Annotated in this window: 41 protein-coding genes and 8 pseudogenes; 16 read left to right on the forward strand and 33 right to left on the reverse strand. The window is 74.2% G+C overall.

Translation table 11 applies throughout. From position 1 onward, the window contains the following. The 3 genes and pseudogenes from KPL57_RS23755 to KPL57_RS23765 all read left to right on the forward strand — a co-directional run. Positions 1 to 202, forward strand: a pseudogene (locus KPL57_RS23755) (Asp/Glu racemase); the annotation flags it as partial. A gap of 81 nt (positions 203 to 283) precedes the next feature. After that, positions 284 to 1,135 carry an ACT domain-containing protein gene (locus KPL57_RS23760; protein ID WP_226353259.1) on the forward strand — a complete coding sequence of 284 codons (852 nt, stop codon included), beginning with the start codon at positions 284 to 286 and terminating at the stop codon, positions 1,133 to 1,135. A gap of 9 nt (positions 1,136 to 1,144) precedes the next feature. Beyond that, entirely contained in the window at positions 1,145 to 1,747 is a 603-nt protein-coding gene (locus tag KPL57_RS23765; protein WP_226353231.1) for a bifunctional 2-polyprenyl-6-hydroxyphenol methylase/3-demethylubiquinol 3-O-methyltransferase UbiG, read from the forward strand. A gap of 40 nt (positions 1,748 to 1,787) precedes the next feature. On the opposite strand, the gene KPL57_RS23770 is transcribed toward KPL57_RS23765, so the two are convergent. From KPL57_RS23770 to KPL57_RS23790, 5 genes and pseudogenes are all read right to left on the reverse strand, one after another. Beyond that, positions 1,788 to 2,597, reverse strand: a complete 810-nt coding sequence (locus KPL57_RS23770; protein WP_226353232.1) for a methyltransferase domain-containing protein — start codon at positions 2,595 to 2,597, stop codon at positions 1,788 to 1,790. A gap of 5 nt (positions 2,598 to 2,602) precedes the next feature. Further along, complete coding sequence (locus tag KPL57_RS23775; RefSeq protein ID WP_226353233.1) at positions 2,603 to 3,028, reverse strand: DUF3253 domain-containing protein; 426 nt, start codon at positions 3,026 to 3,028, stop codon at positions 2,603 to 2,605. 100 nt (positions 3,029 to 3,128) lie between these two features. Continuing rightward, complete coding sequence (locus KPL57_RS23780; protein ID WP_226353234.1) at positions 3,129 to 3,236, reverse strand: hypothetical protein; 108 nt, start codon at positions 3,234 to 3,236, stop codon at positions 3,129 to 3,131. Continuing rightward, the gene (locus KPL57_RS23785; RefSeq protein WP_226353235.1) at positions 3,197 to 3,973 is read right to left on the reverse strand and encodes a hypothetical protein; all 777 of its coding nucleotides are present in this window, start codon (positions 3,971 to 3,973) and stop codon (positions 3,197 to 3,199) included. Before KPL57_RS23785 ends, KPL57_RS23780 begins: the two co-directional genes overlap by 40 nt. A gap of 22 nt (positions 3,974 to 3,995) precedes the next feature. Further along, positions 3,996 to 4,633 (reverse strand): annotated as a pseudogene (locus tag KPL57_RS23790) (nicotinamide riboside transporter PnuC). Between the two features lie 161 nt (positions 4,634 to 4,794). Here KPL57_RS23790 and KPL57_RS23795 point away from each other — a divergent pair. The 3 genes and pseudogenes from KPL57_RS23795 to KPL57_RS23805 all read left to right on the forward strand — a co-directional run bounded on the left by KPL57_RS23795 (position 4,795) and on the right by KPL57_RS23805 (position 7,890). Beyond that, positions 4,795 to 5,560 (forward strand): annotated as a pseudogene (locus KPL57_RS23795) (SDR family NAD(P)-dependent oxidoreductase). A gap of 120 nt (positions 5,561 to 5,680) precedes the next feature. After that, the gene (locus KPL57_RS23800) at positions 5,681 to 6,805 is read left to right on the forward strand and encodes an NDMA-dependent alcohol dehydrogenase (protein ID WP_020626236.1); all 1,125 of its coding nucleotides are present in this window, start codon (positions 5,681 to 5,683) and stop codon (positions 6,803 to 6,805) included. 6 nt (positions 6,806 to 6,811) lie between these two features. Beyond that, a pseudogene (locus KPL57_RS23805) lies at positions 6,812 to 7,890 on the forward strand (dipeptidase). Between the two features lie 28 nt (positions 7,891 to 7,918). On the opposite strand, the gene KPL57_RS23810 reads toward KPL57_RS23805, so the two are convergent. The 4 genes and pseudogenes from KPL57_RS23810 to KPL57_RS23825 all read right to left on the reverse strand — a co-directional run bounded on the left by KPL57_RS23810 (position 7,919) and on the right by KPL57_RS23825 (position 10,059). Continuing rightward, complete coding sequence (locus KPL57_RS23810) at positions 7,919 to 8,212, reverse strand: hypothetical protein (RefSeq protein WP_226353237.1); 294 nt, start codon at positions 8,210 to 8,212, stop codon at positions 7,919 to 7,921. Further along, positions 8,125 to 8,853, reverse strand: a complete 729-nt coding sequence (locus tag KPL57_RS23815; RefSeq protein ID WP_226353238.1) for a hypothetical protein — start codon at positions 8,851 to 8,853, stop codon at positions 8,125 to 8,127. Before KPL57_RS23815 ends, KPL57_RS23810 begins: the two co-directional genes overlap by 88 nt. Before the next feature lie 222 nt (positions 8,854 to 9,075). Next, positions 9,076 to 9,432: a hypothetical protein gene (locus KPL57_RS23820; protein WP_226353239.1), complete on the reverse strand. Its 357-nt coding sequence runs from the start codon at positions 9,430 to 9,432 to the stop codon at positions 9,076 to 9,078. Positions 9,433 to 9,553: 121 nt separating this feature from the next. After that, positions 9,554 to 10,059, reverse strand: a pseudogene (locus KPL57_RS23825) (DUF309 domain-containing protein). A gap of 37 nt (positions 10,060 to 10,096) precedes the next feature. On the opposite strand from KPL57_RS23825, the gene KPL57_RS23830 reads away from it, so the two are divergent. Next, a complete protein-coding gene (locus KPL57_RS23830; protein WP_264198462.1) occupies positions 10,097 to 10,858 on the forward strand; it encodes an SDR family oxidoreductase in 762 nt (253 codons plus the stop codon). Positions 10,859 to 10,880: 22 nt separating this feature from the next. Here the strand turns inward: KPL57_RS23830 and KPL57_RS23835 are convergent, their stop codons facing one another. The 3 genes from KPL57_RS23835 to KPL57_RS23845 are packed head-to-tail and all read right to left on the reverse strand — an operon-like array spanning position 10,881 to position 13,316. After that, positions 10,881 to 11,750, reverse strand: coding sequence for a MerR family transcriptional regulator (locus KPL57_RS23835; protein WP_226353240.1), 870 nt, complete (start codon positions 11,748 to 11,750; stop codon positions 10,881 to 10,883). A 40-nt stretch (positions 11,751 to 11,790) separates the two neighbouring features. Then, positions 11,791 to 12,717: a TIGR03854 family LLM class F420-dependent oxidoreductase gene (locus KPL57_RS23840; RefSeq protein ID WP_226353241.1), complete on the reverse strand. Its 927-nt coding sequence runs from the start codon at positions 12,715 to 12,717 to the stop codon at positions 11,791 to 11,793. A 20-nt stretch (positions 12,718 to 12,737) separates the two neighbouring features. Continuing rightward, complete coding sequence (locus KPL57_RS23845) at positions 12,738 to 13,316, reverse strand: TIGR03086 family metal-binding protein (RefSeq protein ID WP_308187971.1); 579 nt, start codon at positions 13,314 to 13,316, stop codon at positions 12,738 to 12,740. A gap of 175 nt (positions 13,317 to 13,491) precedes the next feature. On the opposite strand from KPL57_RS23845, the gene KPL57_RS23850 reads away from it, so the two are divergent. Further along, entirely contained in the window at positions 13,492 to 13,824 is a 333-nt protein-coding gene (locus KPL57_RS23850; RefSeq protein WP_060712041.1) for a DUF3817 domain-containing protein, read from the forward strand. A 783-nt stretch (positions 13,825 to 14,607) separates the two neighbouring features. On the opposite strand, the gene KPL57_RS23855 is transcribed toward KPL57_RS23850, so the two are convergent. The 7 genes and pseudogenes from KPL57_RS23855 to KPL57_RS23885 all read right to left on the reverse strand — a co-directional run bounded on the left by KPL57_RS23855 (position 14,608) and on the right by KPL57_RS23885 (position 20,399). Beyond that, positions 14,608 to 14,859, reverse strand: coding sequence for a hypothetical protein (locus KPL57_RS23855; RefSeq protein ID WP_226353243.1), 252 nt, complete (start codon positions 14,857 to 14,859; stop codon positions 14,608 to 14,610). A gap of 105 nt (positions 14,860 to 14,964) precedes the next feature. Then, a complete protein-coding gene (locus tag KPL57_RS23860; protein ID WP_226353244.1) occupies positions 14,965 to 15,741 on the reverse strand; it encodes an SWIM zinc finger family protein in 777 nt (258 codons plus the stop codon). Then, positions 15,734 to 16,390, reverse strand: coding sequence for a C-terminal helicase domain-containing protein (locus tag KPL57_RS23865; RefSeq protein ID WP_264198471.1), 657 nt, complete (start codon positions 16,388 to 16,390; stop codon positions 15,734 to 15,736). The genes KPL57_RS23860 and KPL57_RS23865 overlap by 8 nt, the downstream gene beginning before the upstream one ends. Before the next feature lie 24 nt (positions 16,391 to 16,414). Continuing rightward, positions 16,415 to 17,985 (reverse strand): annotated as a pseudogene (locus KPL57_RS23870) (DEAD/DEAH box helicase); the annotation flags it as partial. Further along, positions 17,927 to 18,523, reverse strand: coding sequence for a hypothetical protein (locus KPL57_RS70110; protein WP_226353245.1), 597 nt, complete (start codon positions 18,521 to 18,523; stop codon positions 17,927 to 17,929). The pseudogene KPL57_RS23870 and the gene KPL57_RS70110, both read right to left, overlap by 59 nt. Positions 18,524 to 18,824: 301 nt before the next feature. Continuing rightward, positions 18,825 to 19,280 (reverse strand): alpha/beta hydrolase, encoded by a 456-nt coding sequence (locus KPL57_RS23880; protein WP_226353262.1) that lies wholly within the window; start codon positions 19,278 to 19,280, stop codon positions 18,825 to 18,827. A gap of 165 nt (positions 19,281 to 19,445) precedes the next feature. Next, positions 19,446 to 20,399, reverse strand: a complete 954-nt coding sequence (locus KPL57_RS23885; RefSeq protein WP_226353246.1) for a VOC family protein — start codon at positions 20,397 to 20,399, stop codon at positions 19,446 to 19,448. A gap of 146 nt (positions 20,400 to 20,545) precedes the next feature. On the opposite strand from KPL57_RS23885, the gene KPL57_RS23890 reads away from it, so the two are divergent. Further along, a complete protein-coding gene (locus KPL57_RS23890; RefSeq protein ID WP_226353247.1) occupies positions 20,546 to 21,361 on the forward strand; it encodes a helix-turn-helix domain-containing protein in 816 nt (271 codons plus the stop codon). On the opposite strand, the gene KPL57_RS23895 is transcribed toward KPL57_RS23890, so the two are convergent. The 5 genes and pseudogenes from KPL57_RS23895 to KPL57_RS23915 form a co-directional block, all read right to left on the reverse strand. Next, positions 21,325 to 21,810: an SRPBCC family protein gene (locus tag KPL57_RS23895; RefSeq protein WP_226353248.1), complete on the reverse strand. Its 486-nt coding sequence runs from the start codon at positions 21,808 to 21,810 to the stop codon at positions 21,325 to 21,327. The two genes, KPL57_RS23890 and KPL57_RS23895, sit on opposite strands and share 37 nt — an antisense overlap. Then, on the reverse strand, positions 21,807 to 22,151 hold the full coding sequence (locus KPL57_RS23900) for a helix-turn-helix transcriptional regulator (protein ID WP_075306748.1): 345 nt from the start codon (positions 22,149 to 22,151) through the stop codon (positions 21,807 to 21,809). Before KPL57_RS23900 ends, KPL57_RS23895 begins: the two co-directional genes overlap by 4 nt. A gap of 187 nt (positions 22,152 to 22,338) precedes the next feature. Then, positions 22,339 to 22,923 carry a recombinase family protein gene (locus KPL57_RS23905; protein WP_226351775.1) on the reverse strand — a complete coding sequence of 195 codons (585 nt, stop codon included), beginning with the start codon at positions 22,921 to 22,923 and terminating at the stop codon, positions 22,339 to 22,341. 246 nt (positions 22,924 to 23,169) lie between these two features. Next, positions 23,170 to 26,069 (reverse strand): annotated as a pseudogene (locus tag KPL57_RS23910) (Tn3 family transposase). A gap of 170 nt (positions 26,070 to 26,239) precedes the next feature. After that, entirely contained in the window at positions 26,240 to 27,154 is a 915-nt protein-coding gene (locus KPL57_RS23915; RefSeq protein ID WP_226353249.1) for a pirin family protein, read from the reverse strand. 111 nt (positions 27,155 to 27,265) lie between these two features. On the opposite strand from KPL57_RS23915, the pseudogene KPL57_RS23920 reads away from it, so the two are divergent. Further along, positions 27,266 to 27,979 (forward strand): annotated as a pseudogene (locus KPL57_RS23920) (SMP-30/gluconolactonase/LRE family protein); the annotation flags it as partial. Between the two features lie 145 nt (positions 27,980 to 28,124). Next, positions 28,125 to 28,559 (forward strand): TIGR03668 family PPOX class F420-dependent oxidoreductase, encoded by a 435-nt coding sequence (locus tag KPL57_RS23925; protein ID WP_226353250.1) that lies wholly within the window; start codon positions 28,125 to 28,127, stop codon positions 28,557 to 28,559. Here KPL57_RS23925 and KPL57_RS23930 read toward each other — a convergent pair whose 3' ends face one another. Further along, complete coding sequence (locus KPL57_RS23930; RefSeq protein ID WP_226353251.1) at positions 28,560 to 29,417, reverse strand: alpha/beta fold hydrolase; 858 nt, start codon at positions 29,415 to 29,417, stop codon at positions 28,560 to 28,562. Between the two features lie 202 nt (positions 29,418 to 29,619). Here KPL57_RS23930 and KPL57_RS23935 point away from each other — a divergent pair, with 202 nt between their 5' ends. From KPL57_RS23935 to KPL57_RS23945, 3 genes are read left to right on the forward strand one after another with little or no spacing between them, the layout of a single operon-like run. Then, positions 29,620 to 30,576, forward strand: a complete 957-nt coding sequence (locus KPL57_RS23935) for a glycine betaine ABC transporter substrate-binding protein (RefSeq protein ID WP_226353252.1) — start codon at positions 29,620 to 29,622, stop codon at positions 30,574 to 30,576. Then, entirely contained in the window at positions 30,573 to 31,781 is a 1,209-nt protein-coding gene (locus KPL57_RS23940) for a glycine betaine/L-proline ABC transporter ATP-binding protein (RefSeq protein ID WP_226353253.1), read from the forward strand. Before KPL57_RS23935 ends, KPL57_RS23940 begins: the two co-directional genes overlap by 4 nt. Continuing rightward, positions 31,781 to 32,716, forward strand: coding sequence for a proline/glycine betaine ABC transporter permease (locus KPL57_RS23945; protein ID WP_075306742.1), 936 nt, complete (start codon positions 31,781 to 31,783; stop codon positions 32,714 to 32,716). The genes KPL57_RS23940 and KPL57_RS23945 overlap by 1 nt, the downstream gene beginning before the upstream one ends. Before the next feature lie 98 nt (positions 32,717 to 32,814). Here KPL57_RS23945 and KPL57_RS23950 read toward each other — a convergent pair whose 3' ends face one another. Then, complete coding sequence (locus KPL57_RS23950) at positions 32,815 to 33,420, reverse strand: TetR/AcrR family transcriptional regulator (RefSeq protein WP_226353254.1); 606 nt, start codon at positions 33,418 to 33,420, stop codon at positions 32,815 to 32,817. A gap of 98 nt (positions 33,421 to 33,518) precedes the next feature. On the opposite strand from KPL57_RS23950, the gene KPL57_RS23955 reads away from it, so the two are divergent. After that, complete coding sequence (locus KPL57_RS23955; protein ID WP_226353255.1) at positions 33,519 to 34,691, forward strand: serine hydrolase domain-containing protein; 1,173 nt, start codon at positions 33,519 to 33,521, stop codon at positions 34,689 to 34,691. 1 nt (position 34,692) lies between these two features. Here KPL57_RS23955 and KPL57_RS23960 read toward each other — a convergent pair whose 3' ends face one another. The 4 genes from KPL57_RS23960 to KPL57_RS23975 are packed head-to-tail and all read right to left on the reverse strand — an operon-like array spanning position 34,693 to position 36,951. After that, on the reverse strand, positions 34,693 to 35,079 hold the full coding sequence (locus tag KPL57_RS23960) for an MmcQ/YjbR family DNA-binding protein (protein WP_226353256.1): 387 nt from the start codon (positions 35,077 to 35,079) through the stop codon (positions 34,693 to 34,695). Further along, on the reverse strand, positions 35,076 to 35,468 hold the full coding sequence (locus tag KPL57_RS23965) for a glyoxalase/bleomycin resistance/extradiol dioxygenase family protein (RefSeq protein WP_226353257.1): 393 nt from the start codon (positions 35,466 to 35,468) through the stop codon (positions 35,076 to 35,078). The genes KPL57_RS23960 and KPL57_RS23965 overlap by 4 nt, the downstream gene beginning before the upstream one ends. Beyond that, entirely contained in the window at positions 35,465 to 36,295 is an 831-nt protein-coding gene (locus KPL57_RS70115) for an AraC family transcriptional regulator (RefSeq protein ID WP_226353258.1), read from the reverse strand. Before KPL57_RS70115 ends, KPL57_RS23965 begins: the two co-directional genes overlap by 4 nt. A gap of 59 nt (positions 36,296 to 36,354) precedes the next feature. Then, a complete protein-coding gene (locus tag KPL57_RS23975; protein WP_060712024.1) occupies positions 36,355 to 36,951 on the reverse strand; it encodes a LysE/ArgO family amino acid transporter in 597 nt (198 codons plus the stop codon). A gap of 75 nt (positions 36,952 to 37,026) precedes the next feature. Here KPL57_RS23975 and KPL57_RS23980 point away from each other — a divergent pair, with 75 nt between their 5' ends. Next, on the forward strand, positions 37,027 to 37,920 hold the full coding sequence (locus tag KPL57_RS23980) for a LysR family transcriptional regulator ArgP (RefSeq protein WP_075306736.1): 894 nt from the start codon (positions 37,027 to 37,029) through the stop codon (positions 37,918 to 37,920). A gap of 55 nt (positions 37,921 to 37,975) precedes the next feature. Here the strand turns inward: KPL57_RS23980 and KPL57_RS23985 are convergent, their stop codons facing one another. Genes KPL57_RS23985 through KPL57_RS23995 form a run of 3 tightly spaced genes read right to left on the reverse strand, consistent with a single transcriptional unit; the run spans position 37,976 to position 40,272 of the window. After that, complete coding sequence (locus tag KPL57_RS23985) at positions 37,976 to 38,188, reverse strand: hypothetical protein (protein ID WP_020626576.1); 213 nt, start codon at positions 38,186 to 38,188, stop codon at positions 37,976 to 37,978. A 39-nt stretch (positions 38,189 to 38,227) separates the two neighbouring features. Continuing rightward, entirely contained in the window at positions 38,228 to 39,979 is a 1,752-nt protein-coding gene (locus tag KPL57_RS23990; RefSeq protein ID WP_264198465.1) for a transglycosylase domain-containing protein, read from the reverse strand. Continuing rightward, positions 39,964 to 40,272 (reverse strand): hypothetical protein, encoded by a 309-nt coding sequence (locus tag KPL57_RS23995; RefSeq protein ID WP_226353264.1) that lies wholly within the window; start codon positions 40,270 to 40,272, stop codon positions 39,964 to 39,966. Before KPL57_RS23995 ends, KPL57_RS23990 begins: the two co-directional genes overlap by 16 nt. Between the last annotated feature and the right edge of the window lie 186 nt (positions 40,273 to 40,458).

Below are 40,458 nucleotides of genomic sequence, written 5' to 3' on the forward strand. Positions count from 1 at the left end.
CGCCGCCGCCGTGCGTGCCGCCGACCACCCCGATGCGCAGGCGGTGTTCGTCTCGTGCACCAACCTCGCCACCTACGACGCCGTCGCCGGCCTCGAACGCGAGCTCGGCAAGCCCGTCCTCACCGCGAACCAGGTGACGGTGTGGGCCGCGCTGCGCGCGGTCGGTCGTGACGCCGTCGGGCCGGGGCAGACGCTCGTCGAGGGTCGCCCCGCCGTCGCGGCGCCGCCGGAGACCCCGGTGCCGTCGGAGGTCCCGGCGCTGCCGGAGCCGACGGTGCTGCGGGTGGTCGGGGCACCGGAGCTGCACAAGGTCCGGGTCCGGCTGCCCGACGAGTCCGGGGCGCTGGCCCGGCTCACCGCGGCCGTCGCCGAGGTCGGCGTCAACATCCTGTCCCTGTCGGTGCACGCCCAGGACGCGGGGTCGGTGGTCGACGAGATGCTGGTCGGCGGCCCGGTCACCGCCGAGCGGCTCTCCCGGGTGATCCGGCGACGGCTGCGCGGCTCCGCCCCCGACACCGTGCGGGTCACCCCGGCCGACTCGCACGAGCTCGTCGACACCCCCACCCGGGCGCTCGACCTCGTCGCGGCGTCGCGCACCCCGGACGGGCTGCGCGAGGCCCTCGCCGCCTTGCTGCACGCCGACGACGTCGTCGCCGGCCCGGCGACCGGAACCCACGTGCTGGAGCTGACCGGTCCGGACGGCACCCCGCTCGTCGCGCGCCGGGGCTGGGCGCCGTTCACCGTCACCGAGCGGGCCCGGGCCGAGGCGTTCCTGCGCGCGGGCGCGGCGGGCCCGGTCGGTGAGCTGCTCCTCGACGACGGTGACGCGCTCACCGCGACCCCGGCGACCGGCGCCGAGACCGCCGAGCTCGCGACGCTGTTGCGCACCTGCGTCGCGGGGTCACCGGAGGCCACGACCACCTGGACCGACGCCGACCTGCGCTCGGTGCTGCTCCCACCCGGCGGGCGCTGCCTGCTGCTGCGCTCGCGGGCGGGAGACCTCGTCGCCGTCGCCGCGCGGCTCACCGCGCCGGACACCGGTGCCGAGACCGTCGTGGTGGTGCACCCGCTGCACCGCCGCCGCGGACTGGGCCGGTGGCTGCGGCGGCGGCTCGCCGCCGGCGTCCCCGTCTAGCCTGTCGGGGTGTCCGACGACCGCACGCTCGACCCCGGGAACCTGCCCGACGACTGGGACTCCTGGAAGGACCGCGTCGACCTCACCGACTACGACCGGAAGTGGGCGGCGATGGCCGCGGCGGGGGAGAACCCGCACGGCGAGGCCGACCTGGTCACCGCGCTGTGCGGCGACGGCCCCGTGCCCGACGGCGGCTGTGGCACCGGCCGCGTCGCGATCGAGCTGGACCGGCGTGGGATCGCCGTCACCGGCGTCGACCCCGACCCGGACATGATCGCCGCGGCCCGGGCCAAGGCGCCCGCGCTGCGCTGGGTCGCCACCGGTCTGGAGCACCTCGACCTGCCGGACCGGTTCGCGCTGGTGGTGCTCGCGGGCAACGTGATCCCGTACGCGAGCGACCGTGCCGGAGTGGTCGCCGGGTGCGCGGCACACCTGCGCGCCGGCGGGCTGCTGCTCGCCGGGTTCGCGACGCAGCCGGGCTGGCCGACCCCCGACGACCACGACGCGTGGTGCGCCGCCGCCGGACTCGTGCCGGTCGTGCGCTGGGCCACCTGGGACCGCGAGCCGTGGTCGAGGGGCGACTACGTCGTCGCGCTGCACCGGCGCGACTGAACGCGACTGAACCCCGTCGGCCGGCCGCCCGGCCGCCCGCTCAGCCGAGCACCCGGGCGAGGATCTCGCCGTGCGGGATCACCAGCCAGCCGTCCGGGTGCGCGGCCCACTCCCGCCACGCCGCCGAGATGTCCGCCAGCTCGGGCTCCTCGCCAGCCCGCGGTCGACCGGCCATCCGGCCGACCCCGGTGTGGATGCGGTCGGCCACATCCCGCCCCAGGCGGCGCGGGCGTGCGGGGTCGCGTGGCACCAGACCGACGCCGACGGTGTCACCTCGCTGAACCCGGCCGCGTGCGCCCAGCCGAGCAGCCGCCGTCCGGCGTCGGGCTCGGCGTCGTTGCCGCGGGCGACGGCCCGGTACAGCTCCAGCCAGCGGTCCAGGCGCGGGTCGTGCGGCCACCAGTGGAACCCGGCGTAGTCGGCGTCGCGGGCGGCGACCAGTCCGCCGGGGCGGGCGACCCGGCCCATCTCCGCAGCACACCGCGACCGCGACCGGGTCGGACACGTGCTGGAGCACCTGGTGGGCGTGCACGACGTCCCAGGTGTCGTCCGGGTCGGACAGGGCATAGCCGTCGTCGACGGCGAACTCCACGTCCAGGCCGCGGGCGGCGGCACCGGCGCGGGCCTGCTCCAGGGGCCGGGCACCACCTCGACGCCGCGCACACCGGCCGGGCGCGACCCGCTCGGCGAGGTCGGCGGTGATGCTGCCGGGGCCGCAGCCGACGTCGAGCAGGCTGGTGCCGGGCGCGAGCCGGTCCAGCAGGTAGGCGCACGAGTCCTGCGCGGTGCGGGCCGCGTGCGACCGGACGACGACGCCCGGATGACCGTGGGTGTAGGTGTCGCGGGGCACGGGGGTCAGCCTGGCACGCCGTCAGCCGGCCCGGCGCTCGACCGGCCTTCTGCTCGGCCGGGTGTGCCGCTCGGTCCGGCACGCCGCTCGACCGGACCGGCCGCTCGGTCCGGCACTCGGCGGATCCGGATCGGCCCCCTCGCCGTCGACGGGTCCACGACCCGGCCGGACTGCACGATCTCCACCCGCCCGGCGTCGACGAGACGGCGCGCGGCCGTCCGCGCCGGTTCCATGAGGTCGCGCCAGCCGTCGGGGTCGACGGCGCGGGCCGCCTCGGACGGGCAGATCGTCGCCCCGCTCCTGCGCCGGTCGAGGAGCCCGGTGATCGCCGACTCCAGCTCGGTGCCGACCGGACGGCCCTTCCCCCGGTGCCGGTCCCGGGAGCGGTCGCGGTCCTGGTCCCCGTCGTCGGCCTCCGTCGTCTCCTCCACGACCCCCATGGTCGTCGCGCCCGCGGCGCTCCGCTCGCCGAGCGTCGTCGGGCGCCCGGTCCCGGAGCGGGGCGCGGGTGGGGCCCGTCGGACCGGGGCCTCAGCTGCGGGCGAGCACGGCCGCGTCGAGGGCCTCGCGCATGGCGGCCTCCGGGCCGGGGCGCCCGGTCATGAGCTCGACCTGCGCGACCGCCTGCTGCAGCAGCATCTCCAGACCGGAGACGATCCGCGCGCCCGGCCGCCGCCGCGCCGCCCGCGACGACCGTCGGCCACGGCGCGTAGACCGCGTCGAGCAGCACGGTCCCCGGCCGCCAGCGGGCGCCGGCCAGGGCGTCGGCCGCCCCCGCCGGGAGCGTGGAGACGACCGCGTCGGCCCCCTCGAGCAGCCGCGCCGCGGCGGGCGGGTCGGTCAGCACACGCGTGCACCGTCACCTCGGTGCCGAGCCGCTCGGCGGTCCCGCGCAGCGCGGAGGCCCGCCCGGCGTCGCGGACCAGCACGTCGACGGCGTCGACCTCCATGTCGTGCAGCGCGGCGACGGCGGCCTGCGCGGTCCCGCCCGCCCCGAGCACGACGGCGCGCCCGCCGCCGGCACCCGCGGCGCGCAGCGAGCGCGCGATCCCGGTGACGTCGGTGTTGTGCGCCGTCGCGCCGGTGCCCTCGAAGACCAGGGTGTTGCCGGCCCCGATCGCGGCCGCCCCCGGCGCGACGTGGTCGGCGACGTCGAGCAGCACCCGCTTGAGCGGCATCGTCAGCGACAGTCCGGCCCACTCCGGGCCGAGCCCGGCGACGAACCCGGCCAGGCCCGCCTCGTCGACCTCGTACCGGTCGTAGTGCCAGCCGGTCAGCCCGAGTGCGGTGTAGGCGGCGTTGTGCAGCGCCGGGGACAGCGAATGGGCGATCGGGGAACCCAGGACGGCGGCGCGGCGGACGGGGGACGTGCTCATCCGGGCAGTATCCCGCGGCGGCTCAGACCGCCCGCGACGGCTCCCGCTGCGCGGCCGCCACGGTGCGCCGGGTCCGCGCCCAGCTCCACCAGCCGTGCACGACCAGCCCGGCGAACACGACGTAGACCGCGGCGGAGAACCACAGCCCCGAGGCCAGCTGCAACGGCACGCCGACGGCGTCGACCAGCAGCCAGATCACCCAGAACTCGACGAACCGCAGAGCCTGGGCGAGGAACGCGACCGCGGTGCCGACGAAGATCGCGGCGTCCGGCCAGGGCGCCCAGCTGGCATCGAGCGCGTCGAGCACCAGCGCCATGACGACGGTGCCGCCGACGAGCAGCCCGGCCAGCCCGAGCCGCTGGGCGGTGCTCGCCTGGCGCACCGCGAGCCCGTAGACCGGGTCGCGCCTGCGCAGCCACGCGACGAGCCCGAACACCGAGATGGCCAGCACGATGACCTGCCGGAACGCGAGCCCGCCCAGGTGCGCCGAGGCGTAGACGGTGAACAGCAGCACGCAGGCCGCCATCTGCACCGGCCAGGTCGCGAGGCTGCGCGGCGCGCCAGGAAGACCACGGCGATGGCGCCGATCTGTCCGACGAGCTCGGCCCACGACACGAACTGCCCGAACGCGGTCAGCCCGTGGTGCAGCAGGAGGTCCACGACGGTCCCCTTCCCGGAGCGCGGCGGGCACGCCCCGTGACAGCACACAACGACGGCGCCGTCCCGCCCATCCCCACCCGGCCGGTGTGAGCGGACCCACACCACCCTCGGTCGAGTGGGTCTCCCCGTCCGACCCCACGGCGACGACGCTCCGCCACCGGGTGGAGGCTGCACCGTGTGGGTGGTTCGGAACGCACGGTCCTGGTCCTGGTGGTCGCAGCGAGATCGGGCTGGAGGTCGCCGAACGGCTCGCCGCCGGGACACCGACACGGTCGTGCTGGCCGCGCGCCGCCCGACGAGCTGACCACCGAGACGGCCCGGGTGCGGGCCGCGGGCGCCGCGGTGGACACCGTCGCCTTCGACGCCGACGACCTCGCCCGCCACCGCCCGCTGCTCGACGAGGTGACCGCCCGGCACGGGCGGATCGACGTCGCCGTCGTCGCGTTCGGGATTCTCGGCGACCAGGCCCGCGCCGAGACCGACGCCGCGCACGCCGCCGCGATCGTGCACACCGACTACCTCGCCCAGGTCCACCTGCTCACCGAGCTGGCCCAGGTGCTGCGCGCGCAGGGGAGCGGGACGCTGGTCGTCTACTCCTCGGTGGCCGGGGTCCGGGTGCGGCGCGCCAACTACGTCTACGGCAGCGCCAAGGCCGGGCTCGACGGGTTCGCCTCCGGCCTGGCCGACGCGTTGCACGGCACGGGGTGCGGCTGGTGTGATCCGCCCGGGGTTCGTCGTCGGCGGATGACCGAGGGCATGAGCCCGGCGCCGCTGTCGTCGACGCCCGCGCAGGTCGCCGACGCCACGGTGCGCGCGGTCCGCCGCGGTCGGGGCAACGCCGACGTCTGGGTGCCCGGCACGCTGCGGCTGCTGTTCCTCGGGCTGCGGCTGCTGCCCCGCGCCGTCTGGCGGCGGATGCCCCGTTAGCGACACGATCTACAGGTGAATGGTGTCCCGCGATCTGCGTGTGGCACTTCCCCTGGAGTGGCCTGGCTCATATCGTCGCGTGCGCATCCCGTTGGACGACGACGTCTGAGGAGAACCACCGTGGGACACACCCGTGGAGCAATCGTCCGGAGCGCTCCGGGCAAGTACGAGGTCGTCGACCTCGAACTCGACGAGCCGCGCGCCGGCGAGATCGAGGTGAAGATGGTCGCGTCGGGCCTGTGCCACTCCGACGACCACATCGCCACCGGCGACATCCCGGTCGGCACCTACCCGTTCGCCGGCGGCCACGAGGGCTCCGGCATCGTCACCCGCGCCGGGGCGAACAAGAAGGGCCTCAAGGAGGGCGACCACGTCGTCTTCTCGTTCCTGCCGTCCTGCGGGCACTGTCGCTGGTGCGCCAGCGGCATGCAGAACCTGTGCGACCTCGGCGCGGGGCTGCTCGCCGGCACCCGCTGGGAGGAGAACACCACCCGCCTGCGGCTCGCCGACGACGGCACCCCGGTCGGCCAGATGTGCGGCATCTCGACCTTCTGCGAGACCACGCTGGTCTCGGAGGACTCCTGCGTGAAGGTCCCCGACGACATCCCGCTGGAGGTCGCCTGCCTGGTCGGCTGCGGCGTCGGCACCGGCTGGGGCTCCGCGGTCAACGCCGGCGGCGTGCAGCCGGGGCACACCACGATCGTCATGGGCATCGGCGGCATCGGCATCAACGCGGTCCAGGGCGCCTCGCACGCCGGCGCGGCGAACATCATCGCCGTCGACCCGGTCGCGCTGAAGCGGGAGAAGGCCCAGGAGCTCGGCGCCACGCACGCGGTGGAGACGATGGAGGAGGCCACCGAGATCGCGAAGCAGTTCACCAACGGTCAGGGCGCCGACCAGACCGTCGTGACCGTCGGCGTCGTGAAGCCCGACCACATCGGGCAGGCGATGGCCTCGATCCGCAAGGCGGGCACCGTCGTCGTCACCGCGCTGGGGGACATCAACTCGACCGAGCCGCTGCCGGTGTCGCTGGCCGACGTCACCCTGTTCCAGAAGCGCATCCAGGGTGCGATGTTCGGCATGTCCAACCCGAACTGGGACATCCTGCGGCAGCTGGAGCTCTACCGGGCCGGCGCGCTGAAGCTCGACGAGCTGGTCACCACCACCTACACCCTGGACCAGGTCGCCACCGCCTACGAGGACATGCACGCCGGTAAGAACATCCGCGGCGTCATCCGCTACTGATGGGGCATGACGTTCGTCCTCGACGGCCACAACGACCTCCCCTGGGCCCTGCGCGAGTTGTCCGGGGGTGACCCGGCCGCCGAGCCGGACGTCGCCGCCGGCGACCGACGGCTGCACACCGACCTGCCCCGGCTGCGTGCCGGGCGGGTCGGTGCGCAGTTCTGGTCGGTGTACGTGCCGGGCGAGCTGGGCCACGACGAGGCGGTGACCGCCGTCCTCGACCAGGTCGACCGGGTGCGACGGCTGCTCGCCGCCCACCCGGACGCCCTGGCGTTCGCCGACACCGCCGACGACGTCGACGCCGTCGTCGGATCCGGGCGGGTCGCCTCCCTGATGGGGGCCGAGGGCGGGCACTGCATCGCCGACTCGCTCGCCGTGCTGCGGGTCCTGCGCGGGCTCGGGGTCCGTTACCTCACCCTGACCCACAACCTGAACAACAACTGGGCCGACTCGGCCACCGACACGCCCCGCCACGACGGGCTCTCGCCGTTCGGCCGCGAGGTCGTCGCCGAGATGAACCGCATCGGCATGATCGTCGACCTGTCACACGTCGCGCCGTCGACGATGCACCAGGCCCTCGCCGTCAGCACCCGGCCGGTGCTGTTCACCCACTCCGGTGCCCGCGCGGTCACCGACCACCCGCGCAACGTGCCCGCGGACGTGCTGGAGGCGCTGCCCGGCAACGGCGGCGTGGTCATGGCGACGTTCGTGCCCCGCTTCGTCTCCGCCGCGGTCACCGGCTGGGACACCCGGCTACGCGAGGCCATGGCCGCGGCCGGGGTCGACCACCGCGACCTCGGCGCCCGCGACCGGTTCGTCGCGACCTGGGACGGGCCGCCCGCGCCGCGCGCGACCCTCGCCGACGTCGTCGCCCACGTCGAGCACCTCCGCGAGGCCGCCGGGATCGACCACGTCGGCATCGGCGGCGACTTCGACGGGACCTCCGAGCTCCCCGACGAGCTCTCCGACGTCTCGACCTACCGCGGCTGCTCGACGCGCTCGCCGACCGCGGGTGGAGCGCCGACGACCTGGCCAAGCTCGCGCACCGCAACGCCCTGCGGGTGCTGCGCGACGCCGACGCCTGACCGCCGCCCCGGCGGCGGCAGGCCTGGGTCAGGGCGTGCCGCCGCCGGGGCGCGCCGACGCGAGCGCCGCGGCGGCGGAGGCGGCGATGCGCAGCGACCCGATCGCGGTGGGGTGGAACGGGTCCGGGGTGGCGAGCCCCATGATGTCCGGCGGCATCCGGTCGCGGTCCGGGGCGCACAGCGGCGCCAGGGCCGGCGCGGCGGTGGCGAACCCGAAGCGGGCGGCGCCGTCGGTCAGCACGTCGTTGAGACGGCGGTTCCGCTCGGCGAGCAGGTCGAGCTTGGCCTGGTCCAGGCCCGGGGTGCCGGCCGGTCCGCGCATGTCGGCACAGGTCGGGTCGAACCGGGCCGGGAACGGGTCGTAGGACAGGGTGACCACCACCCGCGGGCGCCCGGCAGCGTGTCGAGGTCGGTGAACAGGGCGCCGACGTCGCGGGCGAACCCGGCCAGCCGGGACTCGAACTCGCCGTCGGAGAGCCGGTCGTCGCAGGTGGCGAGGCCGTAGCAGTACAGCAGGAAGTCCGACCAGGCCAGGTCGTTCGGGCCGACCGCGACGACCACCCACTGCAGGTTCCGGACCTGCTTGAGCCGCCCGACCTGCGGGTCGACGGTGACGCCCTCGCGCAGCTGCGGCCCCCGCAGCCCGGCCGCGACGCCCGCCCCGGCGCAGGCCAGGTTGAGGACGTCCTCGCCACGCAGCCGGGCGAGCTCGGCGGCGAGGGAGTCGGTGCTGCGCCCGCAGGCGCGGTCCTCCGGGGGACGGTGCCGTCCTCGCCGCGCAGCGCAGGACCGCCGATCCGGGCCGCGCGGGAGTCCCCGATCACCGCGCCCGCGACCCCGGTCACCGCGGGCCCGACCGGTGACGGGGTGACCGTCGCCGCCCCGACGAGGTCGGTCAGCGAGGTGACCCGGCCCAGGCCGGTCATGGTGCCCTGCAGCGCGGCGACCCCGGCACCCGCCCACAGCAGCACCGAGGCCGTCACCGCGACGACGGTCATCCGCCCGATCGGCCCGGCCAGGTCGTCCCAGTGCACCGGCCGGTACCGGCGGGCGCGGGTCCGGTGCAGCGCCATCAGCAGCCGCGCGGTCGCCATCAGCCCGCTGCCCAGCAGCGCGACCAGCACGATGCCCGTGGCGCCCCACAGGTACCAGGTCACGAACCCCTCGCCGATGTCGCGGACCGCGTCACCGGCGCCGTCGACGGTGTGCGGGCCCAGGACCGGGCCGTTGTCGGCGGGCCGCTTCAACGGCCCGATGGACAACCGCGGCCGGATCGGACCCCACACCTGCACGGTCGTGAGGTCGAACTCGGCGTTTGCCGAGCTGGGCGATCTGCGCGGGCCCGGACAGCGTCAGCGGCGGCACCCTGGCGCCCACGCCGACGTCCTGGCCGAACACCTCGACGTGGTTCTCCGGGGTCAGCAGGATCACCAGCGGCACGCCGACGACGGCGATCAGCGCGAGCAGCAGCAGCGTGGGCAGCGACCGGGCCTCGCGCAGCAGCGCACGCGGCCAGGACCGGGACGTGGCACGGGTGGGCACCGTCAGCGGGCTCCGTAGGGCGCGGTCGGGGCGGGCGCGGTCGGGATGGGCACGGCGCCATGGTGGCCCCGCGGCCGTACCGGAGTCACGGACGTCGCGGTGGCGTCGGACTCCCCGGCGCTCAGACCCCCGGCCGGGCGACCCGCAGCCGCGGGGCGAGCCGTGCCGAGGTGACGGCGGCGGTGCCGTCCCGCTCGACGTCGTCGGCGAGGGCGTCGCGTGCGCGACCAGACCGTCGAGGTCCAGCCCGGCCGGGACGGCGACGTCGAGCACCCGCCACAGCCGGACGCCCTCCGCGCCACGGCGCAGGAGCGCGACGGCGCCGCGGGCGTTGCCGCGCTGGGCGTGGGTCAGCCCGACCGCGAGCTGGGCCAGCGCCCGCCACAGGTCGCGGGTGTCGTCGTCGGCGTCCTTCCAGGTGCCCTCCAGGACCTCGTGGGCGTGGAACGGCCGGCCCGAGTCGAGCAGGCGCTGGGCCTCGGTGACGGTCTCGGCGGGGGAGAGCGCCAGGTCCTCGGGCACCCGCTCGACGCCGGGGGCGCCGTGCGGGAGCGGACGCCCGGCGGCGTCGCGGGGGCGGGCGTTGCGGGCACGGCCCCGGCCGTCGCGGTCGCGGGAACGGGTCATGGCTGCGAGCGTGCCAGCTTCCCGGTTAGCGTGCGTCATGATCACCGAACTGTTCGACGTCCGTGGCAGAGTGGCCGTGGTCACCGGCGGCACCAGCGGCATCGGCCGCATGATCGCGGTCGGCCTCGCCGAGGCCGGGGCGCGGGTCTTCGTGTCCAGCCGCAAGGCCGACGCCTGCGCGGGGACCGCCGCGGAGATCGGCGGCACCGGCATCGCCGCGGACCTGTCGTCGGAGGACGAGTGCGTCCGCCTGGCCGCCGAGGTCGGGGCGCGCGAGGAGCGGGTGCACCTGCTGGTCAACAACGCGGGCGCCACCTGGGGCGCGCCACTGGAGGAGTTCCCCGCGCACGCCTGGGACAAGGTGCTCGACCTCAACCTGAAGGCGCCGTTCTTCCTGACCCGGGCGTTCCTGCCGTTGCTGGAGGCCGCCGGATCGGCCGACGACCCGGCCCGCGTGATCAACATCGGCAGCATCGACGGGCTGCGCGTGCCGGAGCTGCCGAACTACAGCTACTCGGCCAGCAAGGCCGGGGTGCACCAGCTGACCCGGGTGCTGGCCCGTGACCTCGCCGGGCGTGGGATCACGGTGAACGCCATCGCGCCGGGGCCGTTCCCGTCACGGATGATGCGCGCCACGCTGGAGGCGGCGGGCGAACAGATCGCCGACTCCACCCCGCTCGGGCGCCTGGGGAAGCCGTCCGACGTCGTCGGGGCGACGCTGTTCCTGGCCGGGGCCGCGGGGTCCTACGTGACCGGCGCGGTGCTGCCGGTCGACGGGGGGATCTGGACGACGCGCTGAGCCGTGCCGCGGGCCGGCCCGGTCAGCGCTCGTGGGCGACGAGGGTGAGGGCCAGTTCCACGACCGCGGAGCCGTCGGGTCCTTCGGTGGGCCACACGGTCTGGCGCAGGGTGTCGGTGCCGTCCAGCGGGTCGGGCAGCCCTGCGGCCTCGCGGGCGGACAGCTCGTGCATCAACGCGATCATCGCGGGGTGCGGCAGTCCGTGGCCGGTCGCGTCCTCCGGCCCCCGATCCCAGCGTGCGACGAGCTCGCGACGCCTCGGCAGGGTCCCGGTACGGACGGGCAGGTCCTCGACGGTCGTCAGCAGCCCCCGCGGGGCCGGTGCGGTGAGCGGCCAGCACAGCGTCACCAGGGCCGCGCCATCGTCGCCCTCGGCCATCGCCGTCCACATCGGCTGCTGCGGCGACGCCCCGGCGTGCTCGAGCTCGGCGCGCAGCCGTCCGGCGGCCCGGGACAGCGCCGCGTCGGCCCCGGCGGTGGTCTCCGGATCGTCGGGTACGGGGACGCTCAGCTCGACGCCGGCCCAGTGCCGGGCGTCGACGTCCCGCTCGACGACCGGACCGGGATCGGCGAACGCGTCGACGAACACCTCCGCGGCGGCGAGGGCGGCGTCCTGTGCGGCTCGGGCCGCGGCCAGCTCGGAGCGGAACCCGGCCACCACCGCGCGGGCGTCGGCCGGGGAGGCCAGGGCGGCCCGGATCCGTTCCAGGGGCATATCCGCCGTGCGCAGGGCTGCGACGAGCACGGCGTCAGCGAGCTGCCCGTTGCCGTAGGACCGGTGCCGGGTGAACGGGTCGACCCGGGTCGGCCTGATGAGGCCGCGCTCGTCGTAGTGCCGCAGGGCCTTGACCGTGAGGCCGGTGATCCGGGCGAACTCCCCGATGCTCAACATGGTCGCAGTGTGGGACCTCCCGTCGGGGGAGGAGCAAGCCTCACCCGGACTCCAGCGGCCCCAGCTCGGCGACGAACTCGTCGAGGAACCGGGCCCAGTCCTGCGCCGGGGCGGCGGGGCGCACCACGAACTTGGTCAGCCCGCCCTCGACGTGGTGGCGGATCTGCTCGGCGGCGCCGTCCCACCCGCGGGCGACCAGCTGCTCGGGGTCGGCGTCGGGCCGCTGCTGGGCGGCCCGGTGCAGCGCGTGCTCGGCGGCGGCGTCGGACCCGTCGCCGGGCAGTACGACGGTGACGTTGGTGCCGTAGTGGTCGTCGTCGATCGCCCGGCCCGCGTCGCGGGCGGCGGCCTCGATCACGGTGCGGGCGCGGGCGGACTCGTCGGGGGTGAGGAAGCTGCCCAGCCAGCCGTCGGCGAGCCGGCCGACCCGGCGCAGCCCGACCTCGGCACGTCCGCCGAGCCACAGGTCGAGCGGGCGGGTCGGGCGTGGTGCGACCGACGCGTCGTCGAGGGTGAAGAACTGACCGTGGTGGGTCACCGTCGCCTCGGACACCAGCCGGCGCAGCACCACCAGGGACTCCTCGAACACCGCGGCCCGGGTGCCGGGGACGGGGAACAGCTGGCGTTCCGACGGCGTCGCCGCGCGCAGGCCGAACGCCGGCAGGATCCGCTTCGGCGCCAGCACCGCCAGCGACGCGAGCTCGGCCGCGAGCAGCATCGGGTTGCGGCCGGGCAGGATCGTGACGCCGGTGCCGACCTTGAGCGTCCGGGTCCGGGCAGCCGCCCAGGTGGTGCCGACCAGAGCGTCGACGCCGGGGGCGGAGACCAGGTCGGGCAGCCACAGCGAGTCGACGCCCGCGTGGTCGAGGGCGTCGACGAACTCGTCGAACTCCGAGCCCGGGTCGGTGGTGCGCAGCCCCACCGAGCCGACACCGATGCGGACCTTGCCGTGCGGGGAGGCCACCACACCGGCCGACGGTACCCGCGTCAGCGGCCCCGGCGCGGGTCCCGACCGCTGTTGCCCAGCGCCCGGTCGAACGGCGGCGCGTCGGCCGGCACCGCGACGACCGGCCCGAACAACCCCTCCCGCGACGCCTCCTGACCGGGTGCGGACATGGCACTGGTGAACTCCAGGACGGCGGCGACGGCGTCGTCGTCCGGGGTGAACGGGCGTCCGGTCGCGACGGCGAGGTCCCAGCCGTGCAGGACCAGCTCGTCGAGGGCGATGACCCCGGCGACGTCGGCCGGCAGGTCCAGCCCGCCCGCCGCGGTGAACCCCTCCCAGGCGGCCGGCTCGCGCCAGGCCTGCGCCAGCGCGTCGAGCCGGGCCGGGATCGCGGTGCGCCAGTCCGCGACGAGGTGCGCGGCGTCGGCGCTGGGCGCGGTGCCCGCGGCCTCGGGGGACTTCTGCGCCGCGACCCGGAACGCCCACGCCAGACCGTGCAGGTGGTCGAGCAGGGCGGCGACGGACATGCCGTCGCACGGGGTCGGGTCGTGGAGCTGGTCGTCGCGGACACCCGTGACGACGTCGGCCACGGCGCGGGCTGTCGGGGCGAGATCGAGCACGGATGCCACCTCCGGTCGGGTCGGCGCCCCACGGACGGGGGCCCTGCCCACTCCGACCGGCCACGGCGCCGGATCTCATCGCGGGACGTGTATTTCGACACCCGGTAGAAGGTGGGGCGGGGACTACGGCAGAGTGGACGCCAGACGTCCCGCCCGACTGGAGGAAGCCCCCGTCATGAACGACCCGTCCCTCGTCGCCAAGGTCTTCCGTGCCGTGGCGATCGCCGAGGCGCTGTCCTGGACCGGTCTGCTGATCGGCATGTTCGTCAAGTGGGTGCTGGCCACCACCGAGGTCGGGGTGCAGGTCATGGGGCCGATCCACGGTGCGCTGTTCATCGCCTACGTGCTCGTCACGCTGTGGACCGCGCGGCTGTTCCGCTGGGACCTGCGCACCACGGTGATCGGGCTGCTCGCCAGCATCCCGCCGCTGACGACGATCTGGTTCGAGCGCCACGCCGGGTCCACCGGCCGCCTCGACCCGGCCCGTGCCCGGGCCGTCGCCGGCTGAGGGCCTCCCGGATCCGCGCACCGCTCTTGACTCTTGAGGTAAGCCTAGGCTAACTTCAGGACGTCGCTTCGTGGTGGGAGCGGCGCGTCAGTTCGGGAAACACGGCCCGGCCGCATCGACCACAGCGGCCGGGCCGTCCCGCGTTCCGGGGTCCGTGCGGGTGCCGCGTCCGCCGGTGCTGCGGCCTCGGTGTCCACGTCCCCGGTGTCCACGTCCCCGGTGTCCACGTCCCCGGTGTCCACGTCCCCGGTGTCCACGTCCCCGGTGTCACGGCGCCCCCGGCGGGTACGGCGAGGTCACGAGCGTCGGCTCGGGTCTGCTCGCGCGCCACGGCACGGCACGGCCGGCTCGTCGGTCGTTCGGGAACGCTGCCGGGGGAATCCGGTGGAGGCCGTTGACAAAATAGGTAAGCCTTGGCTAAGTTTCACGTGTCGCTTCGTGGTGGGAGCGGCGCGTCAGTTCGGGACGAGGGCCCGGTCGCTCGACCACGGCGACCGGCCCTCACATTTCTCCGGCTCGGTCGTCGCCCGGGGCGGGCTTCCGGATCAACCACAGACGCAGCCCCAGTCCTGCACCCATGGCGATGGCGAGCACTACGACGTAGAACCCCGTGTCGGCGAGGTCGCCACCCACCCACCAGTGGCGCCCCGGCGACGACCAGGAACAGCGGCAGCAGCAGCAGTGCGCGAAGGGTCTCCGCACGATCCCGCTCGGGCGTCACGTGCGTCCCGTACCGCCGTCGGCCGATCGCCCGCGCGACCAGCCACACGGCGAGCAGGGCCATCACCAGTACGAGCACGGCACCGGACCAGGTCGCCCCGGAGGCGTCCCGCAGTCCGAGCGGGCGGCCCAGCAGGGTGACCATGCCGAGCCCCCGGCGACCACCACCGCCTGCAGCTCCAGGCAGCGCCGTCGCAGCTGCACCAGCTCCGCGCGCTCGTCGGTCTCGTTCCTGATCTGCTCCTGCGACGTGCGCAGGGCCGTCCACGGACTACGCATCCCGGCCTCCCGTCTGCGGTGCGTCACGTCGGGCACGGATCCCGTCGGCCTCCGCGGTGGGCAGCGCGAACAGCTGCTCCCACCCGGTTCCTCACGCGTCCGGGTGGGCCAGCGCCTCGTACACCGGCCGCAACGCGTCGGTCAGCCGCCCGCCGCCGGCCCGCAGCGGCGGCTCGGGAACCTGGTCCAGCACCGCGCCCGGCCCGGTGTCCGGGGACGCGGGGGAGCGGACCCGGCCGCTCCCTCCCAGAAGCGGTCCAGTAGGTCCGCCAGCGGCACCGGCCCGGCCGGTGCGGCCGGGCCGTCGGTGCGGTCGCGTTCGGCCCGCAACCGCTCCAGCAGTGCGTCTCGGTCTCGTCCGCGCAGCGTGAGCAGGGTGAACGGGTCGGTGTCGCAGCGCTCGGCCAGCACGTAGAACACCGCGGCCAGGTGCTTGCACGGCACCGTGTGGTCCGGGCACGAGCAGTCCTGCGAGAGGTCGGCGCCCTCGGCCGGGAACAGCGACAGCCCCAGGCCGTCGAGCAGCTCCTCGATCTCCGGGGGCACGGTCCCCGCCAGCAGGGCCGCGGTGTACCAGGCGTCGGCGGCCAGGGCCTCCTCCACGCGCCGCCACTCGGTCTTGTCCCAGACCCGCAGTCCGATCCGGACCCGGTAGGGCTGCGGCCGGGTGCCCTGGACGAGCGCGACCACCGCGCCCGCGTCGACGTCGAGCGACACGATCTGCCCCGACCGGGCGTAGCTGCGGCCACGCGAGAGCCGCCCGCCGACGCCGAGCCGCTCCAGCACGGCCAGGAACCGCCCCGACCACCAGGTCCGGGCGACCGCGCCCCTCGTCGCGTGGATCCGGATCCCGCCCTCGACGCGGCGCGGTGGCCCACCGGTGAAGTCTTCCTGCGCCCAGAACGGCCGGTCACTCATCGTCGTCCCCGGTGTCCTCGTCCGGATCGGCCACCGCGTCGGAGCCGAGCGCGAACACCTCGCGCAGCTCGGCGGTCGACAGCGACGTCAGCCAGTCCTCCCCGCCGGTCACCACCATGTCCGACAGCGACCGCTTCGACGTGACCAGCTCCTCGATCCGCTCCTCGACCGTGCCCGGGCACACGAACCGGCGCACCTGCACCGCGCGCCGCTGCCCGATCCGGAACGCCCGGTCGGTGGCCTGGTCCTCGACCGCCGGGTTCCACCACCGGTCCAGGTGGATCACGTGGTTCGCCGCGGTGAGCGTGAGCCCGGTGCCGCCCGCGCGCAGCGACAGCAGGAACAGCTGCGGCCCCTCCCCGGACTGGAACCGGGCGACCATCTCGTCGCGCCGCTTCTTCGGGATGCCGCCGTGCAGGTAGAGCACCTCGGTGTCGAACCGCGCCGACAGGTGCGGGCGCAGCATGGCGGCGAACTCGGTGTACTGGGTGAACAGCAGCGCCCGGTCCCCGGCGGCGAGCACCGGCTCCAGGATCTCCTCCAGCCGGGCGACCTTGCCCGAGCGGTGCCGCCCGCCGGCCCGGTGGATCGGGGACCCGTCGTGCAGCAGCTGGGCGGGGTGGTTGCAGACCTGTTTGAGCTTGGTCATCGCGGCCAGCACGTTGCCGCGGCGCTCGATGCCGTCGCTGTCCTCGATCTTCTCCATCATGTCGTCGACGACGGTCCGGTACAGCGACGCCTGCTCCCGGGTGAGCCGGTGGTCGGCCACGATCTCGATCTTCTCCGGCAGGTCGTCGATCACCGTGGGATCGGTCTTGACCCGCCGGAGCAGGTAGGGCCGGGTGATCCGGCGCAGCGTGCGGGCCGTTCCCGCGTCGCGGTGACGCTCGATCGGCACCGCGAACCGCTGCCGGAACACCTCCGGGACCCCGAGCACCCCGGGTTGAGGAAGTCCATCACCGACCACAGCTCGGCCAACCGGTTCTCCATCGGGGTGCCGGTCAGCGCGACCCGGTGGCCCGCGTCGAACGAGCGCATCGTGCGCGACGCCGCCGCGTGCGCGTTCTTGATCATCTGGGCCTCGTCGAGGACGAGCCGGTGGAACCGCCACGCCCGCAGGTCCTCCGCGTCCCGGGTCGCGGTCGCGTAGGTGGTGACGACGAGGTCCACCGCGCCGAGCCGGGCGTGCAGCGCGTCGCCGCGCGGACGGGCGGCACCGTGGTGGGCGTGCACCCGCAGGCCGGGGGCGAACGTCGCGGCCTCCCGCTGCCAGGTGCCGACCGTCGACATCGGGCACACGATCAGGGTCGGGGCACCGGTCGGCCCACCGGCGCGGTCGTGGGCCTCCAGGGCCAGCAGCTGCACGGTCTTGCCCAGCCCCATGTCGTCGGCCAGGCAGGCCCCCAGCCCCAGCGACGACAGGAACGCCAGCCACGCCACCCCGCGCTCCTGGTAGGGGCGCAGCGTCGCGGTGAACCCCGGCGGGGACGGCACCGGCGTCAGCGCCCGGTCGGCGGTGCCCTCCAGCAGCGCCCCGAGGTGCCCGCGGGCGGACACGTCGGTCACCGGCAGCGGGGCGTCCGCGTCGCCACGGGCCGCGGCCAGCACCTCCCCGACGGTGGGCGGCCGGTCCCGGTGGCGACGCAGGAAGTCCAGCCCCTGCGCCAGCGCCTCGGCGTCGACGGCGACCCAGCGCCCGCGCAGGCGGACCAGCGGTGCCTTCGCCGCCACCAGCGCGGCGATCTCGGACTCGCCCAGCTCCTCGTCGCCGACGGCGAGCGACCACCGGAACTCCGCCAGCTCGTCGCGCCCCAGCCCGCCGCGGGTGATCACCCCCGGGGCGGGGGCCGACGACGCCGAGAGCCGCAGCCCCAGGGGCCGGCGCCCGTCCCAGCCGCGCGGCAGCGCCACCCCGAACCCGGCCGCCAGCAGCGCCGGCGCGTCCCGGGTGAGGAACCGGTGCGCGCCGGCGACGTCGAGCGGGAGGCCGGTCGGCCGGGCCCGGCGCAGCGCGGGCACCAGCCCGGGCAGCACCTGGGCGGCCCGCCCCAGCTCGGCCAGCAGCACGTCCTGCGCGCCGGCGACCAGGGCGTCGGCCTCGCCGGCCCACACCCCGGCCGCGTCGAACACCAGGCTCGGGTCCTCGGTGGAGCGCAGCGCGAAGTGCAGCTCCCACCGGGTGCCGTCACCGGTCTGGTCGTCGAGGTCCGGGCCGGGGTCCGCCGGGTCGTGCAGCGTGGACACCTCGGCGAGCCGGAACAGGGCGGTGGCGGCGCCGGGCTGCTCGCGACCGACGTCCTCCCACACCGACAGCGCCTCGCGCAGCGCCTGCAGCCCGGCCCCGGTCGCGGGCAGGTCGGCCGACGGCCCGGTCAGCGCGTGCAGCAACGCCGCCGGGCGTCCGCGCGGGCGGGCAGCGGGAGCGGCATCGCGGCGCTGCGCCCAGCCGCTCGCGCACCGCGGCGTCGGTGAACCGGGCCAGCGCGGCGTCGACCAGGGCGTCCGGGTCCTGCCCGGCGACATCGCCCGGGCGCCGCTGCTCGGCCCGCGCGACCGGCGGCAGCCGCCGCACCAGGTCCGCGCGGGCCACCGCGTCGAGACCCTGGACGACCGGGCGCCAGCGTGCCGCGGGCCGCCCGGACTCGGTCAGCAGCACCGGCAGCACCCGGCCGCGCGCCGCGAGCTCCTCGGCGAGCCGGGCGAGGTCGGCGAGATGGGCGAACCCGGCGCCGTAGCGGACCTCGTCGGAGGGGTCGGTCAGCTCGGAGGGGTCGACGACCACCGCCGGCAACCGTCCACGGCGCCAGCGTCGGCGTGGCCCGGCTCCGGGTACGTGGCCGGGAGCGGACCAACCCGGGGGAGTCCTGCGGGCCCGACGGCTGCGAGGGCAGCAGCACCGTCACCGACGCCGGCTTGCCCGGATGGATCGCGGCCAGCTCGTCCGACGGCACCGCGAACGGGTGCGGCCGCGCCGTGCGCAGCGACCGCCGGTCGGTGCGCGGGGTGCGCTCGCCGCCCTCCGCCCACAGCAGGACGCCGCGGGCGGGGGAGTGCAGGGCGTGGACGACGAACACACCCCCACGCTAGAGGCGACCCCCGACAGCGACCGCGTGCAGGAGTCCCGCTGCGGCCGCGCACGCCTCGTCGGTGATCACGTGCTCGTCGCCGTCGTCGATCCGCAGGTCCACCCGCGCTCCTCCGGCGACCAGCAGCGACGCCGTCTCCTCCACGCGGTGCGCTGGTACCCACGGGTCGCGCGAGATCGACCGCAGCACCGCGGGCGTCGGGGCCAGCGAGCCGCCGGGCGGCGCCGGGACCGGGTCCGGCCCGACGAAGCCGCCGGTGAACAGCACCAGCCCGGCGCACGGGCGCGGGTCGCGCACCAGCAGGTGGTGCGCGGCCAGGCAGGCGCCCTGGGAGAACCCCCACAGCACGACCCGGTCCCGGCCGACACCGTCGTCCGCCAGCCGGGCCAGCCGGTCGTCGACGACGTCGAGCGCGCGCAGCAGGGCGTCCCGGTTCTCGTCGAACGGCTCCAGGAACGGCTTCGGGTACCAGCTGCCGCCCGGTGCCGGCCGGCGCGACGAACCGGGCGGGCACGTCCCCGAACCGGGCCGCGGTGGCCCGCATGTCGTCGGGGTCGCGGCCCCGCCCGTGCAGGGCGAGCACGACCAGCGGCGCGTCCGGGTCCCCCCAGGTGGTCATCAGCCCTCGATCGGTTCCAGCTTGGCGAAGATCTCCTCGCGCCGGTCCTCGAACTGCTCGGGCAGCTGGAACCGGGTGCCGAGCTCGTGGGGCGACTCGTCGCAGGTCCAGCCGCCCTCCTCGTGGGTGACGGCCAGCTCGAACAGCGCCCCGCTCGGCGTGCGGACGTAGACGCTCTTGAAGTACTTGCGGTCCTTGAGCTCGGAGATGTCGGTGTAGCCGGCGCCCTCGATGTCGAACTTCACCGCGTCCTGGTTCGCCAGGTCGGACACGTTCCAGGCGAAGTGGTGGTAGGTGCCCGCGCCGTAGCGCCAGGTGCCCTGGTCGTCGCGGCGGTTGACGGTGATCTCCAGGTGGTTGCCGACCTTCGCGTCGCCGATCCGCAGCCCGACCACGTCGCCGTCCTCGGCAGGGGCGCCCTGGGCGAAGAACGAGGTGTCGGCGAACTCGACCATCCGGTCCGGGGTGGTCATGTGCACCCCGACACCGTGGATGCCGTGGATCGCGTGCTCGGCCGAGACCCCGTTGCCCTCGTAGCCGCGGCGCGGGTCGGCGGCGTTCGCGACGAACTGGTACTCGATGCCCGACGGGTGGGCGAACGCGAGCCGCCGCTGGTCGAACCGCTCGACGTCGGCGACCTCGATGTCGTGGGAGCACAGCCGCTGCGCCCAGAAGTCCAGTGAGCCCTCCGGCACCGACAGCAGCACCTCGCGGGCCTGGTTGGTGCCGCGGGTGCCGAACTGGCCGGCCTGCGCCCACGGGAACGTGGTGACGACGCTGGACGGGTCGCCGTCGGCGTTGGAGTAGTAGAGGTGGTAGATCGGCAGCGAGCCGTCGAACAGCACGGTGCGCTTGATGAAGCGCATGCCGAGGATCTTCGTGTGGAAGTCGACGTCCTCCTGGGCGCCGGCGACGGACAGGGTCACATGGTGCGAGCCTTCGACATGAGCCACGTTCGGAGACGTTAGGAACGCCGCGGCCGCGGCACATCGCCGACGGGCGCAGACCGCTGTCGTCGGAGTGCACGCCCGCCGCGGCCCGCAGGCGGCTGCTGCGTGACTAGCCTGGGGGCGGCCACCAGCACGACCAGGAGCCGCCGATGACGACCGTCGCCGACCGTCCCACCCACTCCGGCCCAGCTCCCGGCCCGGACGGCGTCGAGTTCGCCACCGTCACCGGCGACCTGCCCGCCCCCGGCGACGACCGTCTCGTCCTGGTCGTGGCACTCGCGGGCAGCGCCCTGCTCGGCGACGGCGAGCCGCTGGTCCCCGGGCGGTGGGCGCTGCTGGACCCGGCCCGTCCGGGCACGCCCACCGCGGACGGGGCGTTCCGCGCGCTGTGCGTGCGGTTCCCCCGCGACCGCGTCGAGCCCCGCGGTGAGCCGCTCCCCGGGGTGGCGGGCACGGCGTTCGAGGCGGGTCCCGGCCTGGCCGGCTACGTGTGCGACACCCTGTGCCACCTCGACGCGCACCGGCTCGCCATGGGTCCGCACGCCGCCGTCGCGGTGCGGCACGCGGTGGACCTGGTCGGGGTGCTGCTGCGCAGCGTGGCTGGGGTCGAACCCGCCCCGCACTGCGACCTGCTGGACCGGATCAAGGCCCACGTCGAGGCGAACCTCGGCGACCCGGACCTCGCCCCCGCCGGGATCGCCGCCGCGCACTTCGTCTCGGCCCGCCACCTGCACAACCTGTTCGCCGGGACCGGGACGAGCGCCGCGGCCTGGATCCGCGCGCGGCGGGTCGAGATGTGCCGGCGCGACCTGGCCGACCCCGCGCTGGCCGACGTGCCCGCCGCGGCGATCGGGTCGCGGTGGGGGTTCCGCGGGCCGTCGCACTTCGGGCAGGTGTTCAAGCGCGCGACCGGGCTGACCCCGGCGGCCTACCGCGAGGCCAGCAGCTCGTCGAGTCGCTCGTAGCCCTCGTTCACCCTGACCTCCATGCCCGAGGCCAGCATCGCGTCCCGGGCCGCCCAGGAGTCGTACAGCGACTCCGCGACCAGCCGGGTCCGGTCACCGGGCAGCGGGGTCAGCGTCATCGTCTCCAGGCAGACGCTGTCGCCGAAGCCCTCGAAGGTGAAGGTCTGCACGATCCGCTCCGGGGCCCGGACCTCGTGGAACGAGCCGAAGAAGCGGTACTCCCCGTCGTCGTCGGCGTGGGTGTAGCGGTAGCCGCCGCCGGTCACCGCGTCCCAGCGGTCCACGGTCATCCGCAGCCTGCGCGGGCCGAGCCAGCGTCTCACCTCGTCCACCTCGACGTGGGCGCGGAAGACCCGCTCGGGCGGTGCGTCGAACTCCCGGGTGACGCGGATGGCGGGCAGGTCCTCGACGGTGTCGATGGCGGTGCCGCGGGTGCCGGTGGTGCTCATGCCGTCTCCTCGTGCTCGGTGGGCGCGGTCTCCTCGGCGAGCAGGGCGTCGAGGCGCGCGTAGCGCTCCTCCACCTGCCGCCGGTACCGCTCGATCCAGGCCGTCATCAGGTCGAAGACCTCCGCCTCCAGGTGCACCGGACGGCGCTGGGCCTGCCGGCTGCGCCGGACCAGACCGGCGTCCTCCAGTACCCGGATGTGCTTGGAGACGGCCTGCACGGAGACGTCGTAGGGCTCGGCCAGCTCGTTCACGGTCGCGTCGGCCGTCGCCAGCCGGGCCACCATGTCGCGCCGGATCGGGTCCGCCAGTGCGGCGAAGACCCGGTTCAGCCGGTCCTCCACGTCTCCTCCTCGTTCAACCTCGCGGTTGAACAGACCGTAGCGCGGGGAGGGCTCGTATTCAACCCATCAGTTGAACGAGCCGGGGAGCGACCCGTGCGGCACGTAGTCCGACGGCACCACGCCGAGGCGGCCGCGCTGGTAGTCGGGGCGCCGGTAAGGGAGTTGTCACCAGCCGCAAACGAGTCGATCATTGCTGGTCAGCGGGTTTATTTTCGGTGAGGTTGCGGTAGAGGGTGGCGCGGCTGACGCCGAACGCGGCTGCGATCTGGTCGGCGGTCTGGCCGGTGTCGAGGGCGGCCTGGGCCGCGGCGAGCTGGTTGGGGTCGAGTTTGCGGGGTCGGCCGGGCAGTTTGCCCGTGGCTGCGGTGGCCTCGCGGGCGTGGGCGGCGCGTTCGCGCATGAACACTCGTTCCATGTGTGCGAACAGCGCCAGTAGCGCGACGGCGAGTTCGGCCATCGGCGAGTCGTCGGTGGTGTCGATCGGGATCGGGTCCTTCAGGGTCTTGATCCCGATGCCCTGCTCGCGCAGCTCGTGCACGACGTTGAGGCATTCGCGCAGATTGCGGCCGAGTCGGTCGAGGTTGGTCGCGATGATCGTGTCGCCGGAGCGGGCGTAGCGGCGCAGCTCGGTGAAGCCGGGCCGGTCGATGGTGGCGCCGGTCTTCTTGTCGGTGTAGATCCGCTCGTCGGGTATGCCGTGGTGGCCCAGGGCGTCGAGCTGTCGTTCGAGGTCCTGGTGTGTGGTCGAGACGCGGGCGTAGCCCAGTTCCATCACGTCACCGTCCTGGCCTGGTCCCGGTCGGCATCCAGGGCGGCGGCGATCCGCGGGTCGGTAATGGCGGACTCGCCGGTCATGATCGTCTCGTTTCCTCCCGCAACTGTCTCATAAGTTTACCATGTGGCCGTGTTTCGAGGCGGTGTTTCGACGTTAGATTGTGAGACAGCGTGACCTGGGGTGATGTCGATGTCCGAACTCGCCTGCACGCTGTCGCGGAACCTTGGTTTCGAGACCGGCCAGTCAGCCGCTGGAGGCGGCGGCGGCCAGGCGAAGACGGGCGTCCATGTTCAGCCGCACCTCGCCGTAGGGCAGCACGTGCGCCCAGAACAGCGGCGTCAGCCCGCGCCGATCCTCAGCGGTGAGCGCGTCGTCCCACTCGGAGCCAGCGAGCAGGTCCTGGATCATCAGGGTGTTCACGTACACCAGGGCGGCCTGCAAGATCCGCAGGCACAGCACGCTCATCTCCTGCTCGTCGCGCCGGTTGGTGGCCAGGTCCCCGCCCTTGCCGTAGAAGATGACCGCGTTGGCCCGATTCCACGACTCGACCACGTTCAGGCCCTCGTGGATCTCTCGCTGGAGTGCCCGGCTGTGCAGGTAACGGGCCAAGAAGATGGTCTTTTGCGCCCGGCCCAGCTCGATCATCGCCTGGTAGGTCGGGTGCGCTGCGTTGGCCTTCATGAATCGCCGCAGGATCGCCTCGGTCGAGGCGGTGCCCACGCGGATCGCGGTGGCGTACTTGAGCATCTGGTCGTACTGCTCAGCGATGCGGTCCCACCGGACCGGGCGGGTCATCGCCGGTGCCAGACCCGGCCAGGCGTCTGGCTCGCCAGCAGCCGGGCGGTACAGCTTGACCTTGTTGATCCGCTTGATCCTCGGCAGCAGGTCGAACCCGAGCAGCTTCGTGATGCCGAACCCGATCTCGGACTGACCATGCGTGTCCACGTAATTGGCCTCGACCTGCATGTCGGTGCCATGCCGGATCGCGCCGTCGACCATCGCGTGCACCTCGGAGGCCGAGCAGTTCAGCCGCTGCGAGTGGATCACCACGGAGCCGCGCTCGACGTGCCAGTAGATCAGCACCCCTCGGCCGCCGTAGCGGGAGTGCCACTCGGTGAAGATGTTCTGGTCGAACGCGCCGAAGTGAGTCGAGTCGCTGGCCCCGTGGATCCGTCGCCCCACAGTGTCTGCTGGCGGGCGGCGAAGGTGGCGTTGGCGATCTCGATCGCGATCTGCCGCGCGGCCTCGGTGCTCAGGTAGCGGCGCCGGGCGTAGCGAATCTCGTCCTCGGAATGCCCGTGCTCGCCGCCGGCGACCGCACGGATGCCGGTGTTGGTGCCGTACCCGTAGATAGCCAGCAGCAACCGCTCGGCCAGCACGTGCTCGGGCAAGGTGCCGCGGTCGGCGACCGAGGTCACCGCCGACAGGCAGCCGGTGCGCAGCACCGCCTCCTTGAGCATGTCGATCAGCGGCACCGTGCCCCACCGGGCCTGCACAGCCTGCTTGAGCCGGCGCAGGTTGCGCGGCTCCGGCGAGGCCTCCAGCGGGGCCAGCTTGACCGCGCCAGCCGCGCGGTCGCTAATCGACAACCAATCGCAGCCCGGCAGGGCGGTGTGCAGGGCCTCCAGCTCGGCGCGCATCTCGGCTTGCAGGTCGGCGATGAACTGGCTGGGGTCCAGCGGCTTGCGCAGCGCCTGGTAGTGCTCGACGCGATGGTCCTCGAAATCGGTCGGAAGGTCTTCGGCCGGGTTGCGCCAGGTGTCCGCGCCGACGACCCAGATTTCCTTGCACCGCAACTGCTCGCGTAGCGCCTGGAAGGTGCACACCTCGTAGACCATGCGCACGACCCGTTGCCGGCGGCGCTTGTCGTCCTTGTAAACCAGCGCCTCCCAGTCCTCGCTCAGGCCGCGATGGACCGGGATGTGCTCGCCGGCCGGGTAGTAGTGCAGGTTCCCGGCGCTGGCGTAGCGGGTGATCAGCTCCAGCGCGTCGAGCACCGGCCGGTGGGTGGTGTTGTTGCTGCGGAACTCCAGCACGTCCAGCAGCTTGATCAGCCCAGTCCGGTAGTGGTTGGTGTAGGAGCCCTTCAGCGTGGCCTTCACGGTGCGCTGGTAGGTCGGCCCGGAGGACTTGAACTCCGCGATCAGGTCGGCCAGCACGGCCTGCGGCGCGACCGGGAACACGGTGTCGCGCACGAGCTGGTCGCCGGCGTTCACGGTCGCCTCGGCGACCCGGAACAGCAAGTTCTCCTTGCCGGTGACCCGCTTGAACTCCTTGATCAGCTCCTTGGTCACCCGGACCTCGGCGCGGGCGTTGATCCGGTGCACGGTGGAGATCAGCAGCTCGACCAGCGTGTCGGTGATCTCCCGTTCCCGGCAGTGCAACAACGCCGCCAGCAGGGCCAGCGTCACCTCAGGCGCGTGTCCGCGCAGGTGGCTGGGCGCCTCGACCGCCGCCCGCGCCCGCCAGGCGGCGACCACCTTCGGGGCGATGTCGGCGAACACGCCGGCTGACAGGCCGACCGCCCGTACCGCTTCCAGCTTGGCGATCTCGGTCAACATCGTGTTCAGGCTGACGTTGCCCGGATCGGACCGGATCGAGGCCAGCACCGCCGGCCCGTCACCGTCCCCGCCGGGTTGGCCGTCGTCATCGGCACCGGCCGCGACCAAGGCGAACAGCCGAACGCGCACCGCCTCGGATAAGCGGATCGCCACCCGTGCGAACAGCAGCTCCTCGCCGCGGTGCAGCGCCGAGCGCACGATCCGGTCGACGCGGCCGCCGGTGGGCGGCTCGATACGTTCCTCCCGGCACCGGTCCAGCAGCTGGTCACGGACACGTTCAGCGCCGCGCTCGGTCTGGGTGACGGTGGTGACCAGCCACTCGGTGAGCTTGTCGGCGTCGGCGACGCTGCACTCCCGGAACCCCAGTGTCCGGCGAATCTGGCTGCGATGGAACTCGATCGTGCGGCCGGACCAGTCGTAGAACGCCAGCTCGGTCACCGGCACACCGACCTGCCGGGCCACGTAGTCCACAGCGGCGTCGGGGATCTCGCTCCGGCTGCGGGGAAACCGGCCGTGCTCGGTGTAAAAGCGCAGCAACACCGCGAACCCGAGCCGCGTCGCGCCACGCTTGCCGGCCACCATCGCCAGCTCGGCCTCGACCAGCGTCCACCGATCGATCAGTTCGTCCTGACCCAGCTCACGCGCCACGCACGGACGCTACTCCCACCCCCCGGACACCGCCGCGACCAGAGATTCAGGGTCAAGCCCCCAGCGCTCGTTTGCGGCTGATGACACGATCCTTACCGGCACCCCTAGTCCTCGAACGCCTGCTGGACCTCCTCGCGGGTGTTCATCACGAACGGCCCTGCCCAGGCGACGGGCTCACGGATCGGCTGCCCGCCCAGCACCACGACGTCCAGCGACGGGTGGCGGGCCTCCTGCGCGGTGTTGCCCTCGACGGTGATCAGGTCCCCGGGCCCGAAGACCGCGAGCTGACCGGTCCGGACCGGGCGCCGGTCGGCACCGACCGTGCCCGCCCCGGACAGCACGTAGACCAGCGCGTTGTACGGCCGCGGCCAGGGCAGCCGCAGCTGCGCGCCGGGGGAGAGGGTGGCGTGCACCATCGCCATCGGGGTGTGCGTCGAGCCGGGCCCGGACACGCCGGCGACGTCACCGGCGATCACCCGCAGCAGTGCGCCGCCGTCGGGCGTGGCGACCAGCGCGGACTCGCCGCCGCGCAGGTCCTGGTACTTCGGCGGCAGCCACTTGTCCGCGCGCGGCAGGTTCACCCACAGCTGCAGACCGTGGAACAGGCCGCCGCTGCGCACCAGCGACTCCGGGGGGCGCTCGATGTGCAGCAGGCCCGATCCCGCGGTCATCCACTGGGTGTCGCCGTCGGTGATCGTCCCGCCGCCGCCGTGGCTGTCACCGTGCTCGAAGGTCCCGTCGATGATGTAGGTGACGGTCTCGAACCCGCGGTGCGGGTGCCAGGAGGTGCCCTTCGGCTCGCCCGGTGCGTACTCGACCTCGCCCATCTGGTCCATGTACAGGAACGGGTCGAGGTCGCGCAGGTCCACCCCCTGGAAGGCGCGGCGGACCGGGAAACCCTCGCCCTCGTAGCCGCGCGGGGCGGTGGTGACGCTGCGGACACCCCGGTCCAGGTCGGTCGGGCCCGGAACGGGCACGCGGGGCAGGGCGCTGACGTCGGCGACGGAGACGGCGGGCATCGGGACCTCCACGGTCGGTGGTTGTTGCACGGTCAACGACTGCGCTGGCGTCCCGATTCCCGGCAGGCCAGACTGATCACCATGGCGGAGCTGTCGACGGTGCTGTCGGACATGTCCTTCCTCGAGGGCCCACGCTGGCACGACGGGAGGATCTGGCTCAGCGACTTCTACACCCACCGGGTGCTCTCGGCCCGCGCCGACGGGTCGGACCTGCGCACCGAGGCCGAGGTGCCGCAGCAGCCGTCGGGGCTGGGCTGGCTGCCCGACGGACGGCTGCTCGTGGTGTCCATGCGCGACCGGCGGATCCTGCGCCGCGAGTCCGACGGCACCCTGGTCACCCACGCCGACCTGTCCGGCCACACCGAGCACCTGCTCAATGACATGGTCGTCGACGGCGGCGGCGGGCTCTGGGTGGGAACCTTCGGCTTCGACCTGATGAACGGTGCCCCGCGCGCCGCGGCCCCGCTGCTGCGCGTGGCGCCCGACGGCACCGTGTCGGTCGCGAGCGAGCCGTTGCACTTCGCGAACGGGCCCGCACTGACCGGCGGGGACCTCGTCGTCGCCGAGACCTTCGGCAACCGGCTGTCTGCCTTCGCGATCGGCGACGACGGCACGCTCGGCCCGCGCCGGGACTGGGCCCTGTTCGGTCCGCCGTCGGCCGCCGACGACCCGTCCGACGCCATCGCCGAGCTGACCGTCGCCCCGGACGGGATCTCCGTCCCCGACGCCGAGGGTGCGATCTGGGTCGCCGACGCCATCGGCAACCGCGCGATCCGGGTCCGGCCCGGCGGTCTCGTCGACGGCGAGGTGTCCACCGGGCAGGTCGGCACGTACGCCTGCGCCCTCGGCGGCGACGACGGCCGCACCCTGTTCCTCTGCACGGCCCCCGGTTCGCCGAGCACGAGCGCCGCGACACCCGCCTGGCGCAGCTGCTCGCCGTGCGCGTGGCCGTCCCCGCGGCCTGACCGCTGTGCCCTCCCTCGACGAGACCGCCGCCCGCGCGCTGCTGACCGGCGCGCGGGTGGCGCGGCTCGCGACGATCCGCGCGACCGACGGCACCCCGCGCCTGGTGCCGATCACCTTCGCCCTGGTCGACGGGCTGGTGGTGTCCGCCGTCGACGACGTCAAGCCCAAACGGCACCGCAGGCTCGCGCGGCTGCGCGACATCGAGGCCGACCCGCGGGTGGCGCTGCTGGCCGACCACTACGACGACGACTGGACCCGGCTGTGGTGGGTCCGCCTCGCCGCCACCGCCGCGATCCACGACGACGGCGACCTGCACTCCCGAGCCGTCGCGGCACTGGCCGACCGGTACGCCCCCTACGCCGCCCGTCCCCCCGAGGGCCCGGTCGTCGCCCTGACCCCGACCCGCTGGACCGCCTGGACCGCCACCCCGCCCCCGTGATCACGCGTCCGCGCGCGGAACCGGCCCCCGCGCGCGTCGCGTCGCGCGCGCACCGCGAATCCGCGCGCGGACGCGGGAGCGCGGGGGAACGGGGTCAGGGCAGGGGGTGGAGGAACCTGGTGATCGCGGCGGTGGTCTCGTCGGGGAGCTCCAGGTGGGTGCGTGCCCGCAGGGCAGCTCGGTCACCGTGACCGGCCCGGACGCCCGTTCCTCCACCGCGCGCACGTGCACGATGCTGCCGTAGGGGTCGTCGTCGCCCTGCAGACCCAGCACCGGCGCGGTGATCCCGGCCAGCGCGTCGCGGACGTCCCAGGAGGTGAACTCCTCGGCCAGCCACATGTCGTTCCACCCGTGGAACGTGGTGTCCGGGTCGTCGTGGTGGCGGGCCATCCGGGTGCGAAGGTCACCCTCGGTGAACGCGGTGCGGGCCGCCCGGATCGCGGTGAGGGCGAACGGCTCGGTCAGAACGTGCGGGGCGAGCACGACCACCCGCTCACCGGCATCGCCGCGGCCCGCGAGCAGCGCGATCGTGCCGCCGTCGGAGTGCCCGACCAGGATCGGACGCTCCAGGCCGAGGGCCGCGCACAGGGTCGGGACGGTCGTCGTCGCCTCGGTCGCCATGAACGTCGTGGTCCGCGGGGTGCGCGGCCGGTCGGAGCGGCCGTGCCCGAGCCGGGAGTACGCGACGGCCCGGCGCCCGGACTCCGCCGCGATCCGCTCGGGGAAGCCCCGCCAGAGCCCGACCGAGCCGAGTCCCTCGTGCAGGAACAGCAGGGGCGCGCGGCCGTCGCCCGGATCGCCGGTGTCGGAGTACTCGTGGCGCAGACCGTCCAGCTCAAGCAGCGACGTCGCAGACACGTCACGATCGTAGTGCCCGCTGTTGCGCCGTCCGGAAGGGTCGTGAAGGGTCGTTCGCGTGATTCCCGACCTCCGGCTGACGTCGCGGCTGCACGTCGACCTGTGCCGGATGTGGTCGTCCGCCTGTCGTTGACCCCCGCCCGCGTGTCCTGGAGCCGATCGGGACGCGGAGAGTCGACGATCCCCGAGAGGACGTGCCCCCGTGGCCGATCCGCCCGTTCCCGTACCCCGGACCAGGACGGTCCGCCTGGTCACCGCGCTGCTCGCGGTGCTGGTGGCCGCATCCGGCTGTGCGTCCGCCGGGGCCGACGGTCCGACCGTCCGGCTCGCCCAGTTCCCGTGGAGCGCGGCGAAGCTGACGAACGCCATCCTCGGTGAGGTCGTCGCGACCCACCCGGAGCTCGGCGTCGGCCGGCTCAAGACCATCCAGGTCGGACCCGCGACGGCGTGGGCAGGCGCCCAGCGCGGCGACGTCGACGCCCTGTCCGAGGTCGCGATGCCCAACCAGTCCGAGCTGGCCGCGAAGGCGAAGGACCGGATCGAGCTGGTGCACCCGACCTACTCCGGCGCCGAGCAGGGCTGGTACGTCCCGAGCTACGCGGTCGCGCCGGGCCAGCCGCTGGCCGGGCTGACCAGCGTGACCCAGCTGAACGACTACGCCGACGCCCTGGGCAACCGGCTCGTCGACTCCGACCCCAGCTTCCTCACCACCGAGTACAACGCCAAGCGGCTCGCCGGGTACAAGCTGAACCTGGAGCAGGTCACTTCCAGCGAGGCCGCGCAGATCGCCGAGCTGCGCCGCGCCTACGAGCGCCGCCAGCCGATCCTGGTCTACCTGTACCGGCCGCACTACATCTTCGAGGAGCTCGCGCTGACCAAGCTGACGGAGCCGACCCCGGCGCGCGAGGACTGCTACACCACCGGCGACGGTGCCTGCGCCATGCCGGCGTACTCGGCCTGGACCGCGGCGAGCCCGGACCTGGCGCGCACCAGCCCCGGGTTCGCGTCGATGCTGCGCCGGTTCGAGCTGCCGCTGGCCGATGTCGAGCAGATGCTCCAGCGGGTCGACGTGGACAACGAGGACGTGGAGGCGGTGGCGCGGGACTACGTGGCCGCGCACCCGGACCGCGTCCGCCAGTGGGTGGGAGCGGGAGCATGATCGAGGTACGGAACCTGACCAAGGTCTTCGGCGAGGGCCGCGCCGCCGACGAGGCCGTCCGGCTGGCCGGCGAGGGTATCGGCCGGTCGGAGATCCAGCGCCGCACCGGCGCGACGCTCGCCGTGCACGACGTGTCCTTCGACATCGCCGACGGCGAGCTGTTCGTGATCATGGGCTTGTCCGGGTCGGGCAAGTCGACCCTGGTCCGGCTGCTGAACCGGCTCATCGAGCCGACCTCGGGCAGCATCACCGTCGACGGCCGCGACCTCGGCTCCCTCGGCGCCGCCGACCTGCGGACCCTGCGCAACGAGCGGATCGCGATGGTGTTCCAGCACTTCGCGCTGCTGCCGCACCGCACCGTCGCGCAGAACGCCGAGTACGGGCTGCAGATCCGCGGCGTCGACGCCCGCACCCGTCGTGAGAAGGCGGAGTGGGCGCTGGAGCAGGTCGGCCTCGGCGACCGCGCCGACGCGCTGCCGGGTCAGCTCTCGGGCGGCATGCAGCAACGCGTCGGGCTGGCCCGGGCCCTGGCCAGCGACACCGAGGTGCTCCTGATGGACGAGCCCTACTCCGCGCTGGACCCGCTGATCCGGCGCGACATGCAGCAGCTGCTCGTCCGCCTGCAGCGGGACCTCAAGAAGACGATCGTGTTCATCACCCACGACCTCAACGAGGCCATGCTGCTGGGCGACCGCATCCTGCTGCTCAAGGACGGCCGGCTGGTCCAGGTCGGCACCGGGCCGCAGATCCTGGAGTCCCCGGCCGACGACTACGTCGCCGACTTCGTCTCCGACGTCGACCGCAGCCGCGTCCTCACCGCCGCCGACGTGATCCGGGCTGCCCGCATCACCGTCACCCTCGACGAGCGGCCGGCGGACGTGCTGGTCCGGCTCGGCAAGGCCGAGGCGACCGGCGCCTACGTCGTCGACGACGACCAGCGCATCCTCGGCGTCGTCCGCGACGACTGGCTCGGCCACGCCGCGGGCCGGAACGCCACCGGCATCGACCGGTCCGCGCTGGTCGAGGAGTACCGCACCACCGAACCGGACCGGCCACTCATCGACCTGCTGCACCAGGTCGGGCGCAACCCGGTCCCGCTCGCGGTGGTCGACGACGGCCGGCTCACCGGCGTGGTCCCGCGGGGTGCCGTGCTCGCCGCCCTGTCGACCCATGACGAGGCCACCGCCGACGGGAGGAACGCCTGATGCCCAGGTTCGAGTTCGGGAGCTACGTCGAGGCCTTCATCCTCTGGCTGCTGCAGAACGCCGGGGTCGTGCTCGACGCCATCGGGGTCGTGATCACCGCGGTCGTCGAGGCCGTGACCGCGGTGTTCACCACCCCGGCGTGGTGGGTCTGGCTGGTGCTGCTGGTCGCGCTCGCGCTGCTCGTGCGCGGGGTCGGGTTCGCCGTGTTCACCCTGCTCGGCTTCCTCCTCGTGTCCTCGTTCGACCTGTGGACCGAGACGATGGAGACCTTCGGTCTGGTGCTCGTCGCGGCGCTGATCGCGGTGGTCATCGGGGTGCCGCTGGGGATCTGGGCCGCGCGCAGCCGCGCGGCGAGCCGGACCCTGCGACCGGTGCTCGACCTGGCGCAGACGGTCCCGGCGTTCGTCTACCTGATCCCCGTGGTGCTGCTGTTCGGCATCGGCGTGGTCCCGGGCGTCATCGCGACGATCGTGTTCTCGATCGCGCCGGCGGTACGGCTCACCGAGCTGGGCATCCGGGGCGTCGACGGCGAGGTCGTCGAGGCGGCGCACGCCTTCGGGGCCCACCCCCGCCAGATCCTGCGCGAGGTGCAGCTGCCGATGGCGCTGCCGTCGATCATGGCCGGCGTCAACCAGGTGATCATGCTGGCGTTGTCGATGGTGGTCGTCGCGGGCCTCGCCGGAGCCGACGGGCTGGGCACGACGGTGGTCAGCGCGGTCACCCAGCTCGACATCGCGACCGGCGTCGAGGGTGGGCTCGCCGTCGTCATCGTGGCGATCTTCCTCGACCGGTTCACCTCGGCGCTGGCCGAGCGGCCGGAGGGCAGCCTGCTGGCCAAGCTGCGTGCCCGGCGCCCGCAGAAGGCGGTCGACCCGGCCGGGCTGCGCAACCCGTCGAACCTCGCCGGTCTGGCGGGGAACAACGCGACCGTGTGACGCGGCGGGCGGCGTCCGCCCGCCCCGCATGATCACCGGTTGTGGAGCGGACCGTCCGTGCCGTCCGTGACGCGGACGCCACGCTCCACGACCGGTGATCACGACCCGTCCACGCCGCCGAGGGGACGGGCGGGCAGTCCGCGGACCAGCACGTCGAGGACGACCGGGAAGTCCGGCACCCCGGCCCCGGGATGCTGCGCGTTCTCCACCGCGGCCAGCCACCCGACCGTGCAGGTCACGAAGATCTGCCAGCTCTGCACCGCGAGGTCCTCGGCGACGCCGTCGCGCACGAACGCCGCGACCGCGGTGTCCCGGAGCCGCTCGACCGAGGGCGTGTGGTGGCGGTGCGGCCGGGACAGGTGCGTGGCGTAGCCCGGTAGCGCCAGGAACTCCGCGTGCATGGCGGTGCCGAGCCGCTCCAGCTGGTCCGCGGCCGTCGGGGCCGGTCCGCGGGGGTCGTCGTCGAGCCTGCCGAGGACCCGGTCGACCACGGTGGCGCTGACCAGGTCGACGAGCTCGTCGCGGTTGCGCACCCAGCGGTAGAGCGCGCCGTGGCTCACCTGCAGCCGGGCGGCGAGCTCGCGCACCGTCAGGGTGTCGAGGTTCGCGGTGGACGCGACGGCCTCGACGATCGCGTCGCGGCTGAGCCGCGGCGGCCGGCCCGGCCGGCGTCCGGGACCGCCCGCGTCCGGGGTCGGTGTCATGGGCCGGACTGTAGGCGAGGCGCCCGTCACGGCCCGACGGCCGCCCGCCTAGGTTAGTATCCAATGGTCACTTACCGAAGGAGAGGGAGGACCAGGCGATGCGGACACTCGAGAGGCCCACGGTGCAGGGCACGGTCGCCAACGGTTTCGAACCCGTGAGGGACGCGTTCGCCGCGCTGCTCGCGGCCGAGGGTGCCCCCCTCGACGTCCAGGTCTCGGCCCGGCACCGGGGCCGGCCGGTGGTGGACCTGTGGGCCGGTCCGGAGACCGGCCCCGACTCCCTCCTGGGCATCTACTCGGCGACCAAGGGCGTGACCCATCTCCTCGTCGCGCTGCTGGTCCAGGAGGGGGTCCTGGACCTGGACGAGCGGGTCGCCCACTACTGGCCGGAGTTCGCCACCGGCGGGAAGCAGGACCTGCTGCTGCGCGAGTTGCTCGCCCACCAGGCGGGTCTGGTCGGAACGCCCGAGGGCTTCTCCGTCGACGAGCTCTCCGACGACCGGCTGGTGGCCCGGCGGCTCGGGGCGCAGCGCCCGTTCTGGCGTCCCGGCACCTCGTCGGGCTACCACGCCCTGGTCGAGTCGGCCCTCACCGGCGAGGTGGTCCGCCGGGCCACCTCGTCGGACGTGGGTGTGCTCGTCCGGGAGCTGCTGACCGGGCCGCTGGGCCTGGACCTGCACCTCGGGCTGCCCGCGGAGGCCGAGCGCCGGTTCCTCGCCCCGCAGCCCATGATCGCCACACCCGAGCGCCTGCGGGAGCTCGCCGCGGGCGCGGGCGCAGCGGACGGTCTGCCCGGGATCGCGTTCAACCGGCAGCACCCCGAGGGCTGCGAGGTCTGGGAGCTGCCGGCCCACCCGGTGGTCCGCTCCCGGGGACCCGCCTCGCTCGGTGGGATCGGAACCGCGCACGCCCTCGCGGCGCTCTACGCGGCCGCGACCGGCCCGATCGACGGCCGCCCCGCGCTGCTCCGCCCGGACACGCTCGCGGCGTTCGCCCAGATCCAGACCGCCGGCTTCGACCTGGTCCTGCGGCAGCACAAGGCGTGGGCGGTCGGGTTCCACGCCTCCTCGGAGGTCTACCCGATGCTGGCTGCCGGGTCGTTCGGCCACAGCGGGGCCGGCGGTCAGCAGGCGCTCGCCGACCCGCGCAACGAGCTGTCCTACGCCGTCCTGCGCCGCCGCTTCCTCGTCCCGAGCCAGGCCGACGCCGACCACGCCCGGCTGCTCACGGCGCTGCTCCGGTCGGTCCGGGAGTCGGGCGCCGCGGCCTGAGTCAGCGGTCGAGCCGGGCGGCCAGCCGGGCCGGGGCGACGCAACGCCACGCGTCGGTCACGATCTCGGTGATCTCGTCCCGGTCGGCGGCGTCGGGTCCGGTGCCGTCCAGCACCACCCCGAGCCAGCCGCGGTGGCCGACGTAGGCGGGCCGGAAGAACCGGACCGGGTCCTCGGCGACCAGCTCGGACTGGACGCCCGGGGGAGCGGCGCACCAGAACGCCCGGTGCGGGTGGCCGTGGTGGTGGTCGGCGTAGGACACGAACATCCTCCGCACGAACCACGACGGCGACCCGTGGCTGAGCTTCTCGGTCACCTCGGGCAGCGACAGGCAGATCTCCCGCAGCCACGGCAGCGGGTCGGCGGGGTCCGGGTGGCGTGCGGTCACGGGCGCCCCGGGGACGGCCGGTAGGTCCCCACGCTCCAGGTGGTGCCCTCCGGATCGGTGACGGCGCACTCGCGTGAACCGTAGTCCTGGTCGGTCGGGGCCATGGCGATCTGCGCCCCGGCGGCGACCGCACGGGCGTGCACCGCGTCCGGGTCGTCGCACGTCAGGTAGATCACGGCCGGGCCGGTGTCGAAGCGGTCGCCGCCGGGCCGGCGCGGTCCGATCAGGACGAGGCCGGTGTCGTCGCCGTCGTCCCAGGCGAGCTCGGCGTGGGCGACGGTGCCGTCCTCACCGGTGTGGACGGCGGCCTCCCGGAAGCCGAGCGCGGTGGTGAGGAACGCGATCGCGGCGCGTGGGTCGTCGTAGCGGAGGGTGGGGTGGATGCTCATGACGCCCGATCCTGGTCGGGGCCGGGCAGGAGGTCTTGAACGGATGCGAACACCTCGGCCCGGAACGCGGCGGGTGACAGCCCGGCCAGCGCGCGGAACTCGCGCGTGAGATGGGCCTGGTCGGCGTAGCCGCATGTGGCGGCGATCGCGGCGAGCGGGTCGCTGCCACGCCCGACCAGGCCCGCGGCCCGGCCGAAGCGCAGGACACGGCGCGCGGTGCCCGGGGTCAGACCGACCTGGTCGCGGAAGCGGGACTGCAGGTGCCGTGTGCTCCACCCGGTCCCCGCGGCCAGCTCCCTGACGCCGACCCGGCCGTCGGTGGCGAGGAGCCGGTCCCACGCCCAGCACACCTCCGGTGCGACGACGCGTGCGCGCGGGTCGAGCAGCCGCTCCGCCAGCAGTGCGTTGACCAGTGCGAACCGTCGGGCCCAGGTCGGTTCGGCGGCGAGGCGTGCGGGCAGCGCGGCCAGCGTGGGGTCGTGCAGCTCGTCCAGGCGCGGGACCGCGCCGCCGGGCAGCGCACGCCCGCCGAGCACGGTGAACGCCGCCGCCGGGGTGAGGTCGACCTGCACCCCGGCCTGTGGGCCGGTGAACTCGGTCAGCACCCAGGTGTCGCTCGGCGCGCCGACGAACGCGTCCGCCGTCGCGGTGCCGAGCGCGGGGCCGGACAGGGTCAGCGGATGGAGCCCCAGGATCAGCGCGACCCCGCCGGCCGCGGGCTGACGACGCCGCCGCGGCGCGTCGGCGTGCTCGCGGTAACCGAGCAGGCGCAGCACCCGACCGCGCAGCGCGACGGGCGGCTGCACCGACACGTACTCGGCGGACACGGGTCACGTTCTACTCCGGATCGGCCGGGTCGCGCACCGCCGGGACGGTCCGGTGGGACTCAGGAGACGGCGAGGCCGGCGGCGAGCCCGAGCATCACCGCCGCGACGACACCGTCGAGCACCCGCCACGCGGTCGGCCGCGCGAACAGCCCGGCGAGCCGCGCCGCGCCGAAGCCCAGCCCGGAGAACCAGGTCAGGCTGGCCACGACCACCCCGGCGCCGAACGCCCACCGGCCGTCGTCGCCGTGGGCGGCGGCCAGCGACCCGAGGACGAGCAGGTCCAGCATCATGTGCGGGTTGAGGAAGGTCAGCGCCGCCGCGCTCCCCAGGACGGGTACGAGCGGCCGGGCCGAGCCGTGCGCGTCGGCGTCGAGCGAGCCGGGACGGACGGCGCGCCGCAGCGCCACCAGCCCGTAGCCGGTCAGCCAGACGACGCCGCCCCACCGCACCACCTCGACCAGGCCCGGTACGCGGTCGACGACCAGCCCGACACCCGCGACCGCCGCGGTCACCAGCACCAGGTCGGCCAGCACGCAGAACAGCACCACCGCCGGGACGTGCTCGCGGCGCAGCCCCTGCCGCAGCACGAACGCGTTCTGTGCCCCGATCGCCGCGATCAGCGACAGTCCCGTCCCGAATCCCGCCAGCACACTCACGTCGTCGACGCTAGGCCGACCGCGTCAGGAGGACGTCGAGAACTGAAAGAACTTCATGAAGTGTAGCTTTGCTTCATGTACGACCGGGATCAGCTGGCCACCCTGAGCGCCGTTGTCGAGGAGGGCGGTTTCGACGCCGCCGCCGCGCGGCTGTCGATCACGCCGTCCGCGGTGTCCCAGCGGATCAAGGCCCTGGAACGGCAGGCGCGCCGGATCCTGGTGCGCCGCACGCGTCCGTGCGTCGCGACCGAGGAGGGGGCCGCGCTGCTGCGGCTGGCGCGCCAGATCGCGGTGCTCGAGGGGGAGGTCGAGGCCGGCTTCGGTAGTGCCGACACCGCGGGCACGCACCTGCCGATCGCGGTGAACGCGGACTCGGTGACCCACTGGTTCCTGTCCGCGGTGGTGCCCCTGGCCGCCCGGCACGGGGTCCGGCTGGACCTGCACGTCGACGACGAGCAGTACACCGCGGCGCTGCTCCGCGAGGGTTCGGTGGTCGGGGCGGTCACGACGTCGTCGGCGCCGGTGCAGGGCTGCGCGGTCCGGCCGCTGGGCGCGACCCGTTACCGGCCCGTCGCGGCCCGGCCGGTGTACGACCGGTGGTTCGCCGGGCGGGACCCGGCCGAGGCGTTCCCGCTCGCGCCGCGGGTCGACTTCGGGTCGAAGGACGTGTTGCAGACCCGGTTCGTCCGCGGGCTCACCCACCGGCCGTGCACCGGTCCGGCCCACCGGGTGCCCGCCGCCGACGGCTACCACGAGGCGATCCGTGCCGGTCTGGGCTGGGGGATGTTCACCGACGGCCCGGCGCGGGAGGCTGCGGCCGCCGGGCGGCTCGTGCTGCTCGACGCCGATCGCCACCTCGACGTCCCGCTCTACTGGCAGCACTGGAAGCTCAGCACCACCGTGCTCGACGCGCTCACCGAGTCGGTGTGTGCGGCGGCGGCCACGATCCTGGTGCCGCCGTCCCGCTGACCGGGGAGGTCTCGGATCACACCGACCGGTCGCGGATCCCCAGACCCGGCAGGTCTCAGATCCCGGAGCGCCAGGGGCGTCCGAGCCGGATGTCGCAGGTGATGACCCCGCGGTCGACGCCGGTGAGGTCCGCGATCAGGTCGCGGACCGCGTCCTCGGCCGCCCGGGGGTCGTCGACGGTGGTCGACGCCTCGATGCCCGGCACGTAGAGGGTGAGCCTGCGGTCCGCCCGCCAGGCCACCACCTCGAAGTGATGGTCACCGGTCACCCGTCCACGGTAGCCCGGCGGTGGCGCGAACGGGGCGGATCAGCCGACGGTCGGGTCCGCGGCACGGCCCGCGTCGCCGCCGGGCTGGGTGTCGTCCTGCGGGGCGGGCAGCGGGTCGCCGGTGGCCTCCGGGGCGCCGGTCGGGTCCACGGGGGCCGGGGCAGGCGGCTCGGCGGGGGCGGCCGGTTCCGCTGTCGGCTCCGGGGTGGGCTCGGCGGAGGGCGTGCTGGTCGGCGTCGCCGGGGCGGTCGGCTCGTTGGGCGCCAGGGTGGAGGGTGCCTCGCCGATCGGCCTGAACGCCGGGAACTCGGTCGTGCCGGTGGCGCGCACGGTGTCGGACATGAACTCCTTCCACACCGATCCCGGCAGGTCGGAGCCGTTGATCGGGCGGCCGGAGGAGTCCTGGATCGGGTCGTTGCGGTCGGTGCCGACCCACACGGCCGTCGCGATCTGGGGGGTGAAGCCGGCGAACCAGGCGTCGTTGTTCTGGCCCTCGAAGCGCGACTGGACGGTGCCGGTCTTGCCGGCGGCCTCCTGCCCGTCGGGCAGCTGCAGCCCGTCGTTGTCGACGACGTTCATCATCGCCTCGACGACGTTGCGTGCCACCTGCTCGGGGAAACGCTGCTCGCCCTCGCCGGGCTGGTACTCGTAGAGCACGCGCCCGTCGGAGTCGACGACCTTGGACACCATGTGCGGGGGGTGCCAGACGCCGCCCGCGGCGATGGTGGCGTAGGCCGACGCCAGCTGGACCGGCGTGACCTCCTTGTTGCCCAGCGGGAGCCGCGCGTCCGGGTTGTCCAGCGGCGCGGTGATCCCGGCGAGCCGGGCGGCGTCGGCGACCTTCTGCGGTCCGACCTGCGCGGCGAGCTTGGTGAAGACGACGTTGTTGGAGATCGTCATCGCCTGCTTGAGGTCGCAGCGCGGGCAGTTGGCGCCCTCGGCGTTGCGCAGCCCCGGCCGCTCGGACCCGTCGAAGGTGGTGCCCAGGCCGATCGGCGGGTCGTTCAGGAGCCCGGCGAGCACGGCGAACGGCTTGAACGTCGACCCGGGCTGCTTCATGACCTGGGCGTAGTCGAGGCCGGTGCCGTTCGAGCCGCCGTAGTAGCCGACGATCCCGCCGGTGCGCGGGTCGATCGCGACGGCGCCGGTGCGCAGCAGCTCGGGCTCGCCGCGCAGCTTCTGCTCGACCGAGTCGGTGAGCTGCTGCTGGCGCTGCGGGTCGATCGTCGTCGTGACCTGGAGGCCGCCCTGGGCGAACGCCTGCTCGGAGATGCCCAGCGAGCCCAGTTCGGAGCGGACGGCGTTGAGGATGTGGCCGCGTGCGTCGGTCAGCGACGACGACCGGGAGGTGTTCTGCGGCGGGATCGTCTGTGGGAACACCGCGGCCTGCCGGTCGGCCGTGGAGATCCAGCCCTGGGCGTTCATGCCGTCGAGGACGAAGTTCCAGCGCTGTTTCGCCCGGTCCGGGGAGTTCGCCGGGTCCCAGTTGGACGGCGACTGGATGATCCCGGCGAGCAGCGCGCCCTCGCTGGGGGTCAGCTGGGCCGCGGGCTTGCCGAAGTAGGCGAGGCTGGCGGACTCGATGCCGTAGGCGCCGCGGCCGAAGTAGATGGCGTTGAGGTAGTCGTTGAGGATCTCGTCCTTGGACTTCTGCCCGGAGACCTTCAACGAGACGATCAGTTCCTTGTACTTGCGCCAGTAGGTCGCGTCGTTGCCGACCAGGGTGTTCTTGACGTACTGCTGGGTGATCGTCGATCCGCCGCCGACGCCGCCGGTCAGCTGGTTGACCATCGCGCGCAGGATGCCGGTGAAGTCGAAGCCCGGGTTCGAGTAGAACGACCGTCCTCGGCGGCGAGCACGGCCTCGCGCACGTGGATCGGGATGGCGTCCATCCCGACCTTGATCCGGTTGCCCTGCTCGGGCACCAGCCGGGCGAGCTGCCCGCCGTCGGCGTAGGAGACGGTGGCGATCTGGTTCTGCACGGCGTCGTCGGTGCTGGGGATCGGGAAACAGCAGCAGCCGATCCCGAGCAGCAGCAGCGGCAGCAGCACGATCGACGCGGCCGTCCCGACCAGCGAGTACACGATCTGCCGGCGGCGCCGGGTCCGGCGCTCCTCGGGGGTGGGGCTGCCTTCTGGTCGGCGTCGAGGATGCCGAGGCGGCGACGCACGACACCCACTCCGGGGCCGACGAGTGCGATGACCCGGTCGAACGGTCCGTCGGGCTCGGCCCGGCGCCGGCGGCGCGGGCCGGGGGCCGCGGCGTCGACG

The sequence above is a fragment of the Pseudonocardia sp. ICBG601 genome, from assembly GCF_020496245.1.

Bases quoted from the DNA above. Each gene is read 5' to 3' on its own strand.
- KPL57_RS23945 (WP_075306742.1), top strand. From the start codon at position 31,781: ATGCCCAGGTTCGAGTTCGGGAGCTACGTCGAGGCCTTCATCCTCTGG.
- KPL57_RS23990 (WP_264198465.1), bottom strand. From the start codon at position 39,979: ATGGTCAACCAGCTGACCGGCGGCGTCGGCGGCGGATCGACGATCACC.
- KPL57_RS23915 (WP_226353249.1), bottom strand. From the start codon at position 27,154: ATGCCCGCCGTCTCCGTCGCCGACGTCAGCGCCCTGCCCCGCGTGCCC.
- KPL57_RS23895 (WP_226353248.1), bottom strand. From the start codon at position 21,810: ATGAGCACCACCGGCACCCGCGGCACCGCCATCGACACCGTCGAGGAC.
- KPL57_RS23860 (WP_226353244.1), bottom strand. From the start codon at position 15,741: ATGAGTGACCGGCCGTTCTGGGCGCAGGAAGACTTCACCGGTGGGCCA.
- KPL57_RS23810 (WP_226353237.1), bottom strand. From the start codon at position 8,212: ATGCGCGGACCGGCCGGCACCCCGGGCCTGGACCAGGCCAAGCTCGAC.
- KPL57_RS23780 (WP_226353234.1), bottom strand. From the start codon at position 3,236: ATGCTGCTGCAGCAGGCGGTCGCGCAGGTCGAGCTCATGACCGGGCGC.
- KPL57_RS23850 (WP_060712041.1), top strand. From the start codon at position 13,492: ATGAACGACCCGTCCCTCGTCGCCAAGGTCTTCCGTGCCGTGGCGATC.
- KPL57_RS23965 (WP_226353257.1), bottom strand. From the start codon at position 35,468: ATGAGCATCCACCCCACCCTCCGCTACGACGACCCACGCGCCGCGATC.
- KPL57_RS23865 (WP_264198471.1), bottom strand. From the start codon at position 16,390: ATGACCAAGCTCAAACAGGTCTGCAACCACCCCGCCCAGCTGCTGCAC.
- KPL57_RS23835 (WP_226353240.1), bottom strand. From the start codon at position 11,750: ATGTTGAGCATCGGGGAGTTCGCCCGGATCACCGGCCTCACGGTCAAG.
- KPL57_RS23890 (WP_226353247.1), top strand. From the start codon at position 20,546: ATGACGACCGTCGCCGACCGTCCCACCCACTCCGGCCCAGCTCCCGGC.
- KPL57_RS23830 (WP_264198462.1), top strand. From the start codon at position 10,097: ATGATCACCGAACTGTTCGACGTCCGTGGCAGAGTGGCCGTGGTCACC.
- KPL57_RS23955 (WP_226353255.1), top strand. From the start codon at position 33,519: ATGCGGACACTCGAGAGGCCCACGGTGCAGGGCACGGTCGCCAACGGT.
- KPL57_RS23785 (WP_226353235.1), bottom strand. From the start codon at position 3,973: ATGAGCACGTCCCCCGTCCGCCGCGCCGCCGTCCTGGGTTCCCCGATC.
- KPL57_RS23940 (WP_226353253.1), top strand. From the start codon at position 30,573: ATGATCGAGGTACGGAACCTGACCAAGGTCTTCGGCGAGGGCCGCGCC.
- KPL57_RS23905 (WP_226351775.1), bottom strand. From the start codon at position 22,923: ATGGAACTGGGCTACGCCCGCGTCTCGACCACACACCAGGACCTCGAA.
- KPL57_RS23980 (WP_075306736.1), top strand. From the start codon at position 37,027: ATGTACGACCGGGATCAGCTGGCCACCCTGAGCGCCGTTGTCGAGGAG.
- KPL57_RS23950 (WP_226353254.1), bottom strand. From the start codon at position 33,420: ATGACACCGACCCCGGACGCGGGCGGTCCCGGACGCCGGCCGGGCCGG.